Here is a 50626-nt window from a genome sequence, read left to right as displayed (position 1 = left end):
CGCACCGCCGATTCCTACGAATACAATCCCGCCAGCGCGCCGCTGCTGCACATCGAATATGTCTTGCCGGGATCCGGAAGTCCGGTGGCCTTCAACACACCGGCCGATGCCGATCCCGGCGCCAACCAGATCGCCGAGCTCGCCGCGGCGGGAGCACCCACCGGGATCACAGCTTCGGCCACCGATCCCGATGCCGGCGCGACCGTCACCTACAGCATCAACGATGCACGCTTCGCCATTAATTCCAATACCGGCGTCGTCACGCGCTCGGGCACAGGCACGCTCGACTTCGAAACCCAGTCGTCCATCAATCTGACAGTGACGGCAACCTCTTCCGACGGCAGCACCGCCACCAAGAGCTTCACCCTAGGTGTCCTCGACAGCCCGGAGCCGATCGCGTTCAACACGCCGCCGGATGCCAACTCCGGGGCCAACCAGATCGGCCAGAACGCTGCCGCCGGCACTGCCGTCGGCATCACCGCTTCGGCCTCGGATCCCGATGCCGGCTCGACAGTCACCTACACGATCGACGACTCGCGCTTTGCCATCAATTCCAGCACCGGGGTCGTCACGCGCTCGGGCACCGGCACGCTCAACGCCCAGTCCGAACCGACGATCAATCTCCAGGTGACAGCGACGTCGTCCGATGGCAGCAGCGCCACGAGCACCTTCACTGTCAGCGTCACGGCCGGCCAACAGCCCGTGGCCTTCAACACTCCGCCCGACTCCAACTCCAGCGCCAACCAGATCGCCGAGCTCGCCGCGGCGGGGACACCGACAGGGATCACCGCTTCGGCCTCGGATCCCGATGCTGGCTCGACGGTCACCTACAGCATCAACGACACGCGCTTTGCCATCAATTCCAGCACCGGTGTCATCACGCGTTCGGGCACAGGCACGCTCGACTTCGAGACCCAGTCGTCCATCAACCTGACGGTGACGGCGACCTCCTCCGACGGCAGCACCGCCAACAAGAGCTTCACCCTCGCCGTCCTCAACAGCCCCGAACCGATCGCGTTCAACACGCCGCCCGATGCCAACACCGCGGCCAATCAGATCGTCCAAAATGCCGCCGCCGGCACTGCCGTCGGCATCACCGCCTCGGCCAAGGATCCCGATGCCGGCTCGACGGTCACCTACACGATCAACGACTCGCGCTTTGCCATCAATTCCAGCACCGGTGTCATCACGCGATCGAGCAGCGGCACGCTCAACGCTCAGTCCGAACCGACGATCGATCTCCACGTGACAGCCACCTCGTCCGACGGCAGCATCGCCACGCACACCTTCACCGTCGGCGTCACCGCCACCCAGTTGCCGACATCCGTGACCTTGGCGCACACCATTCTGACTTCGCAGTGGTCACCGCCGAGCCCCGACCCGACCGATATCGTCTATATCTCCCACCTCGGCAAGCTGCTGGTGACCGATAGTGAGGTGGAGGAGATGTCGATTTTCACCGGCAAGAATCTCTTCCAGATGAATCTGAACGGCACCCTGACGGGCACGCTCACCACCATCAATTTCTCGGATGAGCCGGCCGGGGTCACCTACAATCCGGCGAACCACCATCTCTTCTTCTCGGACGATACCGGCACGAAGAGCGTCTACGAGTTGAACCCGGGCAACGATGGGCTTTACAACACCTCCGACGATATCGTGACCTCGTTCAGGACCGCCGCGTTCGGCAGTACGGATGCGGAGAGTATTGCCTACGACACAAACCGCGGCGTGCTTTATCTCGAGGATGGCACAACCCATAGGATTTACACCATCGCTCCGGGCCAGAACGGCAGATTCGACGGCGTCCCAAGCACGGGGGGCGATGATGTCGTGACGAGTTTTTCTGAAGAGGCGCTCGGAACCCCTTCTGACGGGGGCATCGCGTATGATCCGGTCCACGACCTGCTTTATGTCATCGTGTCACGCACCTCCGTGGCAATGGTGACGCCAACCGGGGATCTGCTGGGCACACTCGACATCTCCGCCGCCAACGCGAAAAAGCCGGCGGGACTTGCGCTGGCGCCGAGCAGCGACGATCCGAGCCACCAAATGAGCCTCTATGTCGTCGATCGCGGCGTGGACAACGACTCGAATCCGACCGAGAACGACGGCAAGATCTATGAATTCCATTTGAACGATTGGCTGCTCGCCTGATCTGACAGGAACGATTTACGCTTGCGCCAACCCGGTCGCCGCCAACAAACAAAATACCCCGACCGCGGCGTGCCGCCAGCGATCGGGGTATCAAAATTGAAGCAAAGACGCGAAAGCGCGCCGCCGGGATCCATTTCCCCGCGACGCGCTTTTGGTTCTCAAAACGCTGCTTCAGCGACCCTGACGGTCAACCTTACGACTGGCCGGGAGGACCAATGTGAATATGATTGTTGTCGCCCCAGCCGTTGCCCGGGCGTGTTCCTCCCGATTTGGCGATCGCTCTGGAGTTCAGGCTGGTGCCGAGCAGAACCGTTATGGCCGGTGGAGTCACCGCCGCAAAACGCCCTGCCTTCTTGAGAAAGTCCCGGCGCGCCTGAGCCTCTGAAACGAGGACTTCCTGCGTCCTTTCCGAGCGTTTCGTGCTTTCGGTTGGCATGACGATTCTCCCATGCGGGTTCCAAAGTATCACAACAGCTTATGTTTCCCGATGCCAGGATACTAGTTCACCAAAAGGCTTAGATTTTCGCGCTTGGAAGCAAAAGCGTACGAGCGATGCGCCGCGCGAAATCGGACGAGCCCCCCCTCGCCGAACCCCTGGCGCTTAGAAACCGCCGCGTTCCCCAAATCAAATTCCCGGCCAGGCGCAACGGAGCGCCGATGATCGGGTGGGTTGCCGTGAAGACGCGCCTCCAGTGCTGGAAACGGACGATCGGGCGCCGCGCGCATCTTGCCGGGATCCTGGTTCCGAAGAAGTGATGCAAGGCCAGGAGCTGGGTATCCAGGGCATTGCGGGCGCTTCGGTCCGACATGGATGCCTGCAGCGCGCTCCAGTCCACGTTCTCGGTCTCCGCCAATTGCGCCAGGTCGTGAAGGTGCCTGAGATCAATCCTTCCGCGCCAATAGTCGCCCTCCTTAAACAGGTCGTGCACGATCCAGTGCAGAGCCCGGGACTGGGCAGTAGGAATATTCACCCACAAATCGTCGTGCTGGACGAGCTTGGGAGGTTCAAAGTCGATCGCCCGGCGCGCCCGGAGTTCCAGCATTCCGGCATCCTGCTCACGCGCCATGCCTCGCTCACCTGCCACCTCGACATAGCCGAGCTCTTCAAGGCAGATTTGGGCGGCCGCCTCGTTGGCCGGCTCCACGGCCAGATCGAGGTCGCTTGTCATCCTGCTGGGAGCCTGGCCTGCCGGCGCAAGGAACAAGGGAACAGCGCCCTTGAGCAGGAGCGGAACGATGCCGCGGCGATTGAGCGCCGCAACGGCTTCGCGCAGTTGCGCACGCAAGCGCAAGTTCCGCTCCCGATTGCAGTCATGAACGAACCGGAGATACTCGTACACGTCCTGCGGTAGCCGGTGGATCTGGCCGGCGCGCGCGAGGGAGGAGAACAAATCCGGCGTGAGCAAAGTGCGATTGGCCAGAGCGATTACGGCGTGCCAATCGGCCCGGTCGGCCGGACTGCCGCGAAGTCCGGCGATCAGAGCCTCGAGCGCGTTGCCTCTGTGTCTCACCGGCATGCCTTCGTGATCAGCTCTACTGCATCATCGAGCTTCGAATAATTCAGGCAATAGGTGCCCGCCGATCCGATGACTTCGGTCAGAGTGTCGAAGGCGCTGCCACTCAACTCTCGGCCGGGTGCGAACGCCCCGTTGAGCAGCACACGCAATGCGCTGGCCGGGTCGATCGGCTCGAGGCAAGCTTTCGCATCGCGACCTCGACGAAGCTGGATTGCATAGCCGATTGGTATGGGAGAGGACGGCACGACCTCGCTGGGCACCGCAAACCGAACTCGCCTGCGGTCTGGCCGGCGACAAACCGGAACAGCGTCGAGATCGGGGAAGCGTTCGGCCAAAAGCGGCCATGCTCCTGCCTTGACGGCAGGCGCAAACGGCAGACCAATGCCATGTCCCCGGGAGTCCAACAGGGTCACATCGTCAGATACGAAACCGAACCCTGCATTGACCAGCGCCAGGGTCAACGTAGTCTTGCCTGCGCCCGGGTTGCCGCAAAGAAGCACGATGCGCTCATTTTTGACAAGCGCAGCCGCGTGTAGAGCAAGTTCGTAGGCGCTGCGATCGAGGGCCTCGATCAGCATTTGCCCTTTCACCATGACGGGCAGCTCGTCGGGCGCGCAGGAAAGAACCCAGTCGCCATCCCGGAACAGGTGGACCCGTCCTTCATGCTCGACCAGTTGGAACAGAATGTCGGCAGTCTCTCGTCGGACCTCGAGATGCCGGAACACGGCGACCGCGGGAAAGGCGCAGGCTGCAGGATACTCGATGCGTACGGAAAGGCCCGCGATCGCGACGACCTGGCTCACAGCCTCTCGAGCCGACACAGACGGCGGTGCGTCGGGCCGTATCAAGCTCAGCCGCTGCCAATCCCTCAGCGCGGCCTCGACATGCCTGTTTGCCTCGATCCCATCGACGCCGGCGCGGGCCATCTCGGCCGAAATGGCGCGCGGCGATGTTCCCTCTTCCAGGGAGCGCCAGATCTCGGCGGCAGTATCGTTGACGGCGAAGATGGCCCGCTGGGAAGGACTGAACAGGATATTCTGCCCCCTGACGCGTGCCAGCCGTCCCTGGGTCACAAACGTGGCCGGGATATGAGCGGTGGAGCCTGGCGGCGCCGTTCCGTTACCCGCCTCGTGATTCATCGAGTAGTCCTCTCCCCCTCTGCCGGAACGCGACGGCGGTCCAACCTGTCGTTGCGAAACAAGTACGTTCAATGGGCGAAGCGACAAGCGTTTCGGCAGGAGTTCACTTCGCCCAACACAGCTAAGCAACCGAATGTTTGCCCCCGAGTGCGACTTCTCACAGCGCTTCGTCGGAGAACCGGGCCACGTTCTGATGCGCCGCGACCCATTGCAGATGCGCCTTGTTCCAGTATTCGCGCGCGTCAGCGCCCGTCAGCACCTTGAAACCGGATGGCGGCAGCGGCAATTCCGAAGGAATTGGTTCGTCGGGCAGCCACAGCAACACGTTGTCCCGGCTTTCGATAGCCAGCCCCCAGGTTCTTTCCAGGCGACGGAGTCCACGCATGTTCACCGAAGCCAATGCGAAAACCGATCCCGTTATCCTCAGCCTGGGTGACTGAGCGACGGCCTTGATCGGCGCCTGATGTGTGATTTCGCCCTTGGAGAGAAACGGGTGCATGCGAATGAGGGTTCGATCGATCTGCACTGTCTCCCCTGTCCCATCCCGCTCGTTTGAGGCAGGATCCACGCTGATCCCCGAAAAACAGCCGTCGAACAGGCAATCTTCGACAATGCCGCTGAGCAGGTAGTCGTTCTCCACCGCATCATCCCTGATTTCGCTGAGCCAGCAGCCTTTCAGGTGAAAGCCGTCGGCCCGCGCTGCGAAACGCACGCCATCCCAGCAGCGCCGCGCGCGGACGCCTTCTATTGTCGCATTGGCGGTTCCGTCCCTGACAAGCAGAGCCGCGCTGTTGCAGTAGGTGTCGCGCCAATCGGAGGTCAGCGGCACCTGGCCGTCGAAGCGCCCTCCGATGAAATGAACGTCCGGACAGTTGCGGATGACCACCGGGTAGCGATTGACCGGCAGGTTTCCTTCGTCGCAGCCCATCATCGCGCTGGGCTCAGGATTTCTGCTGTTGGCGACTGTGAAGGAAGCATTCCGGGCGTCGATTGTCGTTCCGGCTTCGAGATCCCGAAACATTTGTTGTTCGTAGCCGTGCTCGCCCGTCAGAACGAGCTGCTTGCCCTCCGGCATCTGCCCGCCCTCCGCCTGGCACGAGCCCGGCAACAGCGCGAACACGGGAGACAACCCAGCAAGGCCCATGAATGAACGGCGGTCCATCCTCATGCTCGTTGACCTGAAGAAAGGGATTGCCGATGCCGCTCGAGACAGGCCGAACGGACCGCCTCGAGAGCTCTCGAGGCCACGTCTTCGGGCGATGCGAGCCTTTCGATGTCGATGGCCGCGAGCACGCCCATGCGATCTTCCGTTCCCATTCCCCGCGCAAGGGCGGCCGCCATTTCGCGGCAGGCCCGATCCGCCGCCGACCAAAGGTCGGGATCGCTGTCCGGAGATGTCCGTTGCAGCCGCGAGGAGCGATCGCCCCTGGTCAGGAGCCGGTCTCTGGCGATGCCGGTCTCGCTGCGCAGATGGACAAAAACCATGTCATGCAATCCGACGGCAGAAAGCATATCCAGCCAATTCTCGGATGTTTTTCTGCATCTGCTCTTCAGCAATATGGACCAGAATCCCTGCAGCAACCCCTGATCCATTATGATTATTGAATTTCTTCTTGCCCTCTCATGCTGGATAAATGCGACCAGGCTGATAAGATTCCAGACAAGCCTGATGGCATCAAGGCGCGACACTTGCCTGCTTTCGATGACGAAGCGGGCAATTCGAGCAAGCAACGAGCGAAACTCACGATCTAGCAGCCGAGGGGCGACAACGCCCATTCTGTGTATCTGCCTCTCGATGAATGTTCTTCCTTCCCACGCCACTCGCACGTCGCCTACCGGCGGGCCACACCGTCGCAGGCTGTTCGCCAGCAGGCCGGAGGTAGTTGTCTTTCCGACCCCGGGCAGACCAAAGAATTCGACAAATCGAATGTCTGTCCGCAGCGCGCGTGCTTCGACGCTTGGCGGGAGGCTTGCCGCCAGGTCACCAACAGTGTGCGAGGACATTGGATTTCGGGTGGTACGATGAACTCTTGGAACGCCAATGAAGTCAAGGCGATGTGCGAGGGGCATACTCAACTTCAAGCAGCTGAGACCCGGTCCCGACATACAACCTCGGGGTCTTGGCAAGGCCGGTCTGCAGCGATCGCTGCATGCCGCGGTAGACTATGAGCAAAGCGAGCGGCAGCCAGAAGAAGGCGGCGGTTGACGGCCCGAAGGAATCGCTCATCTGGTTGGCGACCAAGTAGTTCCATACGGCGACCGATGTTCCGAGCACCATGACATTCACTTCGGTCGCTTGTTCGCTCCTGCCCCTGTCGACCAATGTGTGCAGAACGGTGCTGATCAGATAACCCACCACCAGCAGAACCATGATCACCACCAAGGCGAGGCCGGGCACTCCCAGCGTTCTAAAATAATCGATGAACAGGTTGTGGCTGTGCGGAGCGATGTCGCCCACCCATTGCCCTGCGCCCACGCCCATGAATGGATGCGACAGGCCCAGATCGATTGATATCGACCACAGTCGCTGCCGCGAAACGATCGAATGTGCCTCCCCGCCGGAGAGCTGAAGCGACAGCAGCTTGTAGGCCCGTGGGTTCAGGAACTGCAACATCATAAAGCTAGCCTGGAACAATATCGGAGCCGTAACGGTCGCCGCGATCACTGTTACCGGACGCTGCTTCCTTATCACCAGATAGATGCAGTATAGCCCGTAGAACGTGCCGAGACCGACGACCCCAAGAACGAAATTCGTCTTGGATCCCGATTTGACCAAACCCAGCAACCCCGCGAGGAGGCAAACCGAAAGGAGGATTCGGTGCCTTCGAGAAGCGACCAGCTTCGCGGCGACAAGCGGCAGACCGGCCGACAAGGCAATTCCGAGCTGGTTTGCGTGCTTGAAATAGCCCTCCGCCCGATCGGCGAATCGAGCATCGCCGAGGCCAATAACGACAAGGCAGGATGTAACAGCAACCATGATGGCCATGGTCATCCCAATCCTGTCGATTGCCTCAAAACTCCTAGGCCTCGCGGCGATCAATGCAATGGTCGGGATAGTGGCGAAACCAAACACCTGGGCGAAGACAGCGCGCATGGTCCTGACCGGATTGTCCGCGTGTAGCGCCGACAGCAGCGATAGAACCATGATGAGGGCAGATGTTGTCAGCACGGCAGTTGCCAAGGCCGTGTCGGTGCGATGCAGACGTTTTGTCGCTTCGGCGTAGGGAACGAGGCTTACCAGGCCGCAGAACAAAGCGAGCAAAAAGGAAATCGAGCCATCTGTTCCGGCAATCCGCGTGGCGCCAGGGAACCATATGGACACGATCAGCAAAAGGATGGAAGCCTGCAGCATCGATGGACGTCACGCTGAAAATGCTATGCAACAACCGCGGGCCGACGCGCTCTTGCCTCGCCAGGCTGCGTCCGGTGCCCCTGTGTCCTGAACGGCAACGCCAAGAAATAGAGACACAACGTTCACTCCAGGACGGTGATTCAAGGCGCGCTGCCGCACCGCGGGTGAATACTCCGCGTACCTATTTCATAAGCAGCGTAGGCGCAGCGGGATGACAAGGAAATGAGCGAAAACGCGTCATTGGGACAAGGTGTCCTACGCCTTTTGTGCAAGGGCTGGTGGTGCTGCGATTCCAGTCTGCCTGGTCGAGATCCGGTCCAGCCGCGGCGGGGATTCGGTGTTGGTGCGGATTTGCACATGTGGGAGACTTGGGCGCGGCACACCGAGTCTTTCACACCGTAGGAGATCGCCGTGCTTTGGGGTCTTGTCGCCGTCGGCGTGATCGGCATTTTGCTCGGATTTCGTGTTCGCGCGCCGGCGCTCATCGTCATGACCGCGGTGATTGTGGTGTTCAGCGCCATTGCAGGCGGCATCGGCAGCCTGTTTGCCTGGGACCGTCTGCTTTCGATCCTGCTTTTCGTTGTCACGCTGCAGGGCGCCTACCTGCTCGGCGTCTTCCTCGGCATCGTGTGGCGTCGCGCCGTGACCGATGAGCATTGACGGACTGCGGCTGCCATTTCGTCGCCGGCGCCGGAATTTTTAAAGCGGCGATGCCGCCAATGCTCGCTGCCTTCCTCGGCAGTCAGGACGCATGATCGAATCTCATCACAGCGAAGACCGTCCGAACGAGAATGACGACGTCGGCCCATATGGACCAGTTTCGCACGTAGCGGCTGTCGAGGGAGACACGGCTGGGATAGTCTATTGCGTCTCTGCCCGTCACTTGCCACGCGCCGGTCAGCCCGGGCCGGGTTCGAAGATAATCGATAGCGCAGGCGCCGTAACGTTGCAGCTCGTCGGGGACGACCGGCCGAGGGCCGACGCAACTCATGTCGCCGCGCAGCACGTTGATGAGCTGAGGCAACTCATCAAGGCTCGACTTTCTGAGAATGTGCCCCAGGAAGGTGACGCGCGGATCGTTCTTGAATTTCAAATTCTGCTCCCACTCCTTGGCGGCTTCGGGATTGCTCGCAAGATAGTCGGCCAGAACCTGCTGGGAGTTGGCAACCATGGTCCTGAATTTGTAGCAGGCGAAACGCCTGCCGTTGAAGCCGACCCGAGTGTGAGAGAATATCGCCGGTCCGCCGTCGGTCGCCAATATTAAGAGGGCAACCACAAGCATGATCGGAGCGGCCAGCACAAGCGCGATCGATGCGATGGTGACGTCCATGATCCTCTTGCGCCGCCCCCCAAGCGGACGATGGTTTTGGCCGACGCCTATTCCGGGTCTGCGGGGGTTCGTGTCGAATGCGCTGATTGTCATGAGCTTCGCCAAGGAAAACGGCTGATTTTAGCGCTCAACTTCACGCGGCGGATCATTCCCGGCAAGAACCGAAAAGGAGGTAGCGCCCTATCTGGCGCCGGTTAGCCTCTTAGCCTGAACGCGTATTGCCGGCGCGGTGTCGATAAGCCTTCTGATCAAACGGCGTAACACTGGCACCCATTTTCTGCAGTAGCAGTGTGGGCACCTTCGACTGTATTCGTGATCGACGAAATCAACTGGTCCGGCTAGCGGCGATCCAGACCGCCGACTGAATTCAGGCCCTAGCTCTGATGGCAAGGATGCCGAGAGAATGTCTGGAGCCACTGGTGCCGGATGGGCGAGCCGGCAGCCGTCTGGCAATGCCTGAAAAGCATGCGCGCGCATGCGACGAGATTCGACGAGACAGATCTTCCGCGTCGAAAGAATGCCTGCCAGCCTGTCAGTGGAGCACGCAACGTGACGCCCATTCCGAAGCCTTCGTCCGGTGACTTCCCCGCAAGGCCGGGCGCTCGTCAGTTTCTGGAGGTCGACCATGCGGAAGCACTTGCCGTCGTCCGCAAGCAGATAGCTTTGCTCGATCTTGATCTCTCCGGCCTCACTGTCGTGGCTGGCGCGGCGACGGGCTATCAGGCGGTGACTGCGACAGCCGCGGCGCTCGCCAATGCCGACCGTGTCGTTGCACTCACCCGCGTATCCTCCAGACATCCGAGCCTGGCGGCGGCCGCGGACGCAACGTTGGCATTTGCCGAGTACGCCAAGGTCGCCGAACGCGTGGAAGTGACGAACCGCATCGAAAGCCGCAAATGGCAGGAGGTCGACCTCATCACCAATTGTCCCCAGGTCGGACCGATTTCGAGATCGCTCATCGAGCTCTTGCCCTCTCACGCGGTCGTTGCGCTCATGGCGGAGCCTTGGGAGCTTCGGCAAGGCGTGTTGGACTTCGATGCCTGTGACGAGGCCGGCATCAAGGTTGCTGCTCCAAATCTCGGTCACCCGGCCATAGACCTGATGCCGGAATTCGCGCGCTTATGCCGGGTCCTACTCGAGGATGCCGGTGTCGATCAGCGTGCCTCGAGATTCGCCATCGTCTGCGACACGCCCTGCGCACCGTTCCTCGAACGCATGCTCGCCGAACGTGGAGCAAGAGTTGGTGTTTTTTCGCATCCGGTTCTGCTGACCGATGATGCATGGGAGGTGATCATCGTCGCTATGCGGCCCTCCGCCAAACCCCCAATGGACATCAACAGTCTGGGCCGCATCGCCAGGAGAACGCGCCAGGCGCTGCTGGTGCAGTTCAGCGGCGGGATCGACCGCTCGGCCGCCAGCTATTTCGGCCTCAGGGTATGGCCGCCGAAGCGCCCCAACCGCGGCGAGTTGGGCCTGCCGCTCGAGATACTCGGAGCGGCTCCGGTGATCCGCAGACTGACGGGAGGCCTGAAGGCTGCCGAAGCAGCATATCGCGGTGCGGAGTTGGGCCGCGACAGTGTTGGATTTCTCGTGAAGGCAGGATTCGAGATGGTTGACCGGGAACATGCCTGAGCATCGGCCTGAGCGCATCCGTTCCAAGACCTGCAGGCACCGTCCTATTTCTGAATCTCGAAGGGAGGCGGACCTGAAATAGGTCCGCCTCCACGTCGAGGATCGGCGTGCGTCGTTCTATTGCCAGGCACCAGGCCTGGGCAGCCTTCAAAGCATCATCTGTCTAAGCTTGTAGGCCACCTCAGTGCGGTTCGTGGCTTTCAGTTTTTTCATGATGTTGCGGATATGGACCTTGACCGTGCTCTCGCAGAGGTTGAGCTCGTAGGCAATGATCTTGTTGGCCTTGCCTTTCCTGAGCGCTTCCACGACCGCGGCCTCGCGCGAGGTGAACATTCCGGCGAGCGGACGGGCGCCGTTTGCCGTCGAATGGATGATCTCGCGAAGCGCCAGCACGCAGCTGGCGGGCACGAAGATTCCTCCGGCGCGGGCGAGACCGATGGCCTCGGCAGCGACCTTCACCTTGACGCTCGTGGGAATATAGCCGCGGGCGCCGCATTCGAGAGCCGCAAGGATCTCCCCCGGCTCGTCGGAATCCACCACGACGATTACCGGTACGGCGCCGACCTCGGAGATGAGGTGCACAAGTTCCGCCCGAACGCTCTGGTCGGTCACCTTTCGGGCGCCGAGAATAACGAGGATCGCGGAAGCTTCCGCCCCGCCGGCGACGTGCTGAATCTCATCAAGAGATCCTACGGCGCTGACGCGCAAAGCCGGATTATGTTCGATAAGGCCTCGAGCAAGACATTCGCGCTCGAGTGCCCGTTTGTCCACAATTACCACCAGACCTTCGGTCGGGTGTCCTTCTTCGAGATCAGACGTGCCGAGCCCGTTCACGTCCGTCAGATGCCCGTTCTGCAACGACCCCGTCGCGTCTTTCCAAGACTCGGAAATTTGAAGATGTCCCATCGCCTTATTTACTCCTCTCCGCCGCCGACTTCGCTCGCTCCCCTTTTTATCTTGACTCCCACGCAGGGCTTGTTCAGCGGCATGAACTGATACGCTGTTTACCGTGTGTCGGGCGACTTGCTGCGAAGTGAGGAATAGATTCAAGGAGTAGTGCATACGCCGGCCCAACCCACGGACGTATGGGATCCCCGCTCCATTGAGGTAATCCAGCCTCAAATGCATACTACGATGCTGTGGAAAAGGCGCATTAATCCTGGTTAACAATTTGGTAATTATATCTTAGGTGGCTAATATGACCGAAAGGATGACAACCTTAAGTTGCCATCACAGGAATTCTGCTCCTCAAAGCTGCGCGCGAGCATATCTCGACCTTAGAGCGAGATTTGCGGTTTGAAGCAAACGGCGCCACAGTTCTGAGAAAAACATTGACCTCGGCTGCCGTGCCCCCACCCAACCACTGCAGCCGGGGTTCCTTTTTTGGCCGGCAATCGCAGTCTTGTCGGGCCGACAAGTCAATCTTCGCGCGGCCTATCTCCACAACATCAAAGCGTCGCGCCTCGGAAATACGTACGCCTACCGGTACTAGCGTTTCAGGTTAGGCCTGACTGTCTCGACTCCTTCACGCGTGGTGGTGTCCGGCAATTCGCCGGGACCGTCCGGATTCCGTGTCGGGTTTTCGCGCGTGTCCCTCGGCGGCTTTTGCTTTGGGTTGGGGTCAGACGGATTTGGCTTGCGAGCTTTTTCCCGTTTCGCTGGTTTAGGCATCTACACACTCCCTGCCTGCGCAATTTCGGAGAAACATTGCGGTTCCCGTCAAACAGCAGTTGATCGGTCGCTTTCGGCTGTAGCCGGTGCGGATCGTCCCATAACGTTCAGGTCCAGGCCGAAAGGACCGTCTCCATCTCGACGGTCTCGACCTGTTGCGCGAAGCGCTGATGGTAGACGGTCATCAGGGCATCGTGCGTCGCGTCCGATGAACTGCAAAGCGCATCCGTGACCAGCACCACGCGATATCCGATGTCGATCGCCCCCAGGACGGTTGCAAGCACGCAAACATCGGTTTCGCCTCCCGTGACCACCAGGGTGTCGATGCTGCGCGCGGCAAGTGCCCTCTGCAGTCTGCCCTCCGGCCAGGGCGAATAAACATGCTTGTCGATCACCTGCGCCGGCGGACAGAAGGATGACAGCGGCGGCAGCAACCCGACCATTTCTCGCCCGACATTTTCGATCGTCATCGACGCCCAGCGCTCATAGTAGCGCCTCCAGGTGCCGGCACCCAGGCCAGGCTTTTCAGCCGGCACGAAGCGCGTGAAAAGGGTCTGCTCGGCTTTCCATTCGACGAGGCTGACGATCCTCGGAAGGACGCGGGTGATCCACGGCGTGGCCCATTCCGAAGGTTCCGCGAACAATTTCTGCATGTCGACGCATAGATGCGCGCAGCGCTCGCCCAGAGGACCATAGCTCAAGCCGGAAGCCGACATCGGATTTCCTGTCGGAAGTTCATGTTCGCTCTGGTGAAGAAGTGCCCGACGCGGTCAAAGCTCGACATTTCGTTTCTGAACTTTGGTGAGGCAACGCCTCGCCGTGCAACTCGTTCCCGTCGACCGGAAACTACAGGTGTGGTCGAACGTTCTACCGAGATGGAGACCTCCAGGATTACGTCCCAACCGGCGATCTCGAGTCCCGAGTTTCCGCTGTCTTTGGATACGCCGCCGATGGAGGCGCGGACCGCGGACGCCTTGCCTGAAGGTCCCTGGCAGTACGAACCCAAATGGGACGGGTTTCGCTGCCTGGCCTTCAAAGGCCGCGACGCCGTCGAGCTTCGCGCCAAATCCGGCAAGCCGCTCGGCCGCTACTTTCCCGAACTGACCACGATGCTGCGCGACCTCGCCGCAAGGCAATTCGTCGTGGACGGCGAGATCGTGATCGAGATCGACGGGCGCGTCTCCTTCGACGCGCTGCAGATGCGCCTTCATCCGGCCGAGAGCCGTATCCGCAAGCTGAGCGCGGAATCACCGGCGCGGTTGATCCTGTTCGATGCACTGGCTGCCCCGGGAGGCGAGATGTTGCTCGATTTGCCCTTGCCCGATCGGCGCCGGGCGATCGAGGACTTCGTTGCCAGGGCAGAGAACGCCGGGCTGAAGCTCTCGCCGGCCACAACGAGCCTCGCGACCGCCAGACGATGGTTGCGCGGCGCCAGCCGAGGTGCCACCGATGGCGTGGTCGCCAAGGCACTGGCCGAACCCTATCGCCCGGGCGAGCGAACCATGATCAAGGTCAAGCGGCTGCGCACAGCAGACTGCGTGGTCGGTGGCTTTCGCTACCTGAGCGGCAAGCGCCAGATCGGCTCGCTGCTGCTTGGCCTCTACAACGACCGTGGCCAGCTCGACCATGTCGGCTTCACCTCGACCATCGCCAGTGACGAGCGAGCGGCGCTGACCAAGAGGCTTGAAGCGTTGCGCGGCGGGCTCGGCTTCACCGGCAAGGCACCCGGCGGCCCGAGCCGCTGGAGCACCGAGCGCAGCGGAGAATGGGAGCCGGTGCGGCCCGAATTGGTCGTGGAGGTCCGCTTCGACCATGTCACCGGCGACCGATTCCGGCATGGAACAAGGATGGTGCGCTGGCGGCCCGACAAGGCGCCGCGCCAATGCACGTTCGAACAGATCGCGTAGGACACCTACCAGGGAGAGGCGACGCCACAACGGCCGCCACTTGCTGCAACGGGCGGAACCACCATTCGCCTGAGCGGTTTTCCAACTGAGCGAACCGCGAGCCGGATAGGCTTGCAGCATTGGAGAACGAGATGGACCCGCGTAAAAAGCAACGCACCGCAAATCAGGACGAAACCGAGGCTCCGGCAGTCGAGCAGCAGGACTGGGACGCGCTTGAGGGCGGCCGGATCCTGCCCGACAGCGTCGCCGTCAACGGCGACCCGCAGGACGATGAAGAAGCGGAGGGAACGCTCCCCGAAGAAGACGACGACAATCCCTATCAGGAAAGTGACGAGGCACTCCCGGACGACGAGGAGGAGCGGGTCCTCGCGCGCGATCCCTCCAAGGAAGGAAGCCGGTTCGACGAGGTCTGAGCGGCCGTTCTTGGCGTCAAGCTGACTTGCGTTTGCCTTGCTTCGCGCCTTTCGCGGCGATGCCCTCCTTGGCAAGGCTCTTGCGCAGAACGTCGGCCAGATTGATGACGTTCTCACGCGGTTTCGGCGCCGCCTTGGGCAGCTTCTTGCCTTTGCGCTTGGCCTCGATCATGGCGATCAGCGCGTTTTCGTATGTATCCTCGAATTTCGAAGGATCGAACTTCGTCGCCTTCTTGTCGATCAGCAGGCCGGCGATCTCGAGCAGGTCCGCCTCGTAGTCCTGCTTCTTCAGCCCTTCGAACACCGTCGCCTCCGAAACCATCTCATTGCGGTCCCGCAGCTCGGTGAGAAGCATTCCCTTGCCGAAGGGCTGGATGAGAACCTCGCGGCCGCGCTGGTAGAGGACGACACAGGATCGCGCCGCCACCCGTTTGTTCTTCATGGCCTCCCGAAGGACGTTGAACGCCTCTGCGGAAGCATCTTCCGCCGGGATGAGGTAATAGGGCTTTTCGAGATAGCGCGTGTCGATGTCGGCGACCGGCACGAATTCGCCGATTTCCAGCGTGTGCTCGGAGGTTAGTTTCAGCGCCTTGATCTCCTCGGGCTCGATCTGGATGAAATCCTCCTTGTCGGTCTCGAAGCCCTTGACCTGGTCCTCGGCGTCCACCGGTTCGCCGGTCTCCTCATCCACATAGGCGCTCTTCACCGGCAGGCCGTCCTTCCGGTTCAATATCCTGAAATGGATTTTCGAGGCTTCACTGGTGGCGCCGACGATCTTGACGCCGCATGAAACCGATCCGACCTTCATGAAGCCTTTCCAGATCGCGCGATGCGCAGCCATCGAGCTCACTCCGTCCGGATGCGCTCGGCAGGCGCCGGCGGATCGTCGGTTTTATCGGCATTCGGGCGCGGCGCCTCGTCCGGCAGCTCGTGCCGCTCCGGCTCCCTGACCGGCTCCGGCTTCCAGCTGGGCGCCGGCATCGGCGTGTCGCGATCGGGATCCGGTTGTCTGGGGTCAGGCATCGAAGTTGGTTCCGTTGGTCTCCTGCACAACTCATCGCTGCCGGCATGGTTCCGAAGCGGCAGGCAGCGCTGCGCCTCAGATTTCGAGCAGCGCGTAAGGACGGCCGGTCGGCTTCGCGATATGCATGGCGACGTTGTAGACGCTGGCCCCACCAGGAGTCCGGCCTTCATACGAGCCGCGATGGGCATGGCCATGCACCACGGCGCTTACCTTGAAGCGATCGATGGTTTCGGCCAGCCGCGAGGAGCCGAGGAACGGAAAGATTTCCGGAGGCTCTCCCGCCACGGTCTCCGGGACCGGCGCATAGTGGAGCACCACGAGCGTGCGCTTGGCGCGCACCTGCCGCATAGCATTCTCGAGCCGCATTGCCTCGTTGACGCTTTCGGCCACCATCGCCTTGATGGCCGGCTCACCGAAGGAGCCCAGCATCCTTCGACCGAAGCCGCCGACAAAACCCTTCACGCCGACGAAGCCGACATCGTTCAGTTCGATCGCCTGGCCATCGAGGAGATGGACCCCCGCCTGGCGGAGCGTTGCAGCGATCTGCTCGACGCAACCGGATTCGTAGTCATGGTTGCCGAGAACCGCGACCACGGGAATCGAGCATGCGCGCAGATCCTCGGCCAGAAGTTCCGCCTCACGCGGTTTTCCGAGATTGGTGAGATCGCCTGTAAGGACCAGGACGTCGGCCTGGCGCGATATCTCGCCGAACAGGTCGCGGTACGAGGTCTGGGCATCTTCCTGAACATGCAGGTCGCCCATGGCGGCGACCTTGATCACACCGTTGCCGTTTGATTTCGCTGATGTGGCTGGTTCAGGCATCGCGCATCTCTCCAACGCCGCCGACGCCGGCAAACCCCCATTCCTTGACGTCGATCTCATAGTCGACCTGCGACAGCAGGCGGCCGCGGCAGATCTTCATTTTGGGCGACGGCAGCTGCCGTTGCCGCGCAAGCCGGCCCAGCAGTTCGTCGAGCAGCCAGTCTGGGATGCGGTCCCGCTCGCTGGGATAGATCCACCGGAAGTTGAGGACCTGCATCAGCAGCACTTCCCAATGGACATCGAGATAGGCGAGCAGCCTTGGCCAGTCGATCTGGTCGTGCGCCTTGAGGATGGTGTGGGCGATGTCGGCGCCGTCGTGGCGTCCTCTGTCCTGGATGAAGCATTTCGACCAGATGAGCTCCGTTGGGCCGATGATGCGAACCTGGCTGCCCAGCAGCTCGACTTGGCGGGCATGCTCCAGCCACTGATCCTTGACCTGCATCGTGCCGTTGGCCGAGGCGAAGATAACATCGAAGAAATGCTTGCCCCCGAAGACCTTCCCGAGCCAGCGGTCGTCCCGGATCTCGACCGCATAGCCGATGTCCTTGAAATGCTCGAGTATGCGCGAGCAGTCTCCGGCCTTGCAGAAGATATCCAGATCCTTGGTTTGCCGAACAACACCGGTATAGGCGCTCACCGCGTAGGTCCCGGCGACGAGGAAAGGAATGTCGGTAGCGGCGAGCTCGCGGATCGCATGGGTGTAGAACGCTTCCGCCGCGGCGCTTTTCAGCGTTGGCTCGGCTTTCGCGTCGATCACGGGGAGCGATGCTGGCAGACCCGGCAACTCGTCGTTGGTCATCAACTGCTGCTCCGATTTCGGACCTTTCGATAACAGCCGCGGGCCTCGCTTGTTCCGCTGTCGGAGTTTGCGAAATGGGCCCGGCAACACCGTCCGGAGATCAGGCAAGCCGCGCCGCGCGCGGAGCATTGCCGAAATCGCGTGAAAACAACGACTTGGGCGCGACAGCTTGGCTGGTGCGCTAGTCCTTTTGCTCGCGGTACAAGCGCTCGGTCGCGCGGTCGCTCTCGCGCCGTTCGACTGGGCCTCTGTGACGGCGGGTGAAAAGCACGTAGATGATCGCAATGAGAAGGATCAGCGGACCGCCGGCAACAACGAACAGCCATAAATCGGAGCCGAACATGGCGTTTCCCTTCCTGTCGAAGGTGGTTTCTCCAGCAACCTATCGCTGGTCTTGAGCTAACCGATAAGGGCTGCAAATGTTCCTGTCCAAGGGAGTAGGCGGCCTGCATGGTCAGCCGCCTACGCGCCCGGCGGGATCGCCTTGGCGACCATGTCCGGCCGTTGCGGCACCCTGAGCCAAACGGCCGAAGGAAATCGCAGACGGTAGCCGCCAGTTCGTTTGCCGAGAGCGCCCTCTTGACCAAACCGCAGCAGGAAAGGCCGTTCCGTCCAAGCGACTTGCGGCGAGCAAGAACCTCTGAGGTGGGCTTGTCGTGGAACGCGGCCTTCGGATCACAGTTCCGGCAGACGCCATCTGAAAATCGACAGGCTCGGACTGGAACAAAGCCCTGAGTCGCTTGTTCGGCTCCGGCCCATCGAGCACAGGAGCTGGAAGCCACAGGAGCTTGAAGCCATGAACATGCGGACACTTGTCGCGCCATTGGCCGTCGCTGCGACCTCCCTCGTTTTTCCGGCGGTCGCAGCCGATAACGCGCAAACCTTTGGCGGCCGATAGTAATCGATAGGAGACATCAAAATGCAGACGATCACCGCACTGTTCGACGATTATGACGATGCCGCCGATGCCGTGGGCGAGCTGGAGTCCATGGGCGTACCGCCGAGCGATCTCAGCATCATCGCCAACAATGCCGACGGCCGGCATTCTTCCGCGGCCGCCGAAGATGCAGCCAGTGGAGCCGGGATCGGGGCGGTCGTGGGCGGCGCCGGCGGCTTGGCGACGGGCCTCGGCGCCATAGCAATACCTGGCGTCGGTCCGGTCGTGGCGGCTGGCTGGCTGGCGGCGACAGCCGCGGGCGCGGCCGCGGGCGCAGTTGTCGGTGGAGCGGCCGGCGGCATCATCGGCAGTCTGACCGACGGCGGCGTGTCGGAGGGCGACGCCCATATCTATGCCGAAGGCATTCGCCGGGGCGGCACTCTGGTTACCGCTCGCGTCGAAGATGACCTCGCTCCGCAAGCACAAGCGATCCTCCACGATTCCAGGTCGGTGGACATCGGCGAACGGCGGAACGACTACGAAGCTGGCGGTTGGACCGGATTCGATCCGCGGGCCGGCGATTACCGTCAGCAGAGCAAATAGGAGTCAGCGTGAGACGAGTGCTGTTGCCGCTGATCCTGACAGTGGTTGTGCTGTTGGCATGTTACTGGGCCTTCGCCTATGTCCAGAGTAGCTGGCCGACGGCACCGTTGAAGCGGACACCTGAGCAGAACCAGGGCGGAAACGCACCCCAGGACACGTCTCCCGCCGCCGGCATAAAAAAGGATCCGCAAGGCAGCAACAAAATGCCGGGCAATCAATAGCGGCAGGCGTAAGCAGCGAGCATCAGGCGAGCGAATTGCTTTCCGCCTGATCGCATGGCGCTTCTCTCATCCGCGCTCGACGAATTTGTTGAAACGGCTGGGCAAACCTTCCGCCGTTAGGTCTTGGTGCACGAAGGCAAGTTCGTTCTCATCCAATATGGCGAAGAACTCTTCCCATTCGACGGGCTGCAGATCCTCTTCGTGCTCGCCGAAGTCGACGCGCAGCACCGCCCCCTTGCCTGCAGTCCGCGCGACTGCAGGTCTGCCTTGGCGGGCTTCAATCCAAGCCCGGATCACCTCGTGATTTGTGGTTTTCAGTGGCTCGCTCATGATCAACCCTTCCGGCTAATCGCCAATCCTGGCGCTTTGCTCGTCAGCGAATGAGGATTCAATCCGCGTCCGGCTCGCTCGTTCCCGCGAATTCGCTCCTTGCGAGGCGGTGGCCTGGCTGCGTGGCCAAGGGAACCAACTGCCGCCCTACTGGTTCGGAATGCATTCATTGGAGCCTGGCCATGCCAAATGCAGCCGAAATTTTCGTCGACACTCGGGTTGCTTGGGATGTCGAGGTCATGTTCGGCCTGCCCGGCGATGGCATCAACGGCATCATGAAGGCTTTGCGGAAAAACCGGGACAAAATCTCCTTTGTCCAGGTGCGCCATGAAGAATCTGCCGCATTGATGGCTTGCGCCAGCATCGAACGGGCCGACGAGGTCGAGCGCGTTATTGACGAAGCCTTGATGCCGAAGATGCCGCCCGATTATGCCAAGAATTTCCGCAAGGCGCTGCCGGAGACTCCGGGGCGCGAGCGGATCGAGGAGAACGTCGCGCGGGAGCCGGCCAGGACGATGATGGAAGCCGAGGGATGACGTTGCCGCAGCCGCTTGCGATTCCAACTTCCTGTTGAGGATGCACATGCTCGACCTGTCCCGCGAACGTCGCCGAATGGTCGATGTTCATCTCCGCCGCCGCGGCATTCATGATCGTGAGATCCTGGCAGCGATGCGCGAGGTCCCACGCGAGACTTTCGTGGACCCTGGCTTCGAAGAATTTGCCTACGAGGATGGACCGCTGCCGATTGCCGAGGGCCAAACGATATCGCAGCCCTATATCGTCGCGTTCATGCTGGAAATGGCTGAGATCGGGCCCGGCGATCACGTCCTCGAGGTCGGCACGGGATCTGGCTACGCCGCCGCCGTGATGAGCCGCATCGTCGATCATGTCTACACGATGGAACGGCACGCCGGCCTGGCGGAAACCGCGAGACGGCGCTTCGAGACGCTTGGCTATCGCAACATCGATGTGCGCACCGGCGACGGCACCAAGGGCTGGCCCGAAGCGGCACCGTTCGATGCCATTGTCGTCGCGGCGAGCGGGCCCGGCGCGCCGCTCGCGCTGCAGCAGCAGTTGGATGTCGGCGGCAAGCTGGTCATTCCGGTCGGAGATGACCCTGACGAGCAGCGCCTCCTCAAAGTCACCCGCACGGGCGCTTCCACCTACAGCGAGGAAGATTTCGGTGCCGTGCGCTTTGTCCCTTTGATCGGCGAAGAAGGCTGGCAGGAGGACAACCGCATCCGATCCAGCCGTGTCTCCCCGCTCTTGCCAGCGCGCAGTCTTCCGCAGATGATTGCCGCAGCGGCCGAACCGCTTCCGGAGTTCGATGATCCCGCCTTTGTGGAGGCCTTCGATCGCTTTGCCGACCGGCGGATCGTGCTTCTCGGGGAAGCGAGCCACGGTACATCCGAATTCTATCGGGCGCGGGCTTGGATCACCAGAAGACTGATCGAGAAACATGGCTTCACGATCGTCGCCGCTGAAGCCGACTGGCCCGACGCCGCGGCGATCGACCGCTATGTGCGCCACCGCCCACCTTCGCCGCGCGCCGACATGCCTTTCCAGCGGTTTCCCACCTGGATGTGGCGCAACGCCGAATTCGCGGCATTCGTGGAGTGGCTGCGTGCGCACAACGAGCAGATCGAAACACCGGCAAGCCAGGCAGGGTTCTACGGCCTCGATATCTACAATATGAGAGGCTCGATCGCGGCGGTTTTGGAATATCTCGACCGCATCGATCCGGAGGCGGCAAGCATTGCCCGCGAACGCTACGGCTGCCTGACGCCGTGGCAGCACGAACCCGCCACCTATGGCCGGGCGGCGCTAACCCGAGGCTACCGGGAATGCGAGGAGGCGGTGCTGCGGCAGTGCCGGGACATGCTGTCGCGTCAGCTCGATCACGCCGGCCAGGACGGCGACGAATTGTTCGACGCCGCGCAGAACGCCCGGCTCATTGCCTCCGCCGAGCACTACTATCGCGTGATGTACTATGGCGGCGCGCAATCCTGGAACCTGCGACACGCACATGTTCGACACGCTGCAACATGTTATCGAAGCGCGTTCTCCCGATGCCAAGGCCGTGGTCTGGGCGCACAACTCCCATATCGGCGACGCCCGCTTCACGGAGATGGGAATCGTCAGGGACGAAGTGAACATCGGTCAGCTCTGTCGCCAGCGGTTCGGCGACGACGTAGCCCTCATCGGCTTCGGCACGCATGCCGGGACGGTCGCTGCCGCCAGGCATTGGGACGGCGAAATGGAAATCATGTCCGTGCGGCCTTCGCGCGAGGACAGCTACGAGCGGCTTTGCCACGACGCCGGCACCGCCCGTTTCCTGCTCGACCTTGGAGCCGATCCAGCCCTTCATGAACGGCTGACCGAACGTCGGCTGGAACGGTTCATCGGAGTGATCTATCGACCGGAAACGGAACTGCACAGCCACTATGCCGACGCCTCGCTTGCGCGGCAATTCGATGCCTTCGTCTGGTTCGATGAAACTACCGCCGTGACGCCGCTCGGGCTGGAGCATGTGACGCGCGGTGTCCCCGACACCTACCCCTTCGGGGTGTAGGTGATGGACGGATGCATTCGACATCGCGCTATGCGGAACCTTCGGCGCACAGGTGATGCGGCGAGCGAAGACTACTATTCTTTCACATAGGTACCAGACCGGCGGCCGCCTTTGGGCGCTTTTGCATCCTTGGATTGCTTGGGGACCGATGGGCCCGCTCCGGAAGTCTTTTCCGTCGCAGGACGAGGCGTCGCCCGTCCCGGAGGGTTTTGCCCTTCCGACTGATGTGTCTTATCTTCCACCTCGCCCTGTCTGCGGGTGAGCCCAAAGCGATCGTGAGGCTTTTCGTTGCCGGCCGCAGCCTGCGAAAACCGGTCTGAGGGATCCGGATCGGTGTTGGCCGGGTACTTCCTGGCGCCGGTCTCGCGGCGGTTCTCGTCATTGCCCATGACACTCTCCGGGTTGATCTGAGGGATAACCAGATCGTCGGAAGAGCGTTCCCCGACCTGGCCGATAAGGGACGCGGGCAATCGGCTCCATCAGTCCGATGGAACAAACACGCCATCGCCCAATTAGGCAAACAGAGTTCGGAGGCCAAGCGCGGTCCGGTTGCGCCCGATCCGACAGTCGGCGCGGCTTCGGCTCCAAACACGAACAAGCCGGGCGGCTAGCAGCGGACGAAAGGATTTCTGATGCCCCGGATCGTTGCAGTGATCGCGATCGTGGTGATTTTGTTGATAACCGTTTGGGCCTGGATCGGCCGAGAGCCCGAGCGCCCGAGCGGCGGGAGCCAGCAGCCAGCGCCCCACGCGATCGACCAGAACGGCTGAAGCAGGGCCTTTCGATCGGCGACTTGCCGTTCTCACCGCATCGCCGTCTTCGCCGCATTGCGGTCTCGCGCGCCCTGCATGGACCTATCGCTCCGCGGATCGATCAACGTCCGAGCAAAGCCGGCGGCTGTCGCAACAGCCGCGATAGCGAGCAGGTTGAGACGCAGTCAGTGTATGAAGCGGCTTCTCAGCCAGGCAAAAATGCGATTGCCTGTGACAATTCTCCGGACGCGTCCAGCAGCCCAACTGGCCTGCATGGTTGCGCCGGTGTGGCAGCTGCAGACGACTTCATGCAACTGCCAATCGGAGAGTTCAAAGAAGCGTTTGGCTTCCCCATAGGTATCGGACTGCAGGCCCGAGGCCCTCAGCAGCGGGTCTTCGAACGCAACCGTCAGCGGGGATCCAGCCGCCCGCGCCTCTTCCCGCATGCCTGGATAGAGATACTCGGTGCCGGTGAGCGCGGCGAGACAGCGCAACGGATTCCGCTCGAGCAGTTCTGCCCACCTCTCTATCTTTTCAGTCCTTGTCGTGAGCGGCACCAGCGGATTGATATCAGCGACTGCGTGCAGTTGGTCGAGCGTTTGGTGTTTCATGATAGGCTCCCGTCCATACTTGGCTGACCGGCTTGTCCTGGCGGGGTCGGCAGGCCCGCGTCTGAGGTGCGGGCCGATCAGTGTTTCCCACCGATCTCCGGCAGGCGCCAAAAAAGCGGCGCCTGCAAATCATCGAACTGACAGTCGTCCCCAAAGTTCCGGATGAACACGGAATTCATTTGGAATGAGGTTCCGCAGTGCAGGACTGCACGGCGTTTCAGTTGCGAGCCCAGGCTGGACTAAGATGCAGGCGCATTGTCGAATATCTCATATCCAGTGATAGGAACGGGAGCATGGTCCTTTCTCAGGCCCCCGCGGTCCTCATTCCGCTGCCGCCTTCTTCCGTTTCGCCTCGTCGAAGTCGATTGACAGCACGATCTTTCCGTTGGCGTCGCGAACCCGGACGGCCCAGCCCTGCTGCCCACCTTCGGCGGCCGTGTCGTCAAGCAAATCAATCGCCGAACGCAGCGCCTCGTCGTGCACGGCCTCCAGGTTCGGGAATTCCACGCCCTTGAGCTGCCGCACGCCATCATTGTCGCGATATTCGAATGTGAAGGGGCTGTCCGGCTTGGCGGGCTCGCTGAAGTCGCGGCTGCTCTGCTGCTCGGACCGGTTTTCCATGGTCTCGAAAACCGCGCACGGCACCATCATCTCTTTGGCGCGATCGATAAGAGCGGTCGCCGTACGTGGGCCGTGGATCGGATCCAGCCATTGTGACGGCAATCTTTTCGCCGCCCTCACCGAGAAATTCGACTGTCACCACGCCTTCCGACCTGGAAAGTATGTGGGTCTCCAGAACCTGCATCGGTGCCTCGTCATCTTAGATAACGAAGGTAAAAGCTGCCCAACAGGAAATGTTCCGGCCGCGCTCAGCGATTGATAGTTCCCCCTTCCCGGAAACGAGTTCCCGCACAGCAGCGTTTCTAGTTCGCGTTCAAGATCCCGTGGGAACACCGACGCCGGACAGATGTTTGGTAGCGAAGGAGCTGTCCGATGACCTCACCGAGCAAGCGAACACCCGCCGAGGGTCGAGGCGAAATGCAGATGGGCTTTACCCGGGACAAGACGCCCGGATTCGACCCTTCTGCCGCCCCGCAGGAAACCGATGCAGAGGCGGGAGGGTCGACGAGTTCCGCCCATCGCGTCGCATCAGATGAACCGAAATTCACCAATCAGGCGAGCTTCGCCAACGCCATGCAGCGCCCCGAGAACGCGCCCGGCCTTCAGCCGAGCAGGAACGGGCCGGTGCTGGTGATTGCGGCGCTCGTGGTTCTGGCGGGCGCCGCTTTCCTGCTTGCCGCCCGGCTGGGTTGATGGATGCCGGCTCGCCGAGGAAGTGGCGCTCCAACCCGGAACGCCCGATGCAAGGTCTGATAGCTAGGGAGTATGTGCATGCCCATGTTGAAAAAGCTTCTTCGCCATCTTTGGCGACGGAAAATCCAGCCGGCGGCCAATCCATCCCCAGTCGATGCGATCGTGCGGCTGTTGCGTGAAAGCGAGGAACGCAACGGATAGATTTTTGGATCGTGCCCGGTGCGCCCCGGCGCGCGAAATCCTCGAGCTCGTGCTCTTCTGCCACGGACGGTGTTTTAGCCCGCGCTGAGCGTTACCCGAATTCCTCCTCGGCGAAGGCGCCAAGCCTCCAGCCTTGTTTGCCTGTCGCTCACCGCACAGACAACTGCTATGCCGACTTGCGCCCCCGTGCAGAATTCTTCGTCTTTTTTCGTTTCGGCGCTCCCCTGGACTTCGGGGATTTGGGTTTTGCCCCGGCCTCCGCGCCGAGGCTCTTTTTCAGCGCATCGAACAAATTGACCACATTGGACGGCTTGGGTTCCGCCTTGGCTTTCGGCGCCTTCCTGCCGGCCTTTTTGGCGCGAACCAGTTCCAGCAGTGCCTCCTGATATCGATCTCGGAACTCGGTGGGATCGAACTTGCCCTTCTGCTTATCGATGATGTGCTCAGCCAACCCGATCATCTCGCTGTCGGGCTTTCCCGACTTGATCTCGGCGAAGACGCCGGCGGGCTCGCGCACGGTGTCGCCATAACGCAGGGTGGTCAGCATCATGCCCTTGCCGCGTGATTCGACCACCACCGGGCGTTCCCTCTGATAGAGCACGATGCGAGCGAGCCCGGCCATCTGCTTTTCGGCCAGCGCGTCGCGGATCACCGCAAAGGCCTCTTCCGAGACCTTGTCGGCGGGCGTCACGTAGTAGGGCGCGTCGAGATAGATCTGCTCGATCGACGATTTGTAGACGAAGCCGTCGAGATTGAGCGTGTGCGAAGACTCGATCTGCACCGCCTCGATGTCTTCCTCTTCGATGAAGATGAATTCGTCCTTGCCGACTTCGTAGCCCCTGACCTCGTCGTCTTTGTCCAGCGGCTTGCCGCTCTCGGCATCGACATAGACGCGCCGGACCCTGTTGCCGGTCTTGCGATTGAGCACGTGGAAGGAAACCTTCTCGGCATGGGTCACGACGTTCGTCAATTCGACGGCGCAGGTGACCAGCGACAGTTTGAGATAACCGCTCCAGGCGGGACGCGGCGCCATGGCGATCTCCTTGGCGACAGGAATGCAGCCGGAACGGCGAACGCACCGCTTCGGTTCCGACGTCGCAGGCCGGCGCATCGCGTCGGCTTCAGCCGGCTGAACCGCGAAGCAGCGCTGAACTTCCCGGCGGGAGAAGCAACGGGAGCTTCCGACAAGGGCTTGGCCCGACATAGTCGAGTTGCAGACATTTCGTTCGAAACGTCCGTGCCTCGCGGGATCATTCGGAACAATGGGCCTTCGGGCAAGTTGGATACGGCTCCAACGGCGAATTGATCTGGGACGACCGTGGCGACGCGGAAGATCGACAAGGACAGGCGTGAGCGCACCTCGAATGCGGCGCGCGAACTGCTTGAGACGGAACGACTGGCGCGCCAGGCAAAGACGGCGCGACTACGCGAGCAGCGTTTGGCCGCGGCACCGGCGGCAAAGTCGCCTCCTCCCGCAGCCAGGCCGGGCCGGACGCCCAAGAAGCGAAAAATCATAGATATCAGCTAGCGCCTGGCTCCGTTCGGCGCTGCCGCTTTAGGGCGGCCGGAAATCGATGACGCGTCCAGCCAGCTTCTCTCATTCCTTGGCCGCTGGCTCTCCAGGCCCAATCTCGGTCTCATCTAATATGTGCTCGTGAATGATGCCGAGGATTTGCAGCCTGACCGCCTCACGCGCCTCCGGCTGGATGAACGGCATGAGGAGATCGACCTTCTCCTTGACCCGCCGGGGCAGATGAGCGCTGGGATCGGTCAGCTGGCTGCCATGCTCATAGAGGTTGTCGGTAAGTTTCTTATCCAGATCGGAAAAATGCCCATGGCTGTCGCTCCACATTGACGGCGGAACAGCCGTGCCCCGAATTGGTTCCGTCTCGCCGAGCCTCGTTTGCCGCGCGTTGCCGAATCCCAAGAATTCGAACGGAACAATCGCACTCTGCGCATGTTCGGCCGGACCACACTCGAACGGTCGGAGAACGAAAAAGCGGAAAGCTCGCCGTGGTGACCGGCGCTTCCAGCGGCATCGGCAAGGAACTGGCGAAATTATGCGCGAGAGATGGCTACGAACTGGTGATCGTGGCCGACGAGCCGGCGATAGAGCAGGCTGCCGAGGCGCTGCAATCTCACCACGTTGCAGTCGAGGCGGTAGAAGCCGACCTCGCGACCGAGGAAGGGGCCAATCAACTGATCGCGAGGATTGGTGACCGCGCTATTGACCTTCTGTTCCTCAACGCGGGACGAGGCCTGGGCCGGGGCTTCATCGATCAGGACTGGCCCAAGGCGCGCCGCGTCATTGACACCAACATCACCGGCACGGTCTATCTGGCACATCGGCTCGGCCGGCAGATGGTCCGGCGTGGCCGCGGCCGGATCCTGTTCACGGGCTCCATCGCCGGCTTCATGCCCGGCACCTTCCAAGCGGTCTACAACGGCACCAAGGCCTTCATCGATTCTTTCGCCATCGCGCTGCGCCATGAGTTGAAGGACAGCGGTGTGACCGTGACAGTGCTGATGCCCGGCGCGACGCAGACCCGCTTCTTCGAGCGCGCCGACATGATGGACACCGAAATCGGGACTCAGGAGAAAGACAATCCGGCCGATGTGGCCAAGGACGGCTATGACGCCATGATGGCCGGAAAAGAGCAGGTCGTTAGCGGTTTGAAGAACAAGATGCAGGCTGCCGCGGCCCATGTCACGCCGGCCGGCACGCTGGCCGAGCAGCATCGCAAGGCCGCCGAACCGGGCTCCGCGAACAACGGATGAATCCGAGGCGCCGCCCGGGGAACATTCCAGCCGGGCGCAAGTTCGATGCACTCAATCCTCCAATCGACAGGAACGGCACGATGAAAGCGCTGACATGGCACGGCAAGGGCGATATCCGGTGCGACGCGGTCGCCGATCCCGCGATCGAGGACGACCGCGACATCATCATCAGGGTTACCTGCTGCGCCATTTGCGGTTCGGACCTGCATCTGATGGACGGCTATATGCCGACGATGAAATCGGGCGACGTGCTGGGCCATGAGACCATGGGCGAAGTGGTGGAGGTCGGCCGTGGACACAGCAAGTTCAAGAAGGGCGATCGCGTCGTCGTTCCCTTCAATATCTCATGCGGCGAATGCTGGTTTTGCCAGAACGGCCTGTTTTCACTCTGCGACCGGTCGAACCCCAACGCCGACCAGGCCGCCAAGGTCATGGGCCAGTCGCCCGCGGGCCTGTTCGGCTATTCGCATCTGGTCGGTGGCTATTGGGGCGGGCAAGCCGAGTATTTGCGCGTGCCTTTTGCCGATGTCGGCCCGATCAAGGTGCCGGACGGCATGGACGACGAACAGGTCCTGTTCCTCTCCGACATCTTCCCGACCGGCTATATGGCGGCGGAGAACGCCGGCATCCGGGAGGGCGACACCGTCGCCATCTGGGGCTGCGGGCCGGTCGGCCAGTTCGCGATCCAGAGCGCCTGGATGCTTGGCGCCGGACGCGTGATCGCCATCGACAAGGTGCCGGAGCGGCTTGCTATGGCGCGGGACCACGGCAAGGCCGAGACCCTCGATTTCAGCAACGTGAATATCTACGATGCCCTGATGGCCATGACCAACGGTCGCGGCCCGGACAGTTGCATCGACTGTGTCGGCACCGAAGCCGATGCCAGCGCCACCCCGGATTCCATGCTCGATAAGGTCAAGGCGAGTGTCTATCTTGGCACCGACCGGCCGCATGTGCTGCGCGAGGCGATCTATTGCTGTCGCAAGGGAGGCACCATTTCGGTGCCCGGCGTCTATATCGGCCTTGTCGACCACATCCCGTTCGGCGCGGCGATGAACAAGGGGCTGACGTTCCGCATGGGACAAACCCACACGCAACGCTATCTCGAGCCTCTCCTGCACAAGGTCCAAAGCGGCGACATCGACCCGTCCTTCGTGATCACCCACCGCGCCGGGCTCGAGGCCGGACCCGACCTCTACAGGAAGTTTCGCGACAAGCAGAACGGCTGCATCAAGGTCGTGATGCGCCCTCACGGGTGACCACGTCTTTGCCCGGAACTCGCCCGGGCGCCCTGTCGTTGCGATCAGGTAAGGAGGTATCAAATGGCTCAACTGAAAAACACATCTCGGCCGGCCACCAGGTCACCGAACGCCGAAGGCCTTCCGCGTCCAAACCGCGATGCCATGGATAGCGACGCCGGCGCGAGACCGGCAGTTCCCAAAACAGCCGGCGCCGCCGAGGAACAGTCGACATCACCGCTCGACAGTAAGGTTGCCAATCGCAATGCCGGTCGCAAGCGCGAGGCCGGAACCACCCCGCGCCCAACCGACAAGCCATTGGATTGAGGCAACCGGGGCGGCGCGGCAGCCTCCGCCGGTCGGGCCGCTTGCGTGCGTTCGTTGCTGGTTACCTGCCGCCGCCCGCGTCAACCATTCCCGCTCCGCTCGACAAATTTGTTGAAGCGGCTCTTTCCTCCGCTCCCGGCCTTGTCCTGATGGAGGAAGGCAAGGTCGTTCTCGTCGAAGATCCGGAAGAACTCATCCCACTCGATCGGTTCGAGCGCTTCCTCCGGCTCGCCGAAGTCGATGCGCAGGATGCCGCCCTCGCCCTTGGTGCGAACCACGGCGGGATGGCCGTCCCTCTCCTCAACCCATTTGCGAATTTCGTCGTGATTGGTGGTCGTCTTCGCTTCAGACATGGCATTCCCTTTCTCGCCGCACGTCGGTGAGCGGCCCTAACAGCGCGCAAAGGGCAATGTTCCCAGGCATGCGGGCGACCCGCCGACAGCTTCGCCACGGAGGGAACTTTGATGAAGCAGGGAACAAACCTTTTGTCCCGAAGTTCGGGAGCCCAACGCTAAATCGGCCCCAACGCTAAATCGGCCCCAACGCTAACTCGGCAAGGAGTTCTCGTGAAACGTGTCCTGGTTACGGGAGGCTGCGGTTTCATTGGCCGGCATGTCGCCCAGGAACTCATCGAGCATGGCTACGAGGTCCGTGTCCTGGACGCACTCTTGGACCAAGTGCACGGCAATGAAGCCGTCAGCATTCCAGCTGGCGCCGAGCTGATACGGGGAGATGTACGTGATCGAGACGCGGTCGCCGACGCGGTAGCGGATGTCGACACCGTCATCCACCTCGCTGCCGAGGTCGGCGTCGGCCAATCCATGTACGAGATCGCCCGATATGTCGGCACCAACGATCTCGGCACCGCGACCCTGCTCGAGGCGTTGATCAAGAAACCAGTCGAACGCATTGTCGTCGCATCGTCGATGAGCATCTACGGCGAAGGCCTCTACAAGACACCAGACGGGCGGCGTATCGACGATGCCCATCGCAAGCCAAGCGACATCAGGATCGGCCAATGGGACCCGCTGTCGGCTGCCGGCGAAGCGCTGTCGCCGATTCCGACCGACGAGGAGAAACGTCCTGACCTCGCTTCGATCTACGCGCTGACCAAATATGCGCAGGAACGCGCGGTGCTGATCTTCGGTCAGGCTTATGACGTGGATGCGGTGGCATTGCGCCTGTTCAACGTCTTCGGCGCCGGTCAAGCGCTCGCAAATCCCTACACCGGCGTGCTTGCCAACTTCGCTTCGCGGCTCGCCAACGGCAAGCGGCCGATGATCTTCGAGGACGGCGAGCAAAAGCGCGACTTCGTCCATGTGCGCGATGTCGCCCGCGCTTTCCGCCTGGCGCTGGAGCAACGCCAGGCAGCCGGCCACGCGATCAATATCGGCAGCGGACGGTCCTACACCATCAGCGAGGTCGCTCGATTGCTTGCAGAAGCGATGGGCGTTCCGAAGCGGCCGCCCGAAATCCTCGGCAAGGCGCGCTCCGGCGACATCCGCAACTGCTTTGCCGACATTGCCAAGGCGCGCGAGCTGCTTGGCTTCGAGCCGAGCCATCGGCTTGAGAACTCCCTCGGTGAATTCGCGGCCTGGGTTCGCAACACCGTCGTCATCGACCGAGGCGCCGACATGAAGCGCGAGCTTGAAGAGCGGGGGCTGGTGTCATGAGCGAGCGGCATCGCGGCCTCGGCAAAGCGCCGGTGGCCGTCATCGGCGGCAGCGGCTTCATAGGCTCAAACCTCGCCGACAGCCTGTTGTCGGATGGCGAGCCAGTTCTGGTCATCGACAATCTCAGCCGAGCCGGCGTCGAGCAGAACCTCGAATGGCTGGCGCAAAAGCACGGCAACCATCTCAGGGTTGAAGCCGTGGACGTGCGCGACCAAGCCAAACTGGCCTCGGTGCTGACGCCAGCAAGAGCGATCTTCCATCTGGCCGCCCAGACCGCTGTGACCACGAGCCTGATCGATCCCGCGGAGGACCTCGACATCAATCTCAAAGGCACCTTCAACGTGCTTGAGGCGGCGCGCCAGGTGAGCGCCCCGGTAATCTTCGCCAGCACTAACAAGGTCTACGGCAGCTTGCCCCAGCTCGCGGTGCAGGAAACGGACGACCGTTACGAGCCTTGCGACGAAGCCATCCGCGCCAATGGCGTCGACGAGACGATCGGGCTCCATTTCTGCACGCCCTATGGCTGCTCCAAGGGCGCTGCGGACCAGTATGTCCTTGATTATGCCAAGTCCTATGGCCTGCCGACGGCGGTGCTGCGCATGAGCTGCATCTATGGACCGCGCCAGTTCGGCACCGAGGACCAGGGCTGGGTCGCGCATTTCCTCCTCAGCGCGCTCAGCGGCCGGCCCATCACCGTCTATGGCGACGGCAAGCAGGTGCGCGACATCCTGCATGTGTCCGACGCGGTTGCCGCCTATCGCGGAGTGCTGGCCAGGATCGAAGACCTCAAGGGACAGGCGTTCAATCTTGGCGGCGGACCGCGGAATGCCGTCAGCCTGCGCTCGCTCCTGTCGGAGATCGCCATCATGACCGGCCGCGACATCGTGGTGCGGCAGGATCTCGAACGCACCGGCGACCAGCCCTTCTTCATCGCCGATACCCGCAAGATAGAGGCCGCGCTTGGCTGGCGGGCGCATGTCCCGTGGCGCGAAGGCATCAGCGACCTTGCCGGCTGGCTGTTGCGGCACCGTCTTCAGCCGCACGCTGAAGTGGCGAGGTACGTCGCATGAAAGTCGCACTGGTCAATCCACGTTGGACGTATGAACACAGCATCTATTTCGGCTGCCGCCAGCCGCATCTGCCCCTGGAGCTTGGCTACTGCAAAGCGCTCTTGGAGACCGACGGCCACAGCGTGCTGATGCTGGACGGGCAGTTGCAGCATCTCGACAACGCGGAACTTGCCGAGCGCGTGGCGGCGTTCGCGCCGGACATGACCGTCGTGACCACCGCGCCGACCTATCTGTTCTGGCGCTGCGCGCCGCCGGAGCTGCGGGTGCCGGCAGAATTCCTGAAGCATCTCGCCGGGCGCGGCGGGCGCACCGCCGCCGTCGGGCCGCATGGCTCGGCGACGCCGGCCCCTACCCTGCGCAAGCTTGGCGTCGATGTCGTCGTGCGCGGCGAATGCGAGGAGGTGGTGGCGGAGCTTGCCGGGCGCGGCGAATGGAGCGCCGTCCCTCACACGGCGCGGCTCGAGAGCGGCGTGCTGGCCTGCAACGGTGGCGTGAGCGTCAGCCGCTTCGTCGACCACCCGGCACTTCATTGGCCGTCCGATTGGATTGCGGCCCATTCGCACCACCATCATCGGTTCGACGCGGACCAGAAGGGCGCCGGTGCAGAGGTGGAAGCTTCGCGGGGTTGCCCCTATAATTGCAGCTTCTGCGCCAAGATCGATTTTCGCGACGCCTACCGCCGCAGGAACCACGACGCGGTCGTCGCCGAGATCGACGGTCTGATGGCCCAGGGCGTCGGCTACATCTACTTCATCGACGAGATTTTCCTGCCCCAGAAGGCGCTGCTCGAGGCCCTTGTCGACCGCGATATCCAATTCGGCGTTCAGACGCGCATCGACCTCTGGAAACCGGAGTTGCTGGAATTGTTGGGCGAGGCCGGCTGCGTCTCGATCGAAGCTGGCCTGGAAAGCCTGACCGTCGAAGGCCGCGAGATGCTGGCCAAGCGCTGTCGGCTGGGCACCGAGGAATTGGCCGCGCTGCTGGTCGATGCCCGCCGCCATGTTCCTTTCGTCCAAGCCAATCTGATCGGCGTGGTCGAGGACGATCCGGCCCTGGTGGAGTATTGGCGCAAGCACCTCATCGACAACGGCGTCTGGGCCAACGAGCCGGTGCCGCTCTATCCCTATCCGAGCTCGCCAAGTTACCGCGAGCTGTGGGGCGAACCCGACGATTTCGCCTGGGAGCGCGCGCATGAGCACTATCTGGCTTCGTTCCGGACGTTCAGCGACATCCAGGACCAGCGCCCGCGCGCGCTGGCCGAATTGGAGTCCTCATGCTGCAATCATTGATCCATCGCCCGCGGCGCATCCTGATGACCACCGACTCCGTCGGTGGCGTCTGGCGATATTCGCTCGACCTGGCGCGCGAGCTCACCAACCGAGGGGACAGCGTCGTGCTGGCCGGGCTAGGGCCTCGGCCTTCTCGGGAGCAGGCACAAGAGGCGCAATCCTTCGCGACGCTCGCATGGCTCGAGACCCCTCCGGACTGGATGACGCGCAACGAGAGCGATCTCGACGGCCTGCCCGGCGAGCTTCGGGAGCTTGCAACGACCTCTGCCGCGGACCTCGTTCATCTTAACGCTCCGGCCCAGGCGGCCGAGGTCGATCTGCCCTGCCCCATCCTCGTGGTCTCGCATTCCTGCGTCGTGACGTGGCTGCATGCCGTGCGCGGTCAGGTCCCGACCGACGGCTGGGCCTGGCAGAAAGACCGCAACCGGGCTGGTTTCAATCGCGCCGATATTGTGGTGGCACCCAGCCGAAGCCACGCCGACATGCTTGAGGCCTGCTACGGGCCGGTCGCGCGGCTAAGTGTTGTCCACAACAGTGCTCTTCCCGGCCCGGTCGCCTCGCGGCGCGAGCCTTTCGTCCTGGCCGCCGCCCGCTGGTGGGATGAAGGAAAGAATGCGGCGGTGCTGGATGCCGCGGCTGCCATAACCGAATGGCCGGTCCATGCCGCCGGCCCCCTCGACGGGCCGGACGGGCAGATGGCGTGTCTCGATCATTGCGTCGCGCTCGGCTCGATCGGCCATGCCCAAGTGCGCCAGCGGATGGCGCGGGCCGGCATTTTCGTTTCGCCATCGATCTACGAGCCCTTCGGGCTTGCCGCTCTGGAAGCCGCGCTCTCGGGCGCGCCGCTGGTCCTCGCCGACATTGCGACCTATCGCGAACTCTGGGACGGCGCGGCTATGTTCTTCGACACGCGCGATCCGCATGCGCTTGCCGGATGCATCGCCCACCTCTCCCGCGACGAAAATTTGCGGCGCCAGCTTGGCCGGCGCGCCGTCCGTCGCGCGCGCAAATTTTCGCCGCAGGCGCAGGCGGCCGCGATGAGTGAAATCTACGATCGTGCGGCGATGGCCGTCGCAGGGCGCTGACCATGCATTTCGTATTCTACACCCATTCCGTCGTTTCCGATTGGAACCATGGCAATGCGCATTTCCAGCGCGGCATCATGCGCGAGCTTGTTGCGAACGGACACCATGCCCTCGCGCTCGAACCCGCGGACGGCTGGAGTCGTTCGAACCTTCTGGCCGAGCAAGGCCCCTTCGCCGTCGAGCGCTTCCGGAAAGATTTTCCCGAGCTGATGCCGGTGACCTACGATGCGTCCTTCGATCACGAGGCCTGGATTGCGAAGGCGGATGTGGTGATCGTCCATGAATGGACCGATCCAGATCTTGTGGCGCGGATCGGGCGGGCCAAGCTCAACGGCGGCAAGTTCACGCTGCTGTTTCACGACACGCATCACCGCGCCGTGTCGGCGACGCAGTCGATCTCGGCACTGAACCTGGAGCACTATGACGGCGTCTTGGTCTTCGGCGAGGCGTTGCGGGAGAGCTACCTTCGCGCCGGCTGGGGCCGACGGGCTTTCACCTGGCATGAAGCAGCGGACGAACGGTTGTTCAAACCCTCTCCCGAAGCCGACGCCGTATCGGATCTGGTCTGGGTCGGCAACTGGGGCGACGACGAACGCAGCGCCGAAATCCAGGAGTTCCTCGTCGCGCCGGCACGCGAGCTTGGCCTGTCGGGAACCGTTCACGGGGTGCGCTACCCAGCGCAGGCGCGGGCCGCGCTCGCCGACGCCGGCTTGCGCCACGAAGGTTGGATCGCCAATGCCGACGTCCCGAAAGCGTTCGCGCAGCATCGAGTGACGGTGCACATCCCGCGCCGACCCTATCGGGACCATCTGCCGGGCATTCCCACGATCCGCATGTTCGAGGCATTGGCCTGCGGCATTCCCCTCGTCTCTGCGCCATGGTCGGACGTGGAAGAGCTGTTCCGTCCCGGCAAGGACTTTCTGTTTGCCCGCGACGGCTCCGAGATGCGCCAGCACCTGCGCGACGTGCTGCACGACGCCGGGCTTGCGAAGGCTCTGGCGGCAGCCGGGCTGGAAACCATCCTGGCGCGGCACACATGCCGGCGCCGCGCCGACGAATTGTTCGACATACTCGCCGCATGCGGCAATCGCCATGCGGTTGACGGGGTGCCAACAAGGGAGGCCGCCGCATGAAGATCGCCTTTTACGGATCCAGCCTGCTGTCGTCCTATTGGAACGGCGCCGCCACCTATTATCGCGGCCTGCTGAAGGCACTTTCCCGGCGCGGTTACGACATCGTCTTCTACGAGCCGGACGCCTTTGACCGGCAGAAGCACCGCGACATCGAGGTTCCCGACTGGTGCGACGTCGTCGTCTACGAGGCGACGCCGGATGCGCTGATGCAAGTCGCTTGCTGCGCAGCGCAGGCCGACATCGTCGTCAAGGCAAGCGGTGTGGGCTTCGAAGACGAAGCACTGCTGCGCGCCGTGCTCGACCACGCCCGCAATGACGCGCTGACAGTGTTCTGGGACGTCGACGCCCCGGCGACGCTCAGCGACTTGCGGAACGATGCCGGCCATCCTCTCCACGAGGAGCTCAAAAGGATCGCCCTCGTGCTGACCTATGGCGGCGGAGATCCGGTCGTGTGGGACTATAGGGCGCTTGGCGCCGCCGAATGTGTGCCGATCTACAACGCGCTCGATCCTGAGACGCATTTCCCTGTCGCCCGAGATCCCCGCTTCGCCTGCGATCTCGCCTTTCTCGGCAATCGCCTGCCGGACCGCGAGGCCCGCGTGGAAGGCTTCTTCCTCGAGCCGGCCGGAGCGCTGGAGGACCAGAAGTTCCTGCTCGGCGGATCAGGCTGGGGCGACAAGGCGATGCCGGAGAATGTCTCCTGGCTCGGCCATGTCGGCACTCGAGACCACAACGCCTTCAATGTCACGCCGAAGGCGGTGCTGAACATCAGCCGCGACAGCATGGCCAGCAACGGCTTTTCGCCGGCAACGCGGGTGTTCGAGGCGGCCGGCGCCGGTGCATGCCTCATCACCGACGCCTGGGCCGGTGTCGAGCTGTTCCTTACGCCTGGCGAGGAAATCCTGGTGGCGCGAGACGGCGCCGACGTTGTCGAGATCATGTGCACGCTCACACCAGGGCGCGCAAAGGCGATCGGGGCGGCAGCGCTTCGGCGTGTTCTGGCCGAGCACACCTACACGTTGAGGGCTGAACGGGTTGACGCAATCTTAAAGGCGCATTTCGAGCGCGAGACCGTGGAGGCCGCAGAATGACGAAGGCACTCGATATCGTGTTCCTGGGTCTTTCTCTGTCCTCTTCCTGGGGCAATGGCCATGCGACGACGTTTCGGGGGCTGCTGCGGGGCCTCGACGAGCTCGGCCATCGCGTCACCTTCTTCGAACGCGACGTGCCCTGGTACGCGCACCACCGCGACCTGCGCGACCCCGATTATTGCGACTTGCGCTATTACGACACCGTCCAGGAGCTTCGTCGCAGCCATGAACGAGACCTTCAGCAGGCCGATGTTGTGGTCATCGGCTCGTTCGTGCCTGAAGGCAGGGCGGTCATCGACGACCTCGCGTCGCTGTGCACCGGGCTATTCTGCTTCTACGACATCGACACGCCGGTGACGCTGGCCAGGATTGCCGAAGATGACTGCGACTATCTCGCGCGTCGGCAGATTCCCTATTTCAACCTTTATTTCTCCTTCACGGGCGGACCGACCCTCCATCGCCTGGAGCTCGAATTCGGCGCGCGTCGGGCCGAACCGCTCTATTGCTCCGTCGACCCCGAGCGGCACCATCGAAACCGAAATGTGATCAAATGGGACCTAGGCTATCTCGGCACCTACAGTCCGGATCGGCAGCAGACCCTGGAAACGCTTCTGCTCGAGCCTGCGCGTCGACTGCCGGATCGACGCTTCGTGGTCGCGGGCTCGCAATACCCGCACGATATCGACTGGCCCGACAATGTCGAGCGGATCGAGCACCTGCCGCCGGCCGAGCATGCCGGCTTCTATAACCGGCAGCGCTACACGCTGAATGTGACACGCACTTCGATGGTCGAAGCCGGATGGTCGCCCAGCGTCCGGCTTTTCGAAGCAGCGGCGTGCGGGACGCCGATCGTCAGCGATCGCTGGCCAGGCCTCGACAGTTTCTTTCCGGCTACGGCGATACAGACGGCCGGCAGCGCAGATGATGTGACGGGAATTCTTCTGGGACAGCCCGACCGCGCCAGGCTCAGCATGGCCAGGCAGGCCCATTCGCTGGTCCTGGAAAGACACACCGGAGTTGCTCGGGCACGAGAGTTCACGTCGATGCTGGCGCGGGCAAGGCAGACACGTCCGGTGCTCGATCTGGATGTCGAAAGTGCAGCATGACAGGCAGACAGGAGAACACACAGATGCGGCGTTCAAGAAAGGCCCAACAGACACGGACGGCGCTTGTCGCCGGCGGTGCCGGTTTCCTCGGTTCGCACCTATGCGAGGCCCTGTTTGGCATCGGCTATCGCGTGATCTGCATCGACAACTTTCTCACCGGCCGAATGGAGAACATTACGCCGCTTATCGGCCAATCGCGCTTCCGGTTGATCGAGCAGGATATCTGCAGCCCGCTGGAACTGGGTGAACCGGTCGACCGTGTCTTCAACCTGGCATGCGCGGCGTCACCGCCCCGCTACCAGGCCGATCCTGTTCATACCACGCGCACCTGCGTGGTCGGGTCGCTCAATCTCCTCGAGCTTGCCGTTCGCGACGGTGCACGCTTCCTGCAGGCATCGACCAGCGAAGTGTATGGTGATCCCGAGCAGCATCCGCAGCGTGAGGACTATCTCGGCCATGTGAACTGCACCGGCCCGCGCGCCTGCTACGACGAAGGCAAGCGCACCGCGGAGACGCTTTGCTTCGACTATCTTCGGGCCGATCGGGCCGACGTACGTGTCGCCCGTATCTTCAACACTTATGGCCCAAGGATGGACCCCGCCGACGGTCGCATCGTCTCGAATCTGGTCATGCAGGCACTTGAAAAGCGGGCGATGACGATATTCGGCGATGGCCGGCAGACGCGATCCTTCTGCTACGTCACCGACCTGGTCGAAGGCCTGCTGCGGCTCATGGACATCGAGCCCAATCCGCGCCAGCCGATCAATCTTGGCAACCCCGGGGAATTCAGCGTCCTCGAACTGGCGAGCCTGGTGAGGGAACTGACCGGCACCAGGTCGCCCGTGAAATTCCTGCCTTTGCCGGAAGACGATCCCCGCCGGCGACGCCCCGACATAGCGCGTGCGAAGGAGCTTCTCGGATGGGCCCCCAAGGTACCTCTCCGGCAGGGCCTGCTGCAAACGGTCGTTTACTTCGCCGAACTCGAAGGCAGCGCGACCGTGTCGCCCGCCGCCGCGACCAACAGGTCCGGAGCAGACGGATTGGAAACCGGCAGCCCGCAGGATCCCGATGCGTCCCGCGTTCTTTTCACCGAAGCGGAACATCCGACCGAGATTCTGGTTGGGCCCGATAACCGGCACGGAGAACGCAGTCGTGCAGTCGAAGCGATCAGCCAAGGACATCGAGCAGATGGCGGCCGCGGAAACCGCCGCCTTCCTGCGACGAGCCTCCATCACCTACCTCGAATGTTGCGTCAGCCTGATGATGACGCATCTTCAACGCGAAGAAGTCGCAACCATCCTCGAGCGGGAAGCTGACATGCTGCGCAGGCTGGACTGAGCCCCCAGCGCCTCAGATGAATGACGAACAAATAGCATATGAGCCCCGCAGTCTGAGGTCCGAACGTCCACCTCGCCAATGAAGGGGACCCGATATGAGTCTCGGCACAATCCTCATTATTATCCTGATCTTGTTGCTGATCGGCGCGATCCCGGCCTGGCCGTATTCGTCGGGCTGGGGCTATGGGCCTTCGGGCGTGCTCGGCGTCATACTTGTCATCCTGGTGATCATGGCGCTCATGGGCCGGATTTGAGGCCGCGCGGGCGAGATTCCATTAGCCGCACTCCGAACGTCGCGTCCTGCGCTGGCCGTTCGGAGACAACGCGGCAACGGGAGTCTTGAACGTCGACCGCATCGGCGAATTTTCCACCTCTCAAGGAACATTCCTGACCGATCACAGTTCGGCGCGAGGAACTTACCTCCAACAATAGAGGCGGCGGTTTCGTGACATCGAAAAAGGTTCGCATCGGCATCGTCGGTGTCGGCAATTGCGCATCCTCCCTAGTGCAAGGCCTCACCTATTATCGTCAGGCAAAAAGCAACGAGCCGATCCCCGGGCTGATGCATGCCGATCTCGGCGGCTACCATGTCGAAGACATCGAGGTCGTCTGCGCCTTCGACGTCGCCAAGAGCAAGGTCGGGCGCGATGTGGCCGAAGCAATCTACAACGCCCCGAACAACACCTTCCGTTTTGCCGATGTCGCGCCGATCGGCGTGCGCGTGCAACGCGGACCTACACTCGACGGCATCGGCAAATATCTGCGCGATGAAATCGAGGAAGCGAATGAGCCGGTCGCCGACGTGACCGCAGGCCTTCGGGAAAGCGGGGCCGAGGTGCTGGTGTCCTATCTGCCGGTCGGCTCGGATGCGGCAACCCGCTACTATGCCGAATGCGCGTTGGCGGCCGGGTGCGCTTTCGTCAACTGCATACCGGTCTTCATCGCTTCGCGGCCGGAATGGCGCCGCCGCTTCGAAGAGCGCGGCCTGCCCCTGATCGGAGACGACATCAAGAGCCAGGTCGGCGCTACCATCGTTCACCGGCTGCTCGCCAATCTGTTTCGGGAGCGCGGGGTGCGCATCGACCGCACCTACCAGCTCAACTTCGGCGGCAACACGGACTTCCTCAACATGCTGGAGCGTGAGCGGCTGGAATCGAAAAAGATCTCCAAGACGCAGTCGGTCACCAGCCAGATCGATGTACCGCTCGAGCCCGGCAACATCCATGTCGGACCCAGCGATCATGTGCCTTGGCTCACCGACCGCAAATGGGCCTATATCCGGGTCGAAGGCACGACCTTCGGCGGCGTCCCGCTGAATGCCGAACTCAAGCTGGAAGTCTGGGATTCGCCCAACTCCGCCGGAGTGGTCATCGACGCGGTGCGCTGCGCCAAGCTGGCGCTCGATCGCGGTATCGCTGGGGCGCTCACCGGGCCTTGCAGTTATTTCATGAAGTCTCCGCCGGAGCAGTTCACCGATGCCGAAGCCCGCCTGCGCACCCTCGCCTTCATAGCCGGTAGGGGCGAGCCGATGCTCGACGCCGCGGAATGACAACGACTATTTTCCTCGTGCGGCATGCTGCGTATGACAATGTCGGCCGCTATCTGGCAGGCCGCCAGGATATCGATCTTGGCCAAACCGGCCAGGCACAGACGCTGCGTCTGGCCCGCCGTCTGGCGAGGGAACCGCTCGCGGCCATTTTCAGCAGCCCGCGCAAGCGCACCTTGGAAACCGCGAAACCGATCGCTGTCGCCTGCAATATCGAGCAGATCGGAATCTGCCAGGAATTGGATGAGATCGATTTCGGCGCATGGTCCGGCAAGACATTCGAAGAGCTGGCCGATGACGCCGCCTGGCGGATGTGGAACGACCAGCGACAGAGCGCCCGAACACCGAGCGGCGAGACCATGCAGGACACCCAGCAGCGGATCGTCGACCTCATGGACGTGCTGCGCGAACAGGCCCCAAACCGATGCGTTGCACTGATCAGTCACGCGGACGTCATCAAGGCTGCGGTGTGCAAGGTGCTTGGCCTTCAGCTCGGCGACTGTTTTCGCTTCGACGTCGAACCTGCCTCGATCACCACCGTCGTCCATGGCGACTGGGGCTCTAAGCTCATTCGCCTGAACGAAATCGCCTGACTGGAGCTGCCCGATGCGCATGGTGATCTTCGGCCTCACGGTCACCTCTTCCTGGGGAAACGGACATGCCACGCTTTGGCGCGGGCTGATACGCGCGCTGGCGCCACTCGGCTGGTCGATCAGCTTCTTTGAGCGCGACACACCCTACTATGCCGGCGCAAGGGATCTCACCCATCTCGATGGCGGCCACGTGGTGCTCTATCCGGGATGGGATGATATTGCCCAGGCTGCGGCAATCGCGGTCCGGCAGGCTGACGCGGTCATCGTCACCTCCTACTGCCCGGATGCTGTTGAAGCCTCACGCCTCGCGCAGGAGAGTTGCCGTGGGCTCAAGGTGTTCTACGATCTTGATACCGCGGTGACGCTCGCGCGCATCGAGCAGGGCGAGCAGCCTCCCTATTTCGGTCCGGAAGGCCTTCGCGATTTCGATTTGGTGCTGAGCTACACCGGCGGCGAGGCACTCGGTGCGCTCAAGTCCATGCTGGGGGCGCGCCGTGTCGTGCCGCTCTACGGCCATGTCGATCCGGAGCGTCATCGGCCGGCAAAGCCCAGGGCCGAGTTTGCGGGCGATCTGTCCTACCTCGGCACTTATGCCGCGGATCGCCAGGCCGGCGTCGAGAAGCTGCTCGTCGCGCCCGCCGTCCGGCTGCCGGATCGCCGTTTCGTCATTGGCGGCGCTCAATATCCGCAGGAGTTTCCGTGGAGCGACAACATCTTCTTCGTCAGGCATTTGCCGCCTGCCGATCATCCGGCCTTCTTCTGCTCGTCACGTCTCACCCTGAATGTCACCCGCGAGGCCATGGCGCGCAAGGGCTGGTGCCCCTCCGGCCGGCTGTTCGAAGCGGCTGCCTGCGGCGCCGCCATCGTTTCCGACGACTGGCCGGGTCTGGACGACTTCTTCGAGCCCGGCTGCGAAATCCTGCTTGCACATTCCACCGACGATGTGGTCGCCGCGCTCGGTTTGTCGGACGGCGAGCTCGAGGCGTTGCGCCGCCGAGCCCGCGAACGCGTCCTCGACGAACACACATCCGCACGCCGCGCCGCGGAACTGGACCGGATTCTGGTCGAAGCCGCCACCGCGCCAGCAAGCGAACCGATGAAGGAAACAGTCTGATGTTGGGTATCGTGCCTGCGGCGGGGCGCGGCAGCCGCATTCAACCGCTGGGTTTTTCCAAGGAACTGCTCCCGGTTGGCAGCCGGATGGACGGGCAAACCGAGCGTCCGTGCGCGGTCAGCGAGTATCTGGTGCGCCGAATGGTGCGCAACGGCGTCGACAGGATCTGCTTCATCATCGGTTCGGGTAAGTCCGATATCCTCGAATACTATGCGGCCGGCTATGACAGCGCGGCCGCGATTTTCGTGGCCCAGCCCTCTCCCGTCGGTCTTTGCGACGCGATCTTCCGCGCCGCCCCTCTCGTCGCGCCGCAAGAGACCGTCCTGGTCGGTCTGCCGGACACGATCTGGTTCCCCGAGGACGGCTTCTGCCATCTGCCGGACGACCGGCTGTCATTCCTGCTGTTTCCTGTAGACCGTCCCGAGCTTTTCGACGCCGTGGTCGTCGATCAGGACGGCCGCGTCGAGCAGATCCAGGTCAAGCAGCAGGACGCAGCCACCGACTGGGTCTGGGGCGCGTTCAAGATGCCGGGCTGCATCTTTCAGCGGCTCGCGGCGCTTTGGCGCGAGCGGGACGGCTGCGACGAGTATTTCGGAACGCTGGTCAATGCTTACCTTGCTGCCGGTGGTGAAGCCTGGGGCATCAAGGCGGGCTCGGCTTATGTCGATGTCGGCACCTTCAACGGCTACCGCACGGCGCTCCGGCTGCTTGAAAACAACGACGCCTCGGAAGACGATGGCACAGCGATATTCGTGCCGCCGAGCCGCTCGCACGTGCCATCCTTGCCAGGCGAAGGAGGCTGACCATGCTGCATTCCGACGCGGAAATTCGCCGCCGCATCGATGCGCTTGGACCGTGGTTCCACAACATGCAACTGGCGGGCGTGGAGACCGCTCCCGACCATTTCCTCGGCAACTATCCTCTGGTGAAATGGCAGAAATTCGCGGATGCGATCCCGGCCGATCTCTCGGGCAAGTCGGTGCTCGATATCGGCTGCAACGCCGGGTTCTATTCCATTGAAATGAAGAAGCGAGGCGCCGATCGCGTGCTCGGCATCGATTTCGACGTGGACTATCTGACACAAGCGCGTTTCGCCGCCGAAATCGCCGAGTGCGACATCGAATTCCAGCAATTATCGGTCTACGACGTCGGCGCTCTCGGCGAGACCTTCGACATCGTGCTCTTCATGGGCGTGCTTTACCATCTACGCCACCCGTTGCTGGCGCTCGACCTCATCCGCGAGCATGTTGCGCGCGACTTGATGATCTTCCAGTCGATGCAACGCGGGAGCAGCGAAATCCTCGCGCTCGAACAGAACTACGATTTTTGGACGCTCGACCTATTCGATCGAACCGAGTTCCCGAAGCTGCACTTCATCGAGCACCGCTACGCCGACGATCCGACCAACTGGTGGATCCCGAACCGCGGCTGCATCGAGGCGATGCTGCGCAGCGCCGGCTTCCAGATCCTGCTTCACCCGGAAGACGAGGTCTACTTCTGCCGCGCGTCCGATGAGCCGGCGGGTGAAGGTGCGGTTTACCCGTCGAAAGGACGAAATGATGATTGAAGCCGCCATGATCTGGAACGAGCCCAACAACAAGTCGCATTGGGACCCAGAGCTCGATCCGGACTGGAGCCGCTTCGCCGGGATGACGATCATGGCGGCGGACGCGATCGGGCTTGAAAACCCGGCGATCACCAGGGTGCTTGGCGGCATTTCGCCGATCGATGCCGGCTTCATGTCGCTGATCAAGGAATATGGTGTCCTCGACCATGTCGACGCCGTCGCCGTGCACGGCTTCCCGCTCGACTGGAACCTTTGGCAGATCCACGAATGGCCGCAAAAGCTCGGCGAGATCGCCCAAGTTACCGATCTGCCGATTTGGATCAGCGAAGTCGGCGTGTCGAGCTTCGGCGCCGAGGAGGTCCAGGTCTGGGGCCTGCGGCGGACGGCGGAGCTTCTGCTGGGCAACGCGCCCCGCGTCCAATGGTATAGCCTTTATGATTTGCCTCATGCTTGGGGAGCGACCACACGGCATCGCGAGGTGGAAGGTTCCTCCTATTACCGTCATTTCTACATGGGTCTTCTGCGCGAGGATGGCTCGCCCAAGCCCGCGCTCGAAGAGTTCGTGCGGCACACTCCGGAAATGGGCCTCGTCCAGTGGTTCCATTTCGAGGACCACCGGCTGGACGACGCCGTCGCCTGGATGAAGCGGCTGGGCGTCACCAATCTGCGCACCGGCCTCTCTTGGGCCGACAGTTTCAGACCGAATGCCCTCGATTGGTTCGACCGCCAGATGGAAGCCCTGGCAGACTTCAACGTCACCATCACTTTCTGCTTCACGCCCGAGCACCGAGGCCTGCAGCCTCATCACACCAGCCCGCCACAGGCGCCCGAAGAGTTCGCCGAATTCTGCGCGAAGATGGTGCGCCGCTACGCACCTGGCGTGCGCGACGCCGCGATTCCCATGCGGCGGGTCTCGGCCGCATGAGGTCACTTCGGCTCGATCAGCCATGACGCTTACAGTGCTCAACGTCGCCTATCCGCTTGCGCCTGTCGGCCTCGATGCGGTCGGCGGCGCCGAGCAGGTGCTGTCGATGCTGGATCACGCACTGGTCAGGCAAGGCCATCAATCCATCGTCGTCGCCTGCCGGGGCTCCAGCGCGGCCGGGACCTTGGTCGAGACGCCTGCCGAAACAGGCGCGCTCGACGAGACGGCAAAGAGCCGCGCCCAGGACGCGCACCGCGCGGCGATCGCAGCCGCGCGTGCGCGCTGGCCGATCGATGTCGTCCATCTGCATGGCATCGATTTCGATGCCTATCTTCCCGATGACGGCCCCACGCTCGTGACACTGCACCTGCCGCTTGCCTGGTATCCGGCCGGAGTGCTGAGCCCGGCCCGTGAAGACCTGTGGCTGCACGCGGTCTCGGAGGCGCAGCAAGCAACCGCGCCGGCCGGATCGAGACTGATCGCGCCCATCCCAAACGGGGTTGACGTCAATGCGCTTGCCGCCCCCCGGTCGCATCGCAATTTCGCGCTCGTGTTAAGCCGAATATGCCCGGAAAAAGGCATCCACCTGGCGATCGACGCCGCGAAGCGCGCTGGAGTGCCGCTTGCAATAGGAGGGCAGATATATCCCTACCGGACACATGTTCAGTATTTCGCCGACGAGGTGGAGCCTCGCCTCGACAGGCGGCGGCGTTTCCTGGGACCGCTCGGGTTTTTCGCCAAGCGGCGGCTTCTCAACGCCGCCCGCTGCCTGGTCATTCCGAGCCTCGCCGCGGAGACGAGCTCGCTCGTTGCCATGGAAGCCCTCGCCTGCGGCACGCCGGTTGTGGCCTTCCCGAATGGCGCCCTGCCCAATGTCGTTGAGCACGGCAAGACCGGGTTCCTGGTCAATGATATCGACGAGATGGCGATAGCCATCGACGCTTCGGCCGACCTCGACAACGAAACATGCCGGGCCGAGGCGCGAGATCGGTTTTCGCTCGATCGCATGGTTTCGGCCTATATGGATGCCTATCGGGCATTGGCAAAGCTCGGCGAGTCCCGCACACATTTGGGAGTCGCCGGATGAGCGGCCTGCGTGCCGATGTCATCCGCGACCAAGATGCGCTCGACGGTCTAGAGCAGCATTGGTGGTCGCTCTGGTCGCAATGCGGCTCTGCTACGCCTTTCCAGTCACCCGCCTGGCTCCTGCCATGGTGGCGGACATTCGCGCCGGGCGATCTCTCGGCGATCGCCATGTGGAACGGAAACGATCTCGTCGGCCTGGCACCACTCTACCTCGAACGGCACGCTTCCGGTTTGCGCCTGCTTCCGATCGGAATATCGCTGAGCGACTATCTCGACATTCTTTGCGCACCCAAGTTCGAAGAAGCCGTCGGTATCTTGATTGCCGAGACTGTGCTTTCGCTCGAATGGTCGCAATGGATCCTGCCGGACCTTTCGAGTGAAGCCGCATCCCTGGAGCTTTTGCTGCCCGATATCGACGAGAGCCGATCTACCGGCCATGCCGCCTGCCCCGTGCTTGCCTTGGCTGGCGACGAGACGCTTGCAGGGTGCGTTCCCGCGCGGCGAAGACGCCAGCTGCGTCGCGCGCTGCGAGCCGCGCAACGGAGAGGCCGGGTGACGATCAACCGGGCGGAGGCCGCGCCGGAGATATTTCTCGGTCAGCTGATCCGCCTGCACGACGCCCGCTGGGCCGGACAGGGCGGCGGCGTGCTGACGCAAAGCGCGATCGAGTTTCATCGCAATGCCTTGCCCCGTCTCGCCGCGAGCCATTTGGCGCGGTGCTGGCTGATGGAAATCGACGGCGCCGTCGTCGGCGCCTATTACGGTTTTCATCACCACGACCGCGCCTATGCCTATCTCGGCGGCTTCGACCCCGCTTACGCATCGGAGAGCCCCGGCGCCATTCTGATCGGCAAGGCTATCGCCGAAGCCGTTCAGGACGGCGCGCGAGAGTTCGATTTTCTACGCGGCCGGGAGAGCTACAAATACAGCTGGGGAGCAAAGGACCGATGGACCATACAACGGGTCTGGACCCGGAGCGCCTCGCCATGACCACAGCAGAGCGAGTGAGGTCGACCGCGAGGCATATCCTCGAGGATTGCATGGCGACCGACCTGTCCGCCGAAGTCGCGGTCGCCAGATTGGCAGTCGAGACGGATATGCGCGCGCCAGAATTGGCGGACGTCGCATTGGACATGCGTACAAGCGCTGTCGAGCGAAGGGGCTGGCTCGAGGACATCGCTGTGCTTCTTTCAGGCAAGGCAGATGCCTTCGATAGTCTGAGGTCAACGGCAGCTTCGGTTTGTCATGACCGTCTGCGCGGCGAAACCGGTGAGATGACGATCCGCCGGCTGGCCGAGGGCTTTGACGAGGCGGTCGCCATCTCTCCGGCGGCCAGCGTCCAACTTTCGTCGCTTGGCGACGAGGAAAAGCTTTCGGCTGCAACGGCCGAAATCGTCTCCTGGCTGGAGCGACAGGATTTTACCGGCGCGGACAAGACAATACTCGATATCGGCTCCGGCATCGGCCGCTTCGAATGCGCGCTCCACGCCAGAGCGGAGCATATCGTCGGCATCGATATCTCCCCCAGGATGATTGCCGTCGCGCGCCGCCGCTGCGCCGGTCTTGGCAATGTTGAATTCCGCCGGACCTCGGGCCTCGATCTTGGCGAATTCGTCGACGCGGGTTTTGATGGCGTGCTGGCGGTCGACAGCTTCCCTTACCTGGTACTTGCCGGCGTCGCCGAGCGGCACTTTATCGAAGTGGCGCGCGTGTTGCGGCCGGGAGGGATGGCGGCAATCCTCAATTATTCATATCGGATGTCGCCCGCCGCCGATTCCTCCGACATCGGCCATCTCGCCCGAATATGCGCCATGGACGTCCTCATCGATGGCGAGATGCCTTTCCGTCGATGGGACGGCACCGCCTTTCTTATTCGTCGTACCGGCGGAACATAACCGACGGACCGAAGTTCGGGCCCCAAACCACTTGCGCAGAAGCTGGAAGACCCAGGAGAAGAAGATGGCGTCCGGCGGTAAGAAACACATGGGACGCGGCAGTCAGGGCAAAGGTGCCGGGACCGGAGCGAAGACGACGGTTGCGAAAGACATGATTGGCGAAAATGACGTCCTGTCGAACCGGGATAAGAAGCAGCATACAAAAGAACGCGGCCTCGACAGCAATCGGATCAAGTCCGATCAGTATCAAGACCACGCGGCAAACCGGATTCCGGAAGACTGATCTTGCGGGGGACTACCGCAAGACTTTGCCGGCTCGGAACGGATCAGTTCAGGCAAAGGGTTTTCGCTCCGCCACGATCTGCTGCGGGGCTGAAGCTGATCGGCGGCTGGAAGCGCCTTGCAAACTCCGGCCGTGTATGGTCTCAAGTGAATCTCGAAGGGGTCACATTTGCTAAGAGAATGCCATGTCTCGTCCGAGCCAGCGCGATCCCGTCAGCCAGGCAAGCCTGGGCATAGACCAAGAGATCGCGTCGTTGTTGACCGCCATTGAGCAGGAAAAAGTTCCTGATCGCCTGGCTAAGCTCGCGATCGAGTTGCAGAATGCGCTGATCGAGAAGCGCCGGTGCAAAAAGGAGAACTGACGACAAGCCTCATCGATGCCTGTCAGCGCTTCTGTCCCAGTGATCTTCCGCGAGATGGTCGTGTCTTTCGACCAGCGCTTGCGATGAGCTTTCATCAAGGAATTCCAGGACGCTTGCACGCGCGCGGTTGAGACGGCTTTTAACGGTCCCGACCGCGCAATCGCATATCTCCGCGGTTTCTTCGTAGCTGACGCCCAGCACACCGATTAGCGTCAGTACCTCGCGCTGATGTATCGGAAGCTTCTGGATGGCGCGGTAGACCTCCTTGGTCCGAACGGACCAGTCCTGCGAGGCTTCCGAAATCGGCCGGCTGGAGGCGCAGTCAAGCAAACCGGGCGCTTCCCTAGCTGCCGCCTTGACCCGCGTGTAATGCGTATTGCGCATGATGGTGAAAAGCCAGGACTTCAATCGCGTCCCCGGCTCGAACTTGTCCAAATTCGCAAGCCCCTTGGTCAGGGTCTCCTGCACCAAATCGTCGGCATCATCGGGCAAGCGGCAAAAAGTGCGCGCAAAAGCACGCAAGGCAGGAATGAGGTCGACGACAGCGACCTCGCCCGGTACGCAGTCAGGCACGGCATGGCCTTTGGGTAACACGGTTCTCACCCCAGCAGAGAGAGTTGATGGGCATTGATTAGGGAGAATGCGTGACGATGATGATCGTTCCTGTTGTAAGCGAACTTGCTTGAACGCCTTCGCCAACCCCCGGCGTCGCCGTTCGAGTTAGAGCAACGAACTCGCCAATCCCCCCGAGGCCGCAAAGATCACCACGGTCGTGGTGCCCCCCAGGATGTTGGTGCTTCGGCTATTGACCTGGTCGCTCGCCATCCTGCGATCGTTCGTCAGCCAACGGATCAACAGCAGCGGAGAGTGGAAAAGTCCTCCACGATGCCAGACGGGACCAATGCCTGCATTGGATGTTGCGAACGCTTGCAAGAAGCCGATTGCCAAAGGCGAGGCGCCCCGAAGCCTCAGTGCTTATGCGCGCCAAATCGCGCGACCGCCTCGATCAGCACTTTGGAGTCTACTGGCTTCGACAGTCTCGGCGAATCCCGGAACTGATCGGGAAAGACCGTTGCGCTGTCATAGCCGGTGAGGAAGAGGAAAGGAACGTGGCGCGCTGCGAGGTGCTCGGCAAGCGGGAAACTGCGTTCGCCATGCAGGTTCACGTCGAGCACCGCCCCATCGAGTTCGACGCCATCGATCTGCTCGAGCGCCTGTTGGACCGAGGGCGCGGGCCCCACCACATGGCAGCCCGCATCGGTCAGTTCGTCGGAGAGGTCGAGCGCAACCAGGAAAGCGTCCTCGACGACGAGGATTCGCAGGCCCGATAATGGAGCGCTCTTGTTCATGCGTAGCCGGGCAGCGGCTCGAAGGCTTCGGTTCGGGCAAGGGGGATTTCAAGCAGGCACTCCAGGCCGGTGGGCCGGAAGTTCAATTCGACACTCCCCCTCAACTCGTACTCCAAACTCTGCTGGATGAAAGTGGTTCCAAAATTTCTGCGGGATGGCTCTTCCACGGCCGGACCGCCGAGTTCCTTCCAGCTGATCGAAAGCATGCCCGGCTTCACCACGTTCCAGGAGACCTCGACGCGTCCGGTCTCGACGGAAAGCGCCCCATATTTGGCGGCGTTGCTGGCAAGCTCGAAGAACACCATGCCGAGTGCCGCCGCCGTTGCCGCATCGAGGTGGAACGGCCGGCCGTGAACGACTAGATTCTGGCGTCCCGTGGTGCTGTAGGGGGAAAACGTCGCCCTCAGCAGTTCCTCGAGGTCGGCGTCGCCCCAATTGTGGGAAGACAGGACCTCATGCGTGCGCGCCATCGCGTGCAGTCGCTCATGGAATGATGTCGCGAATTCCCCCATTGAGCTTGACGAGCGGATCATGCG

The 50626-nt window shown here is 62.3% G+C and carries 53 protein-coding genes and 3 pseudogenes; 32 read left to right on the top strand and 24 right to left on the bottom strand.

The genetic code is table 11. The features are described 5' to 3' along the window. A partial coding sequence (locus CK222_RS29890) for a cadherin domain-containing protein (protein ID WP_141247159.1) occupies nucleotides 1-2157 on the top strand: 2157 nt, incomplete at its 5' end. Nucleotides 2158-2350: 193 nt separating this feature from the next. On the opposite strand, the gene CK222_RS29885 is transcribed toward CK222_RS29890, so the two are convergent. The 6 genes from CK222_RS29885 to CK222_RS29860 all read right to left on the bottom strand — a co-directional run bounded on the left by CK222_RS29885 (nucleotide 2351) and on the right by CK222_RS29860 (nucleotide 8165). Next, nucleotides 2351-2593, bottom strand: a complete 243-nt coding sequence (locus CK222_RS29885; protein ID WP_082953725.1) for a hypothetical protein — start codon at nucleotides 2591-2593, stop codon at nucleotides 2351-2353. A 79-nt stretch (nucleotides 2594-2672) separates the two neighbouring features. Further along, on the bottom strand, nucleotides 2673-3674 hold the full coding sequence (locus CK222_RS29880) for a nucleotidyltransferase family protein (protein WP_245433363.1): 1002 nt from the start codon (nucleotides 3672-3674) through the stop codon (nucleotides 2673-2675). Beyond that, the gene (locus tag CK222_RS29875; protein WP_095802784.1) at nucleotides 3665-4813 is read right to left on the bottom strand and encodes a PqqD family peptide modification chaperone; all 1149 of its coding nucleotides are present in this window, start codon (nucleotides 4811-4813) and stop codon (nucleotides 3665-3667) included. The genes CK222_RS29880 and CK222_RS29875 overlap by 10 nt, the downstream gene beginning before the upstream one ends. 157 nt (nucleotides 4814-4970) lie before the next feature. Then, complete coding sequence (locus CK222_RS29870; RefSeq protein ID WP_095802783.1) at nucleotides 4971-5975, bottom strand: hypothetical protein; 1005 nt, start codon at nucleotides 5973-5975, stop codon at nucleotides 4971-4973. Nucleotides 5976-5977: 2 nt separating this feature from the next. Further along, on the bottom strand, nucleotides 5978-6589 hold the full coding sequence (locus CK222_RS29865; RefSeq protein ID WP_141247158.1) for a hypothetical protein: 612 nt from the start codon (nucleotides 6587-6589) through the stop codon (nucleotides 5978-5980). A 271-nt stretch (nucleotides 6590-6860) separates the two neighbouring features. After that, nucleotides 6861-8165, bottom strand: a complete 1305-nt coding sequence (locus CK222_RS29860; RefSeq protein ID WP_095802781.1) for an O-antigen ligase family protein — start codon at nucleotides 8163-8165, stop codon at nucleotides 6861-6863. 411 nt (nucleotides 8166-8576) lie between these two features. Between CK222_RS29860 and CK222_RS29855 the strand changes: the two genes are divergently transcribed. Beyond that, nucleotides 8577-8825: a hypothetical protein gene (locus tag CK222_RS29855; RefSeq protein WP_066992046.1), complete on the top strand. Its 249-nt coding sequence runs from the start codon at nucleotides 8577-8579 to the stop codon at nucleotides 8823-8825. 82 nt (nucleotides 8826-8907) lie between these two features. On the opposite strand, the gene CK222_RS29850 is transcribed toward CK222_RS29855, so the two are convergent. Continuing rightward, entirely contained in the window at nucleotides 8908-9495 is a 588-nt protein-coding gene (locus CK222_RS29850) for a sugar transferase (protein WP_208720894.1), read from the bottom strand. A gap of 549 nt (nucleotides 9496-10044) precedes the next feature. Here CK222_RS29850 and CK222_RS29845 point away from each other — a divergent pair. Next, complete coding sequence (locus tag CK222_RS29845; protein WP_141247157.1) at nucleotides 10045-11127, top strand: hypothetical protein; 1083 nt, start codon at nucleotides 10045-10047, stop codon at nucleotides 11125-11127. Nucleotides 11128-11274: 147 nt separating this feature from the next. On the opposite strand, the gene CK222_RS29840 is transcribed toward CK222_RS29845, so the two are convergent. Together CK222_RS29840 and CK222_RS29835 are read right to left on the bottom strand one after the other, a co-directional pair. Next, nucleotides 11275-11961 carry a response regulator transcription factor gene (locus tag CK222_RS29840; RefSeq protein WP_245299539.1) on the bottom strand — a complete coding sequence of 229 codons (687 nt, stop codon included), beginning with the start codon at nucleotides 11959-11961 and terminating at the stop codon, nucleotides 11275-11277. 944 nt (nucleotides 11962-12905) lie between these two features. Then, on the bottom strand, nucleotides 12906-13514 hold the full coding sequence (locus tag CK222_RS29835; RefSeq protein WP_067320655.1) for a cysteine hydrolase family protein: 609 nt from the start codon (nucleotides 13512-13514) through the stop codon (nucleotides 12906-12908). 159 nt (nucleotides 13515-13673) lie between these two features. Between CK222_RS29835 and CK222_RS29830 the strand changes: the two genes are divergently transcribed. Further along, complete coding sequence (locus CK222_RS29830) at nucleotides 13674-14705, top strand: ATP-dependent DNA ligase (protein ID WP_095802779.1); 1032 nt, start codon at nucleotides 13674-13676, stop codon at nucleotides 14703-14705. 131 nt (nucleotides 14706-14836) lie between these two features. Continuing rightward, nucleotides 14837-15118, top strand: coding sequence for a hypothetical protein (locus CK222_RS29825; protein ID WP_066992031.1), 282 nt, complete (start codon nucleotides 14837-14839; stop codon nucleotides 15116-15118). Nucleotides 15119-15134: 16 nt separating this feature from the next. Here CK222_RS29825 and CK222_RS29820 read toward each other — a convergent pair whose 3' ends face one another. The 5 genes from CK222_RS29820 to CK222_RS32595 all read right to left on the bottom strand — a co-directional run bounded on the left by CK222_RS29820 (nucleotide 15135) and on the right by CK222_RS32595 (nucleotide 18106). Next, entirely contained in the window at nucleotides 15135-15959 is an 825-nt protein-coding gene (locus tag CK222_RS29820) for a Ku protein (RefSeq protein WP_095802778.1), read from the bottom strand. Between the two features lie 5 nt (nucleotides 15960-15964). After that, on the bottom strand, nucleotides 15965-16141 hold the full coding sequence (locus CK222_RS32600; RefSeq protein ID WP_095802777.1) for a hypothetical protein: 177 nt from the start codon (nucleotides 16139-16141) through the stop codon (nucleotides 15965-15967). Between the two features lie 76 nt (nucleotides 16142-16217). Then, nucleotides 16218-16964, bottom strand: coding sequence for a metallophosphoesterase (locus CK222_RS29810; RefSeq protein ID WP_095802776.1), 747 nt, complete (start codon nucleotides 16962-16964; stop codon nucleotides 16218-16220). Further along, nucleotides 16957-17763: a nucleotidyltransferase gene (locus CK222_RS29805; RefSeq protein ID WP_095802775.1), complete on the bottom strand. Its 807-nt coding sequence runs from the start codon at nucleotides 17761-17763 to the stop codon at nucleotides 16957-16959. Before CK222_RS29805 ends, CK222_RS29810 begins: the two co-directional genes overlap by 8 nt. 181 nt (nucleotides 17764-17944) lie before the next feature. Continuing rightward, nucleotides 17945-18106 (bottom strand): hypothetical protein, encoded by a 162-nt coding sequence (locus CK222_RS32595; protein ID WP_082953723.1) that lies wholly within the window; start codon nucleotides 18104-18106, stop codon nucleotides 17945-17947. Between the two features lie 576 nt (nucleotides 18107-18682). On the opposite strand from CK222_RS32595, the gene CK222_RS29795 reads away from it, so the two are divergent. After that, a complete protein-coding gene (locus CK222_RS29795) occupies nucleotides 18683-19243 on the top strand; it encodes a hypothetical protein (protein ID WP_067320640.1) in 561 nt (186 codons plus the stop codon). Between the two features lie 8 nt (nucleotides 19244-19251). After that, nucleotides 19252-19464: a hypothetical protein gene (locus CK222_RS29790; RefSeq protein ID WP_082953722.1), complete on the top strand. Its 213-nt coding sequence runs from the start codon at nucleotides 19252-19254 to the stop codon at nucleotides 19462-19464. A gap of 66 nt (nucleotides 19465-19530) precedes the next feature. Here CK222_RS29790 and CK222_RS29785 read toward each other — a convergent pair whose 3' ends face one another. Continuing rightward, nucleotides 19531-19794 carry a hypothetical protein gene (locus CK222_RS29785; protein WP_095802790.1) on the bottom strand — a complete coding sequence of 88 codons (264 nt, stop codon included), beginning with the start codon at nucleotides 19792-19794 and terminating at the stop codon, nucleotides 19531-19533. 182 nt (nucleotides 19795-19976) lie between these two features. Here CK222_RS29785 and CK222_RS29780 point away from each other — a divergent pair. Beyond that, a pseudogene (locus CK222_RS29780) lies at nucleotides 19977-20153 on the top strand (thiamine pyrophosphate-binding protein); the annotation flags it as partial. Nucleotides 20154-20370: 217 nt separating this feature from the next. Beyond that, nucleotides 20371-22366, top strand: a pseudogene (locus CK222_RS29775) (protein-L-isoaspartate(D-aspartate) O-methyltransferase). A gap of 74 nt (nucleotides 22367-22440) precedes the next feature. Here CK222_RS29775 and CK222_RS29770 read toward each other — a convergent pair. The 3 genes from CK222_RS29770 to CK222_RS29760 form a co-directional block, all read right to left on the bottom strand. Further along, nucleotides 22441-22755: a hypothetical protein gene (locus CK222_RS29770; RefSeq protein WP_095802789.1), complete on the bottom strand. Its 315-nt coding sequence runs from the start codon at nucleotides 22753-22755 to the stop codon at nucleotides 22441-22443. Between the two features lie 548 nt (nucleotides 22756-23303). Further along, the gene (locus CK222_RS29765; RefSeq protein WP_067320635.1) at nucleotides 23304-23729 is read right to left on the bottom strand and encodes a hypothetical protein; all 426 of its coding nucleotides are present in this window, start codon (nucleotides 23727-23729) and stop codon (nucleotides 23304-23306) included. A gap of 321 nt (nucleotides 23730-24050) precedes the next feature. After that, the gene (locus CK222_RS29760; protein WP_176477784.1) at nucleotides 24051-24452 is read right to left on the bottom strand and encodes a hypothetical protein; all 402 of its coding nucleotides are present in this window, start codon (nucleotides 24450-24452) and stop codon (nucleotides 24051-24053) included. A gap of 270 nt (nucleotides 24453-24722) precedes the next feature. On the opposite strand from CK222_RS29760, the gene CK222_RS29755 reads away from it, so the two are divergent. Next, nucleotides 24723-25043: a hypothetical protein gene (locus CK222_RS29755; RefSeq protein ID WP_095802773.1), complete on the top strand. Its 321-nt coding sequence runs from the start codon at nucleotides 24723-24725 to the stop codon at nucleotides 25041-25043. Between the two features lie 367 nt (nucleotides 25044-25410). Here CK222_RS29755 and CK222_RS29750 read toward each other — a convergent pair whose 3' ends face one another. Continuing rightward, complete coding sequence (locus CK222_RS29750; RefSeq protein WP_067320778.1) at nucleotides 25411-26277, bottom strand: Ku protein; 867 nt, start codon at nucleotides 26275-26277, stop codon at nucleotides 25411-25413. Between the two features lie 564 nt (nucleotides 26278-26841). Next, nucleotides 26842-27096, bottom strand: coding sequence for a hypothetical protein (locus tag CK222_RS29740; protein WP_095802772.1), 255 nt, complete (start codon nucleotides 27094-27096; stop codon nucleotides 26842-26844). A 161-nt stretch (nucleotides 27097-27257) separates the two neighbouring features. On the opposite strand from CK222_RS29740, the gene CK222_RS29735 reads away from it, so the two are divergent. After that, the gene (locus CK222_RS29735; protein ID WP_245433362.1) at nucleotides 27258-28022 is read left to right on the top strand and encodes an SDR family NAD(P)-dependent oxidoreductase; all 765 of its coding nucleotides are present in this window, start codon (nucleotides 27258-27260) and stop codon (nucleotides 28020-28022) included. Between the two features lie 80 nt (nucleotides 28023-28102). Continuing rightward, a complete protein-coding gene (locus tag CK222_RS29730) occupies nucleotides 28103-29281 on the top strand; it encodes a zinc-dependent alcohol dehydrogenase (protein WP_095802787.1) in 1179 nt (392 codons plus the stop codon). A 386-nt stretch (nucleotides 29282-29667) separates the two neighbouring features. On the opposite strand, the gene CK222_RS29725 is transcribed toward CK222_RS29730, so the two are convergent. After that, nucleotides 29668-29940: a hypothetical protein gene (locus CK222_RS29725; protein WP_095779479.1), complete on the bottom strand. Its 273-nt coding sequence runs from the start codon at nucleotides 29938-29940 to the stop codon at nucleotides 29668-29670. Nucleotides 29941-30153: 213 nt separating this feature from the next. Between CK222_RS29725 and CK222_RS29720 the strand changes: the two genes are divergently transcribed. From CK222_RS29720 to CK222_RS32590, 20 genes and pseudogenes are all read left to right on the top strand, one after another. Further along, entirely contained in the window at nucleotides 30154-31260 is a 1107-nt protein-coding gene (locus CK222_RS29720; RefSeq protein WP_067320618.1) for an SDR family NAD(P)-dependent oxidoreductase, read from the top strand. Next, nucleotides 31257-32330: an NAD-dependent epimerase/dehydratase family protein gene (locus tag CK222_RS29715; RefSeq protein WP_095802771.1), complete on the top strand. Its 1074-nt coding sequence runs from the start codon at nucleotides 31257-31259 to the stop codon at nucleotides 32328-32330. Before CK222_RS29720 ends, CK222_RS29715 begins: the two co-directional genes overlap by 4 nt. Further along, nucleotides 32327-33619: a TIGR04295 family B12-binding domain-containing radical SAM protein gene (locus tag CK222_RS29710; RefSeq protein WP_095802770.1), complete on the top strand. Its 1293-nt coding sequence runs from the start codon at nucleotides 32327-32329 to the stop codon at nucleotides 33617-33619. Before CK222_RS29715 ends, CK222_RS29710 begins: the two co-directional genes overlap by 4 nt. Beyond that, nucleotides 33604-34704, top strand: coding sequence for a glycosyltransferase family 4 protein (locus CK222_RS29705; RefSeq protein WP_095802769.1), 1101 nt, complete (start codon nucleotides 33604-33606; stop codon nucleotides 34702-34704). Before CK222_RS29710 ends, CK222_RS29705 begins: the two co-directional genes overlap by 16 nt. Before the next feature lie 2 nt (nucleotides 34705-34706). Further along, nucleotides 34707-35837, top strand: a complete 1131-nt coding sequence (locus CK222_RS29700) for a glycosyltransferase (protein WP_095802768.1) — start codon at nucleotides 34707-34709, stop codon at nucleotides 35835-35837. Further along, nucleotides 35834-36928 (top strand): glycosyltransferase, encoded by a 1095-nt coding sequence (locus tag CK222_RS29695; RefSeq protein ID WP_095802767.1) that lies wholly within the window; start codon nucleotides 35834-35836, stop codon nucleotides 36926-36928. The genes CK222_RS29700 and CK222_RS29695 overlap by 4 nt, the downstream gene beginning before the upstream one ends. Continuing rightward, the gene (locus tag CK222_RS29690; protein ID WP_095802766.1) at nucleotides 36925-38034 is read left to right on the top strand and encodes a glycosyltransferase; all 1110 of its coding nucleotides are present in this window, start codon (nucleotides 36925-36927) and stop codon (nucleotides 38032-38034) included. The genes CK222_RS29695 and CK222_RS29690 overlap by 4 nt, the downstream gene beginning before the upstream one ends. Before the next feature lie 23 nt (nucleotides 38035-38057). Then, nucleotides 38058-39011, top strand: a pseudogene (locus CK222_RS29685) (UDP-glucuronic acid decarboxylase family protein); the annotation flags it as partial. Between the two features lie 455 nt (nucleotides 39012-39466). After that, a complete protein-coding gene (locus CK222_RS29680) occupies nucleotides 39467-39625 on the top strand; it encodes a DUF3309 domain-containing protein (protein ID WP_066991972.1) in 159 nt (52 codons plus the stop codon). Nucleotides 39626-39816: 191 nt separating this feature from the next. Further along, nucleotides 39817-40920, top strand: a complete 1104-nt coding sequence (locus tag CK222_RS29675) for an inositol-3-phosphate synthase (RefSeq protein WP_067320599.1) — start codon at nucleotides 39817-39819, stop codon at nucleotides 40918-40920. Further along, nucleotides 40917-41510, top strand: a complete 594-nt coding sequence (locus CK222_RS29670; protein WP_095802765.1) for a histidine phosphatase family protein — start codon at nucleotides 40917-40919, stop codon at nucleotides 41508-41510. Before CK222_RS29675 ends, CK222_RS29670 begins: the two co-directional genes overlap by 4 nt. Nucleotides 41511-41523: 13 nt before the next feature. Beyond that, a complete protein-coding gene (locus CK222_RS29665) occupies nucleotides 41524-42624 on the top strand; it encodes a glycosyltransferase (RefSeq protein ID WP_095802764.1) in 1101 nt (366 codons plus the stop codon). After that, on the top strand, nucleotides 42624-43427 hold the full coding sequence (locus CK222_RS29660) for a nucleotidyltransferase family protein (protein ID WP_095802763.1): 804 nt from the start codon (nucleotides 42624-42626) through the stop codon (nucleotides 43425-43427). The genes CK222_RS29665 and CK222_RS29660 overlap by 1 nt, the downstream gene beginning before the upstream one ends. Nucleotides 43428-43429: 2 nt before the next feature. Continuing rightward, complete coding sequence (locus tag CK222_RS29655) at nucleotides 43430-44191, top strand: TIGR04290 family methyltransferase (RefSeq protein WP_095779489.1); 762 nt, start codon at nucleotides 43430-43432, stop codon at nucleotides 44189-44191. Then, nucleotides 44184-45116, top strand: coding sequence for a beta-xylosidase (locus CK222_RS29650; protein ID WP_095802785.1), 933 nt, complete (start codon nucleotides 44184-44186; stop codon nucleotides 45114-45116). Before CK222_RS29655 ends, CK222_RS29650 begins: the two co-directional genes overlap by 8 nt. A gap of 22 nt (nucleotides 45117-45138) precedes the next feature. Next, nucleotides 45139-46203, top strand: a complete 1065-nt coding sequence (locus tag CK222_RS29645) for a glycosyltransferase (protein WP_095802762.1) — start codon at nucleotides 45139-45141, stop codon at nucleotides 46201-46203. Then, on the top strand, nucleotides 46200-47192 hold the full coding sequence (locus CK222_RS29640; protein WP_095802761.1) for a GNAT family N-acetyltransferase: 993 nt from the start codon (nucleotides 46200-46202) through the stop codon (nucleotides 47190-47192). Before CK222_RS29645 ends, CK222_RS29640 begins: the two co-directional genes overlap by 4 nt. Before the next feature lie 50 nt (nucleotides 47193-47242). Then, nucleotides 47243-48097: a methyltransferase domain-containing protein gene (locus CK222_RS29635; RefSeq protein ID WP_245433360.1), complete on the top strand. Its 855-nt coding sequence runs from the start codon at nucleotides 47243-47245 to the stop codon at nucleotides 48095-48097. Between the two features lie 64 nt (nucleotides 48098-48161). Continuing rightward, nucleotides 48162-48380 carry a hypothetical protein gene (locus CK222_RS29630; protein ID WP_095802759.1) on the top strand — a complete coding sequence of 73 codons (219 nt, stop codon included), beginning with the start codon at nucleotides 48162-48164 and terminating at the stop codon, nucleotides 48378-48380. A gap of 184 nt (nucleotides 48381-48564) precedes the next feature. Beyond that, on the top strand, nucleotides 48565-48741 hold the full coding sequence (locus tag CK222_RS32590) for a hypothetical protein (protein ID WP_082953720.1): 177 nt from the start codon (nucleotides 48565-48567) through the stop codon (nucleotides 48739-48741). A gap of 9 nt (nucleotides 48742-48750) precedes the next feature. Here the strand turns inward: CK222_RS32590 and CK222_RS29620 are convergent, their stop codons facing one another. The 3 genes from CK222_RS29620 to CK222_RS29610 form a co-directional block, all read right to left on the bottom strand. Then, entirely contained in the window at nucleotides 48751-49335 is a 585-nt protein-coding gene (locus CK222_RS29620) for a sigma-70 family RNA polymerase sigma factor (RefSeq protein ID WP_348626855.1), read from the bottom strand. Nucleotides 49336-49709: 374 nt separating this feature from the next. After that, complete coding sequence (locus CK222_RS29615; protein WP_095802758.1) at nucleotides 49710-50090, bottom strand: response regulator; 381 nt, start codon at nucleotides 50088-50090, stop codon at nucleotides 49710-49712. Further along, nucleotides 50087-50626, bottom strand: a 540-nt coding sequence (locus CK222_RS29610; protein ID WP_280951800.1) for an HWE histidine kinase domain-containing protein, incomplete at its 5' end; no start/stop codon positions are given. The genes CK222_RS29615 and CK222_RS29610, both read right to left, overlap by 4 nt.

This window comes from Mesorhizobium sp. WSM3866 (assembly GCF_002294795.1).
Classification (GTDB): Bacteria; Pseudomonadota; Alphaproteobacteria; order Rhizobiales; family Rhizobiaceae; genus Mesorhizobium.
Note: the sequence above shows the minus strand (reverse complement) of the source record. Positions and strands in the feature narration are given on the sequence as shown.

Bases quoted from the DNA above. Each gene is read 5' to 3' on its own strand.
- CK222_RS29615 (WP_095802758.1), bottom strand. From the start codon at position 50,090: ATGAACAAGAGCGCTCCATTATCGGGCCTGCGAATCCTCGTCGTCGAG.
- CK222_RS29715 (WP_095802771.1), top strand. From the start codon at position 31,257: ATGAGCGAGCGGCATCGCGGCCTCGGCAAAGCGCCGGTGGCCGTCATC.
- CK222_RS32595 (WP_082953723.1), bottom strand. From the start codon at position 18,106: ATGTTCGGCTCCGATTTATGGCTGTTCGTTGTTGCCGGCGGTCCGCTG.
- CK222_RS29810 (WP_095802776.1), bottom strand. From the start codon at position 16,964: ATGCCTGAACCAGCCACATCAGCGAAATCAAACGGCAACGGTGTGATC.
- CK222_RS29875 (WP_095802784.1), bottom strand. From the start codon at position 4,813: ATGAATCACGAGGCGGGTAACGGAACGGCGCCGCCAGGCTCCACCGCT.
- CK222_RS29795 (WP_067320640.1), top strand. From the start codon at position 18,683: ATGCAGACGATCACCGCACTGTTCGACGATTATGACGATGCCGCCGAT.
- CK222_RS32600 (WP_095802777.1), bottom strand. From the start codon at position 16,141: ATGCCTGACCCCAGACAACCGGATCCCGATCGCGACACGCCGATGCCG.
- CK222_RS29650 (WP_095802785.1), top strand. From the start codon at position 44,184: ATGATTGAAGCCGCCATGATCTGGAACGAGCCCAACAACAAGTCGCAT.
- CK222_RS29770 (WP_095802789.1), bottom strand. From the start codon at position 22,755: ATGGGCAATGACGAGAACCGCCGCGAGACCGGCGCCAGGAAGTACCCG.
- CK222_RS29725 (WP_095779479.1), bottom strand. From the start codon at position 29,940: ATGTCTGAAGCGAAGACGACCACCAATCACGACGAAATTCGCAAATGG.
- CK222_RS29710 (WP_095802770.1), top strand. From the start codon at position 32,327: ATGAAAGTCGCACTGGTCAATCCACGTTGGACGTATGAACACAGCATC.
- CK222_RS29660 (WP_095802763.1), top strand. From the start codon at position 42,624: ATGTTGGGTATCGTGCCTGCGGCGGGGCGCGGCAGCCGCATTCAACCG.
- CK222_RS32590 (WP_082953720.1), top strand. From the start codon at position 48,565: ATGTCTCGTCCGAGCCAGCGCGATCCCGTCAGCCAGGCAAGCCTGGGC.
- CK222_RS29690 (WP_095802766.1), top strand. From the start codon at position 36,925: ATGACGAAGGCACTCGATATCGTGTTCCTGGGTCTTTCTCTGTCCTCT.
- CK222_RS29630 (WP_095802759.1), top strand. From the start codon at position 48,162: ATGGCGTCCGGCGGTAAGAAACACATGGGACGCGGCAGTCAGGGCAAA.
- CK222_RS29665 (WP_095802764.1), top strand. From the start codon at position 41,524: ATGCGCATGGTGATCTTCGGCCTCACGGTCACCTCTTCCTGGGGAAAC.
- CK222_RS29885 (WP_082953725.1), bottom strand. From the start codon at position 2,593: ATGCCAACCGAAAGCACGAAACGCTCGGAAAGGACGCAGGAAGTCCTC.
- CK222_RS29730 (WP_095802787.1), top strand. From the start codon at position 28,103: ATGAAAGCGCTGACATGGCACGGCAAGGGCGATATCCGGTGCGACGCG.
- CK222_RS29680 (WP_066991972.1), top strand. From the start codon at position 39,467: ATGAGTCTCGGCACAATCCTCATTATTATCCTGATCTTGTTGCTGATC.
- CK222_RS29880 (WP_245433363.1), bottom strand. From the start codon at position 3,674: ATGCCGGTGAGACACAGAGGCAACGCGCTCGAGGCTCTGATCGCCGGA.
- CK222_RS29825 (WP_066992031.1), top strand. From the start codon at position 14,837: ATGGACCCGCGTAAAAAGCAACGCACCGCAAATCAGGACGAAACCGAG.
- CK222_RS29740 (WP_095802772.1), bottom strand. From the start codon at position 27,096: ATGTGGAGCGACAGCCATGGGCATTTTTCCGATCTGGATAAGAAACTT.
- CK222_RS29705 (WP_095802769.1), top strand. From the start codon at position 33,604: ATGCTGCAATCATTGATCCATCGCCCGCGGCGCATCCTGATGACCACC.
- CK222_RS29695 (WP_095802767.1), top strand. From the start codon at position 35,834: ATGAAGATCGCCTTTTACGGATCCAGCCTGCTGTCGTCCTATTGGAAC.
- CK222_RS29750 (WP_067320778.1), bottom strand. From the start codon at position 26,277: ATGGCGCCGCGTCCCGCCTGGAGCGGTTATCTCAAACTGTCGCTGGTC.
- CK222_RS29785 (WP_095802790.1), bottom strand. From the start codon at position 19,794: ATGAGCGAGCCACTGAAAACCACAAATCACGAGGTGATCCGGGCTTGG.
- CK222_RS29635 (WP_245433360.1), top strand. From the start codon at position 47,243: ATGGCGACCGACCTGTCCGCCGAAGTCGCGGTCGCCAGATTGGCAGTC.
- CK222_RS29755 (WP_095802773.1), top strand. From the start codon at position 24,723: ATGACCTCACCGAGCAAGCGAACACCCGCCGAGGGTCGAGGCGAAATG.
- CK222_RS29870 (WP_095802783.1), bottom strand. From the start codon at position 5,975: ATGGACCGCCGTTCATTCATGGGCCTTGCTGGGTTGTCTCCCGTGTTC.
- CK222_RS29850 (WP_208720894.1), bottom strand. From the start codon at position 9,495: ATGGACGTCACCATCGCATCGATCGCGCTTGTGCTGGCCGCTCCGATC.
- CK222_RS29670 (WP_095802765.1), top strand. From the start codon at position 40,917: ATGACAACGACTATTTTCCTCGTGCGGCATGCTGCGTATGACAATGTC.
- CK222_RS29805 (WP_095802775.1), bottom strand. From the start codon at position 17,763: ATGACCAACGACGAGTTGCCGGGTCTGCCAGCATCGCTCCCCGTGATC.
- CK222_RS29765 (WP_067320635.1), bottom strand. From the start codon at position 23,729: ATGAAACACCAAACGCTCGACCAACTGCACGCAGTCGCTGATATCAAT.
- CK222_RS29860 (WP_095802781.1), bottom strand. From the start codon at position 8,165: ATGCTGCAGGCTTCCATCCTTTTGCTGATCGTGTCCATATGGTTCCCT.
- CK222_RS29645 (WP_095802762.1), top strand. From the start codon at position 45,139: ATGACGCTTACAGTGCTCAACGTCGCCTATCCGCTTGCGCCTGTCGGC.
- CK222_RS29655 (WP_095779489.1), top strand. From the start codon at position 43,430: ATGCTGCATTCCGACGCGGAAATTCGCCGCCGCATCGATGCGCTTGGA.
- CK222_RS29640 (WP_095802761.1), top strand. From the start codon at position 46,200: ATGAGCGGCCTGCGTGCCGATGTCATCCGCGACCAAGATGCGCTCGAC.
- CK222_RS29835 (WP_067320655.1), bottom strand. From the start codon at position 13,514: ATGTCGGCTTCCGGCTTGAGCTATGGTCCTCTGGGCGAGCGCTGCGCG.
- CK222_RS29820 (WP_095802778.1), bottom strand. From the start codon at position 15,959: ATGGCTGCGCATCGCGCGATCTGGAAAGGCTTCATGAAGGTCGGATCG.
- CK222_RS29700 (WP_095802768.1), top strand. From the start codon at position 34,707: ATGCATTTCGTATTCTACACCCATTCCGTCGTTTCCGATTGGAACCAT.
- CK222_RS29830 (WP_095802779.1), top strand. From the start codon at position 13,674: ATGGAGACCTCCAGGATTACGTCCCAACCGGCGATCTCGAGTCCCGAG.
- CK222_RS29865 (WP_141247158.1), bottom strand. From the start codon at position 6,589: ATGGGCGTTGTCGCCCCTCGGCTGCTAGATCGTGAGTTTCGCTCGTTG.